55 protein-coding genes (2 of these 55 running past the window's edge) are annotated in these 56,587 nt (G+C 59.3%); 22 read left to right on the top strand and 33 right to left on the bottom strand.

From position 1 onward, the window contains the following. The 4 genes from Q5Y75_RS14690 to msrA all read left to right on the top strand — a co-directional run. Window positions 1–707: the 3' portion of a LacI family DNA-binding transcriptional regulator gene (locus tag Q5Y75_RS14690; RefSeq protein ID WP_306198728.1), read on the top strand. The gene continues 328 nt to the left of window position 1, outside the view; the window shows 707 of its 1,035 coding nt (coding positions 329–1,035); its start codon lies beyond the left edge, outside the window; its stop codon occupies window positions 705–707. Then, entirely contained in the window at window positions 707–2,026 is a 1,320-nt protein-coding gene (locus Q5Y75_RS14685; protein WP_306198725.1) for a GH1 family beta-glucosidase, read from the top strand. Before Q5Y75_RS14690 ends, Q5Y75_RS14685 begins: the two co-directional genes overlap by 1 nt. A gap of 101 nt (window positions 2,027–2,127) precedes the next feature. After that, window positions 2,128–2,577 (top strand): peptide-methionine (R)-S-oxide reductase MsrB, encoded by a 450-nt coding sequence (gene msrB / locus Q5Y75_RS14680; RefSeq protein WP_306198722.1) that lies wholly within the window; start codon window positions 2,128–2,130, stop codon window positions 2,575–2,577. After that, window positions 2,574–3,086, top strand: coding sequence for a peptide-methionine (S)-S-oxide reductase MsrA (gene msrA, locus Q5Y75_RS14675; protein ID WP_306198718.1), 513 nt, complete (start codon window positions 2,574–2,576; stop codon window positions 3,084–3,086). The genes msrB and msrA overlap by 4 nt, the downstream gene beginning before the upstream one ends. Before the next feature lie 8 nt (window positions 3,087–3,094). On the opposite strand, the gene Q5Y75_RS14670 is transcribed toward msrA, so the two are convergent. From Q5Y75_RS14670 to Q5Y75_RS14620, 11 genes are all read right to left on the bottom strand, one after another. After that, a complete protein-coding gene (locus Q5Y75_RS14670) occupies window positions 3,095–5,098 on the bottom strand; it encodes a hydantoinase/oxoprolinase N-terminal domain-containing protein (protein WP_306198715.1) in 2,004 nt (667 codons plus the stop codon). A 71-nt stretch (window positions 5,099–5,169) separates the two neighbouring features. After that, complete coding sequence (gene queG, locus Q5Y75_RS14665; protein ID WP_306198712.1) at window positions 5,170–6,207, bottom strand: tRNA epoxyqueuosine(34) reductase QueG; 1,038 nt, start codon at window positions 6,205–6,207, stop codon at window positions 5,170–5,172. Between the two features lie 135 nt (window positions 6,208–6,342). Then, on the bottom strand, window positions 6,343–7,407 hold the full coding sequence (locus Q5Y75_RS14660) for a ferredoxin--NADP reductase (protein ID WP_306198710.1): 1,065 nt from the start codon (window positions 7,405–7,407) through the stop codon (window positions 6,343–6,345). Next, entirely contained in the window at window positions 7,404–8,549 is a 1,146-nt protein-coding gene (locus Q5Y75_RS14655; protein ID WP_306198767.1) for an aromatic ring-hydroxylating oxygenase subunit alpha, read from the bottom strand. The genes Q5Y75_RS14660 and Q5Y75_RS14655 overlap by 4 nt, the downstream gene beginning before the upstream one ends. A 31-nt stretch (window positions 8,550–8,580) precedes the next feature. Then, a complete protein-coding gene (locus tag Q5Y75_RS14650) occupies window positions 8,581–8,832 on the bottom strand; it encodes a hypothetical protein (RefSeq protein ID WP_306198708.1) in 252 nt (83 codons plus the stop codon). After that, window positions 8,829–9,422, bottom strand: coding sequence for a TetR/AcrR family transcriptional regulator (locus Q5Y75_RS14645; protein WP_306198706.1), 594 nt, complete (start codon window positions 9,420–9,422; stop codon window positions 8,829–8,831). The genes Q5Y75_RS14650 and Q5Y75_RS14645 overlap by 4 nt, the downstream gene beginning before the upstream one ends. A 1-nt stretch (window position 9,423) precedes the next feature. After that, window positions 9,424–9,588, bottom strand: a complete 165-nt coding sequence (locus Q5Y75_RS14640; protein WP_306198704.1) for a hypothetical protein — start codon at window positions 9,586–9,588, stop codon at window positions 9,424–9,426. A gap of 104 nt (window positions 9,589–9,692) precedes the next feature. After that, entirely contained in the window at window positions 9,693–9,956 is a 264-nt protein-coding gene (locus Q5Y75_RS14635) for a hypothetical protein (protein WP_306198701.1), read from the bottom strand. A gap of 90 nt (window positions 9,957–10,046) precedes the next feature. Beyond that, complete coding sequence (gene fzlA / locus Q5Y75_RS14630) at window positions 10,047–10,712, bottom strand: FtsZ-binding protein FzlA (protein WP_306198698.1); 666 nt, start codon at window positions 10,710–10,712, stop codon at window positions 10,047–10,049. Between the two features lie 59 nt (window positions 10,713–10,771). Further along, window positions 10,772–11,509: a monofunctional biosynthetic peptidoglycan transglycosylase gene (mtgA, locus tag Q5Y75_RS14625; RefSeq protein ID WP_306198696.1), complete on the bottom strand. Its 738-nt coding sequence runs from the start codon at window positions 11,507–11,509 to the stop codon at window positions 10,772–10,774. Window positions 11,510–11,737: 228 nt separating this feature from the next. Beyond that, window positions 11,738–12,220, bottom strand: coding sequence for a hypothetical protein (locus tag Q5Y75_RS14620; RefSeq protein ID WP_306198694.1), 483 nt, complete (start codon window positions 12,218–12,220; stop codon window positions 11,738–11,740). A gap of 95 nt (window positions 12,221–12,315) precedes the next feature. On the opposite strand from Q5Y75_RS14620, the gene Q5Y75_RS14615 reads away from it, so the two are divergent. Beyond that, window positions 12,316–12,774, top strand: coding sequence for a hypothetical protein (locus Q5Y75_RS14615; protein ID WP_306198692.1), 459 nt, complete (start codon window positions 12,316–12,318; stop codon window positions 12,772–12,774). A 420-nt stretch (window positions 12,775–13,194) separates the two neighbouring features. Here the strand turns inward: Q5Y75_RS14615 and Q5Y75_RS14610 are convergent, their stop codons facing one another. Genes Q5Y75_RS14610 through Q5Y75_RS14585 form a run of 6 tightly spaced genes read right to left on the bottom strand, consistent with a single transcriptional unit; the run spans window position 13,195 to window position 19,443 of the window. Beyond that, window positions 13,195–14,514 (bottom strand): hypothetical protein, encoded by a 1,320-nt coding sequence (locus Q5Y75_RS14610; protein WP_306198689.1) that lies wholly within the window; start codon window positions 14,512–14,514, stop codon window positions 13,195–13,197. After that, on the bottom strand, window positions 14,511–16,031 hold the full coding sequence (locus Q5Y75_RS14605; protein WP_306198687.1) for a VWA domain-containing protein: 1,521 nt from the start codon (window positions 16,029–16,031) through the stop codon (window positions 14,511–14,513). Before Q5Y75_RS14605 ends, Q5Y75_RS14610 begins: the two co-directional genes overlap by 4 nt. Beyond that, entirely contained in the window at window positions 16,028–17,008 is a 981-nt protein-coding gene (locus tag Q5Y75_RS14600; protein WP_306198684.1) for a VWA domain-containing protein, read from the bottom strand. Before Q5Y75_RS14600 ends, Q5Y75_RS14605 begins: the two co-directional genes overlap by 4 nt. Further along, window positions 17,005–17,487 (bottom strand): DUF4381 domain-containing protein, encoded by a 483-nt coding sequence (locus Q5Y75_RS14595; RefSeq protein ID WP_306198681.1) that lies wholly within the window; start codon window positions 17,485–17,487, stop codon window positions 17,005–17,007. Before Q5Y75_RS14595 ends, Q5Y75_RS14600 begins: the two co-directional genes overlap by 4 nt. Beyond that, a complete protein-coding gene (locus Q5Y75_RS14590) occupies window positions 17,484–18,428 on the bottom strand; it encodes a DUF58 domain-containing protein (RefSeq protein ID WP_306198679.1) in 945 nt (314 codons plus the stop codon). Before Q5Y75_RS14590 ends, Q5Y75_RS14595 begins: the two co-directional genes overlap by 4 nt. A 31-nt stretch (window positions 18,429–18,459) precedes the next feature. Beyond that, a complete protein-coding gene (locus Q5Y75_RS14585) occupies window positions 18,460–19,443 on the bottom strand; it encodes an AAA family ATPase (RefSeq protein ID WP_306198677.1) in 984 nt (327 codons plus the stop codon). 318 nt (window positions 19,444–19,761) lie between these two features. Between Q5Y75_RS14585 and Q5Y75_RS14580 the strand changes: the two genes are divergently transcribed. From Q5Y75_RS14580 to Q5Y75_RS14570, 3 genes are all read left to right on the top strand, one after another. Then, window positions 19,762–21,294 carry an arylsulfatase gene (locus tag Q5Y75_RS14580; protein WP_306198676.1) on the top strand — a complete coding sequence of 511 codons (1,533 nt, stop codon included), beginning with the start codon at window positions 19,762–19,764 and terminating at the stop codon, window positions 21,292–21,294. 75 nt (window positions 21,295–21,369) lie between these two features. Next, window positions 21,370–22,344 carry an HAD family hydrolase gene (locus Q5Y75_RS14575; RefSeq protein WP_306198673.1) on the top strand — a complete coding sequence of 325 codons (975 nt, stop codon included), beginning with the start codon at window positions 21,370–21,372 and terminating at the stop codon, window positions 22,342–22,344. An 80-nt stretch (window positions 22,345–22,424) separates the two neighbouring features. After that, complete coding sequence (locus Q5Y75_RS14570) at window positions 22,425–24,308, top strand: multiheme c-type cytochrome (RefSeq protein ID WP_306198670.1); 1,884 nt, start codon at window positions 22,425–22,427, stop codon at window positions 24,306–24,308. Window positions 24,309–24,508: 200 nt separating this feature from the next. Here the strand turns inward: Q5Y75_RS14570 and Q5Y75_RS14565 are convergent, their stop codons facing one another. After that, complete coding sequence (locus tag Q5Y75_RS14565) at window positions 24,509–25,543, bottom strand: aldo/keto reductase (RefSeq protein ID WP_306198667.1); 1,035 nt, start codon at window positions 25,541–25,543, stop codon at window positions 24,509–24,511. Window positions 25,544–25,713: 170 nt separating this feature from the next. Between Q5Y75_RS14565 and Q5Y75_RS14560 the strand changes: the two genes are divergently transcribed. After that, window positions 25,714–26,619, top strand: a complete 906-nt coding sequence (locus Q5Y75_RS14560; RefSeq protein ID WP_306198664.1) for an AraC family transcriptional regulator — start codon at window positions 25,714–25,716, stop codon at window positions 26,617–26,619. 74 nt (window positions 26,620–26,693) lie between these two features. Here the strand turns inward: Q5Y75_RS14560 and Q5Y75_RS14555 are convergent, their stop codons facing one another. Both Q5Y75_RS14555 and Q5Y75_RS14550 read right to left on the bottom strand, forming a co-directional pair. After that, entirely contained in the window at window positions 26,694–27,110 is a 417-nt protein-coding gene (locus Q5Y75_RS14555) for a VOC family protein (RefSeq protein ID WP_306198660.1), read from the bottom strand. A 90-nt stretch (window positions 27,111–27,200) separates the two neighbouring features. Further along, window positions 27,201–28,505 (bottom strand): MFS transporter, encoded by a 1,305-nt coding sequence (locus tag Q5Y75_RS14550; RefSeq protein WP_306198659.1) that lies wholly within the window; start codon window positions 28,503–28,505, stop codon window positions 27,201–27,203. Between the two features lie 144 nt (window positions 28,506–28,649). Between Q5Y75_RS14550 and Q5Y75_RS14545 the strand changes: the two genes are divergently transcribed. Then, window positions 28,650–29,432, top strand: a complete 783-nt coding sequence (locus tag Q5Y75_RS14545; protein WP_306198657.1) for a helix-turn-helix domain-containing protein — start codon at window positions 28,650–28,652, stop codon at window positions 29,430–29,432. Between the two features lie 243 nt (window positions 29,433–29,675). On the opposite strand, the gene Q5Y75_RS14540 is transcribed toward Q5Y75_RS14545, so the two are convergent. Next, the gene (locus tag Q5Y75_RS14540) at window positions 29,676–30,107 is read right to left on the bottom strand and encodes a YybH family protein (protein WP_306198655.1); all 432 of its coding nucleotides are present in this window, start codon (window positions 30,105–30,107) and stop codon (window positions 29,676–29,678) included. 125 nt (window positions 30,108–30,232) lie between these two features. Continuing rightward, the gene (locus tag Q5Y75_RS14535; RefSeq protein ID WP_306198653.1) at window positions 30,233–30,691 is read right to left on the bottom strand and encodes an Lrp/AsnC family transcriptional regulator; all 459 of its coding nucleotides are present in this window, start codon (window positions 30,689–30,691) and stop codon (window positions 30,233–30,235) included. Between the two features lie 138 nt (window positions 30,692–30,829). On the opposite strand from Q5Y75_RS14535, the gene ald reads away from it, so the two are divergent. Continuing rightward, complete coding sequence (ald, locus tag Q5Y75_RS14530) at window positions 30,830–31,948, top strand: alanine dehydrogenase (protein WP_306198651.1); 1,119 nt, start codon at window positions 30,830–30,832, stop codon at window positions 31,946–31,948. A 72-nt stretch (window positions 31,949–32,020) separates the two neighbouring features. On the opposite strand, the gene Q5Y75_RS14525 is transcribed toward ald, so the two are convergent. The 6 genes from Q5Y75_RS14525 to Q5Y75_RS14510 form a co-directional block, all read right to left on the bottom strand. Then, entirely contained in the window at window positions 32,021–32,827 is an 807-nt protein-coding gene (locus Q5Y75_RS14525) for a mechanosensitive ion channel family protein (RefSeq protein ID WP_306198648.1), read from the bottom strand. Between the two features lie 217 nt (window positions 32,828–33,044). Next, window positions 33,045–33,236, bottom strand: a complete 192-nt coding sequence (locus Q5Y75_RS28510; RefSeq protein WP_371933267.1) for a hypothetical protein — start codon at window positions 33,234–33,236, stop codon at window positions 33,045–33,047. 136 nt (window positions 33,237–33,372) lie between these two features. After that, window positions 33,373–33,537, bottom strand: a complete 165-nt coding sequence (locus Q5Y75_RS28505; RefSeq protein ID WP_371933270.1) for a hypothetical protein — start codon at window positions 33,535–33,537, stop codon at window positions 33,373–33,375. Window positions 33,538–33,682: 145 nt separating this feature from the next. Next, window positions 33,683–33,808 carry a lycopene cyclase family protein gene (locus Q5Y75_RS28500; protein ID WP_371933266.1) on the bottom strand — a complete coding sequence of 42 codons (126 nt, stop codon included), beginning with the start codon at window positions 33,806–33,808 and terminating at the stop codon, window positions 33,683–33,685. A gap of 2 nt (window positions 33,809–33,810) precedes the next feature. Next, window positions 33,811–35,346, bottom strand: a complete 1,536-nt coding sequence (gene betC / locus Q5Y75_RS14515; protein ID WP_306198646.1) for a choline-sulfatase — start codon at window positions 35,344–35,346, stop codon at window positions 33,811–33,813. A gap of 90 nt (window positions 35,347–35,436) precedes the next feature. Next, complete coding sequence (locus Q5Y75_RS14510) at window positions 35,437–36,420, bottom strand: Bug family tripartite tricarboxylate transporter substrate binding protein (protein ID WP_306198644.1); 984 nt, start codon at window positions 36,418–36,420, stop codon at window positions 35,437–35,439. A 112-nt stretch (window positions 36,421–36,532) separates the two neighbouring features. On the opposite strand from Q5Y75_RS14510, the gene Q5Y75_RS14505 reads away from it, so the two are divergent. The 4 genes from Q5Y75_RS14505 to Q5Y75_RS14490 are packed head-to-tail and all read left to right on the top strand — an operon-like array spanning window position 36,533 to window position 41,578. Then, window positions 36,533–37,750 carry an ROK family transcriptional regulator gene (locus Q5Y75_RS14505; protein ID WP_306198642.1) on the top strand — a complete coding sequence of 406 codons (1,218 nt, stop codon included), beginning with the start codon at window positions 36,533–36,535 and terminating at the stop codon, window positions 37,748–37,750. After that, a complete protein-coding gene (locus Q5Y75_RS14500) occupies window positions 37,747–38,256 on the top strand; it encodes a tripartite tricarboxylate transporter TctB family protein (protein WP_306198641.1) in 510 nt (169 codons plus the stop codon). Before Q5Y75_RS14505 ends, Q5Y75_RS14500 begins: the two co-directional genes overlap by 4 nt. A 12-nt stretch (window positions 38,257–38,268) precedes the next feature. Next, window positions 38,269–39,777, top strand: a complete 1,509-nt coding sequence (locus Q5Y75_RS14495) for a tripartite tricarboxylate transporter permease (RefSeq protein WP_306198639.1) — start codon at window positions 38,269–38,271, stop codon at window positions 39,775–39,777. 1 nt (window position 39,778) lies between these two features. Beyond that, a complete protein-coding gene (locus Q5Y75_RS14490) occupies window positions 39,779–41,578 on the top strand; it encodes a metallophosphoesterase family protein (RefSeq protein WP_306198637.1) in 1,800 nt (599 codons plus the stop codon). A 9-nt stretch (window positions 41,579–41,587) separates the two neighbouring features. Here the strand turns inward: Q5Y75_RS14490 and pssA are convergent, their stop codons facing one another. The 5 genes from pssA to Q5Y75_RS14465 form a co-directional block, all read right to left on the bottom strand. Continuing rightward, window positions 41,588–42,325, bottom strand: coding sequence for a CDP-diacylglycerol--serine O-phosphatidyltransferase (pssA, locus tag Q5Y75_RS14485; RefSeq protein WP_306198635.1), 738 nt, complete (start codon window positions 42,323–42,325; stop codon window positions 41,588–41,590). 2 nt (window positions 42,326–42,327) lie between these two features. Beyond that, entirely contained in the window at window positions 42,328–43,020 is a 693-nt protein-coding gene (locus tag Q5Y75_RS14480) for a phosphatidylserine decarboxylase (RefSeq protein ID WP_306198633.1), read from the bottom strand. A gap of 300 nt (window positions 43,021–43,320) precedes the next feature. Beyond that, complete coding sequence (locus Q5Y75_RS14475; RefSeq protein WP_306198630.1) at window positions 43,321–45,063, bottom strand: Mur ligase family protein; 1,743 nt, start codon at window positions 45,061–45,063, stop codon at window positions 43,321–43,323. A 14-nt stretch (window positions 45,064–45,077) separates the two neighbouring features. Beyond that, on the bottom strand, window positions 45,078–47,879 hold the full coding sequence (gene cphA, locus Q5Y75_RS14470; protein ID WP_306198627.1) for a cyanophycin synthetase: 2,802 nt from the start codon (window positions 47,877–47,879) through the stop codon (window positions 45,078–45,080). Between the two features lie 36 nt (window positions 47,880–47,915). Then, a complete protein-coding gene (locus tag Q5Y75_RS14465) occupies window positions 47,916–48,791 on the bottom strand; it encodes a cyanophycinase (protein WP_306198625.1) in 876 nt (291 codons plus the stop codon). Between the two features lie 455 nt (window positions 48,792–49,246). On the opposite strand from Q5Y75_RS14465, the gene Q5Y75_RS14460 reads away from it, so the two are divergent. The 7 genes from Q5Y75_RS14460 to Q5Y75_RS14430 form a co-directional block, all read left to right on the top strand. Further along, the gene (locus Q5Y75_RS14460; RefSeq protein ID WP_306198623.1) at window positions 49,247–50,371 is read left to right on the top strand and encodes an MHYT domain-containing protein; all 1,125 of its coding nucleotides are present in this window, start codon (window positions 49,247–49,249) and stop codon (window positions 50,369–50,371) included. A 111-nt stretch (window positions 50,372–50,482) separates the two neighbouring features. Then, window positions 50,483–51,337 (top strand): FAD binding domain-containing protein, encoded by an 855-nt coding sequence (locus Q5Y75_RS14455; protein ID WP_306198621.1) that lies wholly within the window; start codon window positions 50,483–50,485, stop codon window positions 51,335–51,337. A 14-nt stretch (window positions 51,338–51,351) separates the two neighbouring features. Next, window positions 51,352–51,846 (top strand): (2Fe-2S)-binding protein, encoded by a 495-nt coding sequence (locus Q5Y75_RS14450; RefSeq protein WP_306198619.1) that lies wholly within the window; start codon window positions 51,352–51,354, stop codon window positions 51,844–51,846. Beyond that, window positions 51,843–54,269 (top strand): aerobic carbon-monoxide dehydrogenase large subunit, encoded by a 2,427-nt coding sequence (locus Q5Y75_RS14445; protein WP_306198617.1) that lies wholly within the window; start codon window positions 51,843–51,845, stop codon window positions 54,267–54,269. The genes Q5Y75_RS14450 and Q5Y75_RS14445 overlap by 4 nt, the downstream gene beginning before the upstream one ends. A 45-nt stretch (window positions 54,270–54,314) precedes the next feature. Continuing rightward, window positions 54,315–55,190 carry an AAA family ATPase gene (locus Q5Y75_RS14440; protein ID WP_306198616.1) on the top strand — a complete coding sequence of 292 codons (876 nt, stop codon included), beginning with the start codon at window positions 54,315–54,317 and terminating at the stop codon, window positions 55,188–55,190. Continuing rightward, window positions 55,187–56,368 carry a vWA domain-containing protein gene (locus Q5Y75_RS14435; RefSeq protein ID WP_306198614.1) on the top strand — a complete coding sequence of 394 codons (1,182 nt, stop codon included), beginning with the start codon at window positions 55,187–55,189 and terminating at the stop codon, window positions 56,366–56,368. The genes Q5Y75_RS14440 and Q5Y75_RS14435 overlap by 4 nt, the downstream gene beginning before the upstream one ends. Next, window positions 56,365–56,587, top strand: the 5' end (the start) of a protein-coding gene (locus Q5Y75_RS14430; protein ID WP_306198611.1) for an XdhC family protein. Its footprint extends 566 nt past the window's final position; the window shows 223 of its 789 coding nt (coding positions 1–223); its start codon is at window positions 56,365–56,367; its stop codon lies beyond the right edge, outside the window. The genes Q5Y75_RS14435 and Q5Y75_RS14430 overlap by 4 nt, the downstream gene beginning before the upstream one ends.

Here is a 56,587-nt window from a genome sequence, read left to right as displayed (position 1 = left end):
ATCACGCGCTGGTGGCGAAGGGCTCGGTCGACGGGGTCATCCTGCAGGGACCCAGGGTGAACGACGGGCGTATCCCGCTGCTCAACCGCATTGGCTTGCCGTTTATCGTGCATGGCCGTTCCTCGGGGATCGATGAAAGCTATGGCTGGGTGGATGTGAACAACAAACGTTCCTTCCAGCGGGCGACCGAGTTTCTGCTCGATCTGGGGCATAGGCGGATCGCGCTGATCAATGGGCTGGAGCAAATGGATTTCGCCCATCGCCGCCGCGAAGGGTATGTCGAAGCGCTGAAAACCGCCGGAATAGAGCCTGATCCGGCCCTGATGCGCAGTGCCGAGATGACCGAGGTTTACGGCCATCGTGAGACCCGAGAGATGCTGAAGATGGAGAATCCGCCCACCGCGATCCTCGCCGCGTCGATGATCTCGGCCATCGGGGTGCGCCGGGCCATTGACGAGGCGGGGCTGACGCTTGCACGCGATGTGTCGGTCATCACCCATGACGACGATCTGTCTTATCTGCGCAACGGTTCGGATGTGCCGATTTTCACCGCCACCCGGTCCTCAGTGCAGCAGGCCGGAGAAATTCTGTCGCGAATGCTGATCGAAAAGATCGAGCAGCCCGATGCACCTAACCAAACCCATATGCTGGAGGCCGAACTGGTGGTGGGCCGTTCAACAGGCCCCGCGCCGGAGATGAGACGATAATGCGCCATTCAAGGCAGGACTTCCCCCCCGGCTTCACCTTCGGCGCGGCCACTTCGGCCTATCAGATCGAAGGTCACGCTCTAGGCGGTGCCGGGCCGACCCACTGGGACAGCTTTGCCGCCACCCCCGGCAATGTGGTCCGTGCAGAAAACGGCGCGCGCGCCTGCGAGCATTACCTGCGCTATGAAGACGACCTCGATCTGGTCGCGGCGGCAGGTTTCGACGCCTACCGCTTTTCCACCAGCTGGGCGCGGGTGCTGCCGGAGGTGCGCGGCGCGGTAAATACCGAGGGGCTGGATTTCTACGACCGCCTGGTCGATGCGATGCTGGCGCGCGGGATCAAGCCGCTCGCTACGCTATATCATTGGGAATTGCCCTCGCCCCTGGCCGATCTGGGCGGCTGGCGCAATCGCGACATCGCCGGTTGGTTCGCTGATTTCACCGAGATCATCATGGGCCGGATCGGCGACCGTGTGCATTCAGTCGCCCCGATCAACGAGCCATGGTGTGTGGGCTGGCTGAGCCATTTCCTTGGCCATCACGCACCGGGTCTGCGCGACATCCGCGCCACCGCCCGCGCCATGCATCATGTGATGCTCGCGCATGGGCGCGCCATTCAAGCGATGCGGGCGCTGGGCATGGATAATCTGGGCGCTGTGTTCAACATGGAATGGGCCGAACCCGCCGATAGCTCGCCCGAGGCACGGCAGGCTGCCGATCTTTATGACGGCTATTACAACCACTTCTTCCTGAGCGGCGTGTTCAAGAAATGCTATCCCGAGAATGTGCTGGCCGGTTTAGGGCCGCATATGCCCGAGAACTGGCAGGATGACTTTGACACCATCAGTACACCGGTCGACTGGTGCGGGGTGAACTACTACACCCGCAAACTCATCGCGCCGGATGACGGACCTTGGCCGCATCATCACGAGGTGCCCGGCCCGCTGCCCAAAACCCAGATGGGGTGGGAGATCTATCCGCAGGGCCTCTATGATTTCCTGAAGCGTACCGCGCGCGACTATACCGGCGACCTGCCAATCTACGTGACCGAAAACGGCATGGCCAATGACGACAGGCTCAAGGACGGCGCAGTGCCGGATCAGATGCGGATCGACTATCTGAACGACCATCTGGACGCGGTCAAAACCGCCATCGCAGAGGGCGTTCCGGTCGCGGGCTACATGGTCTGGTCGCTGCTGGACAACTACGAATGGGCGTTGGGATATGAAAAACGCTTTGGCCTAGTGCACGTGGATTTCGAGAATCTGACGCGCACGCCCAAGGCCTCTTACCACGCGCTAGCGGCGATGTTGCGCTAGGCCGCGCAGCACACGTCCTTGCGAGCGGGACGAAACAACTCTTTGCTTTGCACCGATGCGCCCCATTTGTTAGTCAAATGAGACACGACATCGGGGGTATCATGAGCCGATATTTCAAAGACCCGGACGCGATTGCCGCGCTTTCGCCCGAAGAATTCCACGTCACCCAGCGCAGCGGCACCGAACGCCCCGGCACCGGCAAGCATCTGGGCAATAAGGAACCGGGCATCTATGTCTGCATCGTGTCGGGTGAGCCGCTATTCGCCTCGGCCCATAAATACGAGTCCGGTTGCGGTTGGCCGAGCTTCACCAAACCCATCGAGCCTGCCCATGTGCAGGAGCTGGAAGACCGGACGCTGGGCATGATCCGCACCGAGGTCCGCTCGACCCATGGTGACAGCCATCTGGGCCATGTGTTCCCGGACGGGCCGCGCGAACATGGCGGGCTGCGCTACTGTATCAACTCGGCTTCGCTGCGCTTCATCCACCGCGATGATTTGGAAGCGGAAGGCTATGGGGAATATCTGGACCAAGTGGAGGATATCGCATGACAAGTGAACGCGCCGTACTGGCTGGCGGATGTTTCTGGGGAATGCAGGACCTGATCCGCAAACTACCTGGAGTGTCCAACACCCGTGTGGGATATACCGGTGGGGATGTGCCCAACGCGACCTATCGCAATCACGGCACCCATGCCGAAGGGATCGAGATCATGTTTGATCCTGCCGTGATCAGCTATCGCGACCTACTGGCCTTCTTTTTCCAGATCCATGACCCCACCACGCTGAACCGGCAGGGCAATGATCTGGGTCTCAGCTATCGTTCCGCCATCTATTATGTGGACGAGGCCCAGAGACAGACCGCGATTGACACCATTGCCGACGTGAATGCTTCGGGTCTCTGGCCTGGAACGGTGGTGACCGAACTGGAGCCTGTCGGCGATTTCTGGGAGGCCGAGCCGGAGCATCAGGATTATCTGGAACGTGTCCCCAACGGCTATACCTGCCACTTCCCGCGCCCCGACTGGGTGCTACCGAAACGTATGGATGCCGCTGAATAGGCTCTGTTTTAGCCCGAGGCCACGCGGGGTCGCCCGCTGGCCTCGACCGTAAGGGTTGCTTCGACAAACACATCGCGCGCTTCGACCTGAGCGGTGCGGATGTCGCGCGTGGCGATCAGGCGGATATCCTCGGCGCCTGCCGCGCGCGCTTCGGCCTGCGCAACGCTTCGTAGCGTGTCTTCGAGCATCGACATGGCGGCGTCAGGGTCGCCAAAGTCACGCGGGCCGCTGTCCAGGTGCACCCGATACTTGCCCTCTGACGGCGCGGTGACAACGCCGCTGCGCCGAAAGGTGACACGGCCCACAACGGCACCGATTGCATTCGCCACGCCCGCATGGTCCGGCAGCACCATGCGGCAACGCAGTCGCTCTCCCACTGCCGGGTAGTAGGTCGGGGCCGAGGCGCCCAGTCCAATGACATCGACGTTCAGCCAGGTATCAAGGGCCAGCAAACCGCGATGCGCCGACAGGCCCTTGCGGGTCAGAACGTGACGCGCCAAATGGTTCGGCGGTATACCAAATTCTGCCGTTTCTTCGGCAAATGCCGCCTCGAGCAGAGTCTCCACCGTCTGTTCGGTCAACTGGTCGATGATCATGCGCGCTATATCCTGCGCCTCGGCGGCAAGGCGATTGCCCGAGCCGATCCGTTTGCGCGCGACAAGTGTCAGGGCCTTTTCTGCGGCGTCCCTGTCCCAGACCGACAAGGTGCCGAGAACGTGACAGGCATCAGTCGGGGTCACCGCCGACACCTGCGCCAGCCCGCGATCCACCAAACGGTTCAGCGCAGCGTGGTCCATCCGTGTGCGCAGCAGTGCGCCCATCGGGTGCACCGCGTCGCCGATCCGGTCCAGCAGGGCTTGCTCACGCGGCCCGAGCCCGCCAGCTTCCATCCCGGCCACGGCGCGGACAAAGCGGGCATCATGCTCGCCCGGCGTTGGCGCGCGCAGTTGGGCATCAAGGCTGTCATGAACAACCTCGGGCGCCGTTTGCGCGATAAGTGAGACCGGTAGTACCCGGCGCGGGCCGAGCAGGACGCCGCCGCGCAACCCTTCGGCCTGCACGTGAACTTGACTGTCCCCGCCCAGACCGCCGGTGCGCATCGCGACCGCCTCGACCATGGTGCGGAACGCGCCCACCCGTGCGCCTGCCGGGTCAATGGCAGGTTTGCCATCTCGGATCAGGGCAACATCCGTGGTGGTGCCGCCTATATCCGAGACCAGCGCATCCTGCGCACGGGTCAGCCAGCGCGCGCCCACGATTGAGGCTGCCGGGCCGCTGAGAATGGTCTCAATCGGTCGTGCCCGCGCCTGTTCTGCCGACATCAGCGCCCCGTCGCCACGCACCACCATCATCGGCGCGGTGACGCCCAACTCTCCCAGCACATCCTGTGCCCGGCCAATCAACCGGTCGATCATGCCGATCAGGCGCGCATTCAACACTGCCGTGACCGCCCGCTTCGGCCCGTTCAGCTTGGCCGAGAGCTGATGCGAACAGGTGACCGGAACGCCGGTCCGCGCACGAATGATACGCGCAGCTTCCAACTCATGCGCGGGGTTTCGGGTGGCAAACTGGGCCGCAACCGCATAGCCGGAAACGCCACTATCAGTCTCTAAAAAGGCAGAAAGCGCGTCTGTGTCCAAGGCGGCGGCCTCACTCCCCGCATGGCTGTGCCCGCCCGCAATGACCAGCGCCGGGTCGCCTTTCAGAGCGTCCCGCAGCCCGTGCCGGTCCAGATCGCTGTCCCGGAACCCGATATAGATCAGGGCGACGCGCCCGCCCTGGCCCTCAACCAGCGCATTGGTGGCAAGGGTGGTCGACAAGGATGCCAGCGCGATCTGATCCGCGCCCACATCCGCGCTGTCCAGCACCGCGCGCACGGCGGCTCCGACGCCAATCGCCAGATCGGACCGCGTGGTCAGCGCCTTGGCGCTTGCCACCACCTCGGTCTCGTCCCGCACCAACACCGCATCGGTATAGGTGCCGCCCGTATCCACCCCCAAAGCAAGGGTCATGCCTGCCTCCTGCATCCTGCCAGCCGAGAGGTAGAGCGCGATTGTCGAAACATCCAGCCTGTTTGCGTCATTTATGACAAGCGCCCGACAGCCCAGGATGCCGCGTCAGCGACCGCCGCGTCGGGATCGTTCAGCAAGGCCTGCGCGACGTGCTTCAGCGCCGCATCATCCGAGTTGCCGATGGCATAGAGCACATTGCGCACAAACCGGTCCCGCCCGATCCGTTTGATTGGCGAGCCAGAAAACTTCGCACGAAACCCGGCATCATCCAACGCAGCGAGTTCTGCCAGATCAGGGGCGCGCAGGTCGTCGCGCGCCGCATAGCGCAGATCGCTGGCCGCTACCGCGAACTTGTTCCACGGGCAGGCGGCAAGACAGTCGTCGCAGCCATAAATCCGGTTGCCCAGCTTGTCGCGCAGCGCGACATCTACCGGTCCTTTATGCTCGATCGTCAGATAAGAAATGCAGCGCCGCGCATCCAACTGGTAGGGGGCGGGAAACGCATCGGTCGGGCAAACGTCCAGACAGGCGCGGCACGACCCGCAGCGATCGGGCTCGGCCGGATCAGTGGGCAGGTCAAGCGTGGTAAAAACAGAGCCTATAAAGGCCCAATTGCCCCAATCGCGGCTGACAAGATTGGTGTGTTTACCCTGCCAGCCCAGCCCGGCTGCCTGCCCCAAAGCCTTCTCAGGCACCGGTGCCGTATCGACAAACACCTTCACCTCGCCGCCCGCCTCGCCGATCAGCCAGCGCGCCAACCGCTTGAGGCGTTTTTTGACCAGATCGTGGTAGTCCTTGTTCTGCGCATAGACTGAGATCGCGCCCTTGTCCCGTTGCTCCAGAACGTCGCGCGGATCGTGATCCGGGGCATAGCTTTCGGCCAGCATGATCACGGTTTTCGCCTCGGGCCATAAAGCCTGTGGATCGCCGCGCCAATGTGTTCGCTCGGCCATCCAGCCCATCTGCCCGTGATAGCCCGCCTCGATAAACCGCGCCAATTGCCCCGGTACTTCGGGCACATCCCATGGTCGGCAAAGACGGCAGGACACGAACCCTTCGGTCCGGGCCTGTTGCACCAGTTTCGCCTTTAACCCCGATCCGATTTTCATCCGGCTAAAATATCTGCCGCATTGCCTTGGTCAACACCTGGCCTCAACACCGCGCGCGACGTGTGTCTCCCTCGGGTTGCTGGGCCGGGGCCATAGCTCTCTGGTCATTCGCGGACCTCGCCCGCTTGGACGTAATCAATCATAGCTGAGCGACAGGGTTTCTGACATTGGCAGCGACTGGCAGGTCAAGACCGCCCCTTCTGCAATCTCCACGTCCTCCAGCGCCATGCGGGCACGCATGTGGATATCGCCTTTGGTCAGCCGGGCGCGGCAGGCACCGCAAACTCCGGACTGGCAGGAAAACGGAGGTTTCAAACCCGAGGATCTGGCCGCGTCGAGAATAGTTTGCCCCTTGGCTATGCCGATGGCGTGTTGAGTGCCGCCGAGCGTGATTTCTGCCGTTGCCGCCATGCCTTCGACGCTGGTGTCAAACTCTGCCGCGCCTCCGTAGCTTTCCATGTGGATGCGGTTTGCGGGCACGTCGAGCGACATCAGCGCGTATTTGACGGCCCTGTTCATCCCGCCCGGCCCGCAGATATAGTACTGCGTGTCCTGGGCATAAGGCGGGTTCTCGGCGATCAGTGCCTTGATCGCGGGTTTGTCGATGATGCCCTTGCGCCAGTAATCGGCGGAGGACCAGAAGCCGGGTTTGGAAAAGATGTGGTGGATCGTCATCCGGTCGGGGTTGGCTTCCCAGACCCTGTTCAGATCATCCTGCAACAGAATGGATTTCTCGTTGGTGTTGCCATAGGCCAGATGCGCGTAGGAGTTGGGTTCCGCCGCCATCACCGAGCTGAGCATCGCATAAAGCGGGGTGATGCCCGAGCCCGCGCCAAAGAAGTAATGTGTGCGGCGTGCCGTTGCGCCGGGATCGAGGCAGAACCCGCCGAAGGGCGGCATCACGTCGATCACGTCGCCCTTTCGTACATTGTCGTTGATGTGGTTGCTGACTACGCCGTCCCGGACCCGCTTCACGGTGATCCGAAGCGGGTCACCGGTGAAGGGTGAGGACGAAATCGAGTAGCTGCGGCGCTGTTCCTCTCCGTTCACCATGAAGCGGAACGACAGGTGCTGGCCGGGCCGCCAAGCGAAGGTTTCGCGCAGGGCGTCGGGCACGTCGAACATGACCGTCCTGGCCATGCCGCCGATTTCCTCGCTTGTGTCCAGAACGATCAGCGGGTGGAAATTGCGCGCGCTCATCTGGCGTCTCCCAACCATTCCAGAACGACCTTCTGGTGGTCGACCACGGGGCTTTCGCCGACGGCGGCGGGGCCGACCTCAAAATAGGGAGACTTCAGCGATTTCTGCTGTTGTTCGCAGGCGTAGATTTCCTCGCCGGTGAAGTCGCCCGCGACCATTGGGTCATCCTCGCTCATGGCGTCATGGTCTTCGTATTTCCCGCTGAGGCCAAACTTGGTCCAGAAGTTCGAGGACCGCATTTCCTGCTTGGCAAACTCCCAGCCCGAGCTGTTCGATACCCGCCCGCGATTTGTGACGCGGGTCAGTTCAGGGCCCAGCGGTTCGACGATGAAGACGTTCCAGCCGTCCTCGGACCCGGCCAGCCCGATCCCCGGGAACAGCATCGGTACCCAGGCGCCGTTCATGTCCTCGGGGATCACCCGTGGCGCAATGAGCTTGCTTTCCTGATCCTTCAGGAATGCCTCGACCGGCGGCTCCCAGAACATGTAGTGGGGGCCTTCCCAGTGGTATTTCGCTGCCTTGTGGTCATACATCTGCAGCGTGTTCGAATGCAGGTGGCTCAGGTGGTAGACGTCGATGTAGTTCTCGACCACCACCTTCCAGTTGGCCTTGATCTCGTAGCTGTTGTTCAGCTCTTCGTATTCGACCAGTTCCTCGGGAATATGCGGGCCGATATGCGGCTCGACCGGCCCGAACCATTCGGCGATGGAGGGCGCGTCGGGGTCGGGATGCACAAAGATCATCGACTTCCAGATATCGACCTTGGCGGGTTTGAGGCCCAGGCAGGATTTGTCGACCTGACCGAATTCTTCCTGTTCTTCGGGCACCGACACCAAGTTGCCTTCCAGATCATAGGTCCAGTCGTGATAGGGGCAGGTCAGCGCCTTTTGCGTCTTGCCGACGGCGCGGATCAGTTGCGTGCCCCGGTGGCGGCAGATGTTGTGAAACGCGCGCAGGCGGCGGTCGCGACCGATCACAATGAAGATGTTGTTCAGCCCGGCCTGAACCGTGATGAACTGGCCGGGTTCGCTGATATCCTCCATGAAGCCTGCATAGCGCCAAGTTTTCGAAAAGATATCGCGCATTTCGCGATCGAACCACGCCTGCGAGGTATAGGCCTCAACAGGCAACAAGTGCAGCATTCGACTCAATTCGGTACTCCTCAGATTGGCGTCAGTCCCAGCCAGGCAGAATATCAGCCATCACCAGCAGGATGGCGAAGACGAACCAGGCGATTTGGATCAGCCAATAGAGAGCCGGGTCTTCCTCCAGCGTTACCTCTGACAACAGGAAGGCATGGCCCGTCAGGTAATTCTGAACCGTCCAATAAATGAACAGCAGCCCCCAGAGTGACTGATAGCCAAGTGCGGTGGCCGTCATCAGCGCAGCGAAGGCGGCGTAGTTGAGTGCGCTAGCCTGCGTCATGACGGATCGCCCAACCTGTTCAACAGGCTACGCGCGAGGGCATGCGCGGTATGTGCCCATTCCGTCGGCATATCCAACGGTGCCAGAGAGGCCACGTTAAGATAGAGCGCTAGGATGCCATGGGCTGCGGCATTGATCGCATGATCTTCGGCTTGTGGATGGTCTTGACGCAGAACTCCGGTGATCGTGGCCTCGAACTCCAGAAGGGATTCGCGGCAGGCGGCGCGCAGATTTGCGTCTTCGGCAGCACGCGCCGTCAATGCCGCAAAGGCCAGTATCATGTCCGGTGACGATCCCGTCGTTTCTGAGAACAGAATATCGACCAATGCTGCACCAGTTGCGTCCTCAGGCAAGGCGGCGATCAACGCCTCGGTCTGCTCGGCAAAGCTCTCCAGCACATAGCCTTGCAGCGCGGCGATCATTTCGTCCCGATTGCCCAGATGATGGCGGATCAATGGCCGGGTCAGCCCGGCCTCGTCCGCGATCTGGGTCAGAGAAGCGCCCTCCAACCCAAAGCGCGCCACACATCGCACCAATGCCTGCATCACCTGCGCATAACGTTCGTCGCGGTTTGAAGGGCGTCCAGCCACGTCAGTTCCAATACTTCAGCCGAAGCGTCGATTTAGCCGTCTTGCCGGTGGTGACGGTCGCGGCCACGAATTTTGACGGCAAGCCACGACGCTCCATGGCGGCAAAGGCCGCGCAATCGACAGTAGCGGCAAGAACCGTGAAGGAGAGGAGTTTGATAGATTGCATCAAGCTGCCTTAAATTGTCAGTTATGACAGTATTTAAAGACGCAACTATTAACTGTCAATAGAGACAGCTTAATGTCGAAAAGGTACTGTTTGCGCCAGCACGCCTAACCGGCAGATACTGTGGTCGAATAACTACACCGCTTTGCCATCTTTTTGGGATTAAAAGTCAGCCCAGCGAACAAGGCCTGCGCCCAGTGCAAGGCTCCGGAGGTCAGCAGAAACACCTCGGGTGTGATCACCCAGTCCCCGATCCATGCGCCGCCGGACCTTTCGTGTTTATGCGGGGTGAACTCAACGATCTGTTCGGCCTTCTGTCGGCCAAGTTGCGAAACCTCTTCCATGAATTCAAAGGTTCGCTTGTGGCGCATTGGACACCCAGAGTAGTCACCACATCTGCGACCCCGTTCCGCGCGCTTTGCCAATGGGGCGCGAGAACGTCGAGCCCAAACCGTGGGCTCTCAGAAATCCAGATCGGCGTAGTGAGCAGGTGGTCGGAACCCGGGGATCTGATCGGCCAGGATCGAGCGGAAGGCCGGTCGCGATTTGATCTTGGCGTACCAGTCCTTGACCGGCTGGCTGCGGTTCCAATCCACATCAGAGATATAGTCGAGCGATGACAGATGCGCTGCAGCGGCAAAATCGGCCAGCGACATGGCATCGCCCGCCAGCCAGCGGCGATGATCCAGCAGCCAGGTCATGTAGTCCAGGTGGTACTTGATCGCCTTGGCGCCGTCCTTGACGTTGCGGCTGTCGGGATAACCTTCTTTGGTGACCTTCTTGTTCACCCGCTCATAGAGCAGCTTGGCAGTCACCTCGTGGTGGAACTTGTCATCAAACCAGCTGACCAGCCGCCGAACCTCATAGCGATCCTCGGGTGATTTGGGCATCAGGGCCGGTTCAGGGCGGGTTTCCTCAATATATTCACAGATCGCCGCGCTTTCGGCCATCATGCGGCCATCCAGTTTCAAAACCGGAACCTTGCCCGCCGGGTTGCGACGCATGAAATCGGGGTCACGTTCCCAATAGCGTTCTTCGATCAGCTCGACCTCGATCTTCTTTTCCGCCAGCGACAGGCGGACTTTTCTGCAAAAGGGCGAGAGGGGAACATGAAACAGACGCGCCATGATATTCCAATTTCAAAGACAAAAGGGTGGTCCAGAGATGCCTTGCCGCGCGGTTTTTTTCAATCCTCGAAACACGCGGCGCGACCGTCTGCGCGAATCGTGGCCGCCCCGTCCATGATCGAGGCGGTGCGGCGGCGCACGAAACTGGTGGGTTTTGAGGCTGAACGTGTCTTGGGCGCGGGCAACACGGCGGCGATGCGTGCGGCCTGCAAGGGCGTCAGGTCCTGCGCGTCGACCTGAAAATAGCTTTGCGCCGCCGCCTGCACACCGAACACGCCCTCATCCATCTCAGCCACGTTTAGATAGACCTCGACGATACGCTGTTTTGACCAGATCGCCTCGACCGCTGGGGTCAGCGCGGTTTCCAGCGCCTTGCGCACCCAGCTGCGGCCTTGCCAGAGAAAGACGTTTTTGACCACCTGTTGCGACAGGGTCGAGGCGCCCCGCGTGCTGCCATCTTCGATCGCGTCCCGGATTGCCTCGACATCAAAGCCCCAATGCAGGCAGAAATTTGCATCCTCTGCCGCCACGACCGAGCGCGCCATGACCGGAGAGATCTGCTCAATCGCCACCCAGTCGCGATCCACCGATCCTAGCCGCCGCCACTCTGACCAGATGGTGTGCGTGACGGGCGGGTTCACGAAGGCAAAGAGAAAGATCAACGCCGTGAACAGAACAATCACCACCAGGCAGGCGCGCACCACAATAGATCCCACCCTGTTGAGGAGGGGTTTGCGGGTTTTCTGGCGCGATTTGCTCGATTTTTTGCCTGACTTGCGGGCTGCCTGTTTCGCCATAGGGGATGTATAGGCGAGCTCCGCGTGTCTGCAAAGGTGATCTTGCGGAAGAAGAAGGCGTTTCACGCTCAACAAATAATGCCCCTTACAGAAGGGCGATCCCGAGAATGGGCAAGGCCGCCTTTGATTCAGGGTTTCCGACGGCCGTTAGTGGCGTGGAAATGGTGAAGCTATATGCTGCCTGGAGATCTTATAAGATTATGAAATATTGTAATTTTCCTTCCAACCCTAGGTCGCGCTCAACATTTTATCTAACATCTGAAATCCGGTGCCGCGCCAAACCGGCCAACAGCACTTATCCGTATTTTTGGACCGAAAATGCATCGCTCGCGCTGCCGTCGGATACTGCCGGGCGTGATGTTTGCAGTTTCGAAGACCGCCACCCGCGCAGATACGTGCGGTTCGAAGCTCAAGACCGATTTCCACATCGAGGCGAAACGTCTTAGATCGCGCGTTGCGACATGTAGGCCAGTTCCGAACGTCGCTGACCTTGCGCATCTGGCCGATATCCTGCGCGGCTCGGATATGTGCAGGGCTAGGCGGGTTGGCCGACGATCCGAACTCGTCTTCGCGAAAGGGTGCGAGTCCGGCCAGATATCGTTCTGCATTGGCGATCTGTCGATGAACGAACCATGCGGGCGAATAGGCCGCGCCCGGAGCGCTCGCCCCAATCGGTGCGGCGCGCGCCATCGGTGTGACCATCGCAGTCATGACCCGGCGCTCAGGCGGCGTTCAACCCGCAGAAGATAGCGCGCGGCCTGGCGCAATGCCTTAGCGCAATCACGTCGCGAAGACATTCGCCCGCCTTGGCGGTGAGACCTCGAAGCCTGCTGGAGGTCCAGTTCGAATGCTGCCTCTTCATCGAGGAAGTCGAGATATTCATCGTCACCTTCGCCGGAAACGCCGGATTTGAGGGCCAACTCTATGAACTTTTCGGCGACCGAGAGTTTCTGGTAGATTTGCTTGCCCAATTCTGCCGCCTGCGCTTGCGTGTATCCCCGTTTGCACCCGACCGCAGCACCTGCAGGTCCGGCAATCGCGCCGCCAATGACCGAGCCAATCTTGCCGGCATGCTGCTTGGTGATGGGGGCGAGTTTCCTGGCTGCGCGCTGGGCTGCGCTTCCAACCTTGCGGGCGATCTTGCTGCCAGCGCTCCTTTCGGGGTCTGGCGCTCGTCAACGAAACAACCCCATGTACTGGCAGGACTGTTCGATTCCAACCGCGACGAGGCCCGGTTGTTCGACTATGCGTTGATCCGGGTCTAATATGGGCGATTCAGTCAAGAAGTTCACCAATCTTTTGGGCGACACGATCACTCATCGAAAAGTCAATGTCGCCGGATTTCCGAAGATGGCTGGTAGCGTTCGCCAGATGCGACGCGGTTTCAACCTTGTTGACGCGATGGGACCCCCTTCGGGCCCGGGGTGGCGCGCCCATCTGGCTCAAGGTATCAAATGGCAACCGGAAGCTCATCGCCAATCACAACGGGCGGATGAGAGGGAATTCCTTCGGGCTTCTGATCCTCTCAACGGTCCTGAGTTTCCTCGCCCAGCACGGTGTTCCCGCTGATGAGCTGCGCGTGACCTGACACCGGGCCGTTCCTGGCATCCTTGCATCGCCGAGCCGAGCATCGGGCAGGTTCGCCTTTTGATGAGTTGGCGGTCCCGCTCAATGCACCACGAATGTCAATGCTCAGAAGTTTGCAACCTATTCATTGCGTTTTGAGAGCGGCTTGAGTTATTGGACCAGGTCGGATTCAGGTGGTGCAGTTGCGGGCTATGACGCGCGCGGTGGATATCGCGCCGCAAACGACGGCGGGTGGTTGAAAACTCGAAACGTAACGCGCGCCAGTTTGCATCCGCCTCTTCGGTCTGCACCCCAAACCGGGCCTTGCCGATTGAGGCCATGCCATCAATTAGCGCCGAGAAGCTTTGTTCTGGCGCGCCGGGATAGTGGTTCTTCCACTCAGAAAGCGCGGTCGAAACAGCTGTCAAATCTCGACGCGATATGGTTTTGACAACCTTATGCGAGGCGTACCATTCGGCTTGGATGACCCGTGTGTGCAGGGCCGCAATCCACAGTCCTGCGCGCGCCGAAAACACCCTGATCGCAAGTGCGATGACTGCGCCCAACCCCAGCACCCACCAAAGCGATTTGGAAAGATACCATGCTTTCGCCTTTTCCCCCTCACCAGAGACAGCGCCGCGAATCGACATCTCAACGGCGGGAACCGTCGCGGTTTCCAGCTGTCCAGTTTCAATGTTGAACCAGTCGAGCGACAGGCCGGGCAGTGTGTCGACCCCTTCGTTTTGAGCGACATAGGTTGTTGTTTCGGCGCGGGTGCCTGACAGCAGACCGCGGTCTTCTTTCTCCTCAATCTGTGGGTCTTTGGGATAGGCGCGCAGGCTTTCTCCGTCAGGCGCGGCGGTCAGGCGAGGGATCATGATTGGTGAGGTGCCGGTGATTTTCGCTGTAATGGTCCTGGTCGCGGCACCGCCGACAGTGAGGCCGGTATCTCCGTCAAGCTGCTGTTGCAATTCGAAGCTGCTGGCGATGATGAGCGGATCAAGGCTGGATGCCCCGTCGGGGATGGTGGCGGCGAAGGTCAGTTCGGGAAGAAGGGCAGCGAATGTCACGGGCGCATTTGTTTCGGGGTTGGCATAGGTGAGTGTCACGTCGCCCGGCGGCAGCGTAAAACTGCCGCCCGCGAGTGGGTAGAGGCGATAGCTGCGGCGCACGCCCGACCAGGTTTCGCCATCGATATTCTCGCTGATCGGGCCAGAGGCGCGCTCGGGCTGGCGGACCAGCAGCGAGGGAAGTTCGACAGCAGGAAAGACCGGTGGTTCGGGCATCCATGTCGGCACAAGGATCGAAATGCGTAGCAGCAGCGGCTGACCGACAATTGTACTGTCACTCTCCAGTTCAGCCGTAACGCGCGGGTCTTGCGCGGTGGCAGTGCCAGTACCCATGCACAGGAAGGCTATGGCAATCAGAGCGCGGATCATGTGCCTCCCCCGACATTGTCGTAAAGGAACCGGCTGCGCAGGAAATCCCCCATTTCGGTGTCGATGCTGTCGATCCACTGGTCGGGGGACAGTGCCGATGCCTGGTCCATAGGGGCATCGACTTGCGTGGCCGCGCCGCGCTGTGCTTCGTTGTCGAATGCCATGTCGTCTGCGCCGATGCCGCTTTCCTCGCCGGTGTCGGATTGCTCGCGGGTGCTTTCGACCTGTTCGACGATGGCCCAGGCGATCTCGGCGTTTTTGGCGGCGGCGGGAAAATCCGGCTGGCGGTCAAGCGCGGATTCAAAGGCCCGCGCACCGGGGCGGTAATCACGGTTACCGATCCGCGCGAGACCTTCGGAAAAGGCAGCCTCGGCACTGTCCAGCCTCGCAAATACTTCTGCCGCTTCCTCATAGCGGCCCGCGCGCAACAATGCGTGGCCTTTCCACATCGGATCCGTAAACAGATCAGCGGCTCGGGCGAAATCCTTGTTCCGGTAGGCAAGCTGCCCTTGTTGATCGGGTGTCAGAAACCAGTCCCGCCATCCATCGGCGCGTGCGCCGATAGGCATTTGAAGCGCGGTGATTACGATGATGGCGACACCCCAGCGCATGGTCCAGCCCTGGCGGAACCACAGCAGCGCTATGAGCGCGGCTGGCCAGAGCAGCCACCAGCCGCGATCGTCCCAGTCCAGTCGCTCATCGTCCAGTTGTGCCATCTGTTGTGCTGAGATCAACTGTCGTTCGATTTGCGCGATGTCCCAATCATCAGCGCTCAACCCGACAGTACTGACACCCGCCAGCCCCGCGATTTGGGCCGGGATTTGCCCGGCGGGCACGGTAACCAACATCGCCACTGGTGGCCGCGCGGGGTCATCGTTGGTGAATGCTGCAACCATGGCCGGATCAAGGTCGTCAAGCACAAAGAGGATGGCGCCGGCCGTTTCCGCGGCGCCCAGAATATCCATCGACAGTGCCAATGCGGCGGCAGCATCGTCCCCTTCGACGGGCATGACCTCGGGGCTGAGCGCTTGCAAAAGCGGGCGAAGGATATCGGGGTCTTCGGTCAGCGGTGCGACCCGATGCGCGGTGCCGGCATAGGCCACAAGCGCGGTGCGCGCGCCTGCCCGCGCGGCGATCAGATCAAGGATCTTGAACCGTGCGCGATCAAGGCGCGACGGCGCGAGGTCGGTGTCCTGCATCGAAGGCGTCACCTTGAGCGCCACAACGAGCGGCGCAGATTCCGCGATCAGCGGGTTGGGAATCCGGCTCCAGGATGGCCCGGCCGCGGCCAGTGTCAACAGACTCAGACAGAGAACGACACTGTCGATGGGCTGAACCCGCCGCCGGGCGTTTGAACCAACCCGCAGCGCCTCTGCCAGATGCGGGGCGATGTGAAGGGTGTCGGGACCGTCCGGCTTGCGGCGGGGTCGTGCAAGATACCAAAGCAGCCCAATCCCCGGCAGCAGCAACAGCCAGATGGGGCGAAGGAAGTGGAAGGCATCGACAAAACCCGTCATGCCTGCCTCCGAGACCGTGACACGAGCAAAGCAACAAGCGTCGCGACACCCAGCAAGGCGGCGAACAGACTGGCCATCCACACAAGCGACAGGGTCGGGCGATAGCTCGTCTCTTCGACGATGCGCGGGGCCATGGCGTCGATCTGCTCATAGACCTGCGACAGGGCCGCACTGTCATCGGCGTAAAAGAATGCACCACCAGTGCGGGCGGCGATATCTTGCAGTGCGGCCAGATCGACGCGGTCCTCTCCGGCCCCTTCCGGGTCGCCCACACCGATGGTCTGGATGACCACGCCCTTGTCGGCGGCAATCTCAGCTGCATTCACTGGCGAGACGCGGCTGTTGGTGTCCGCTCCATCGCTGAGCAGGACGATCAGACGCTCATCGACATCGCTGCTGTCAAACATGCGGATCGCCAGACCGATTGCATCTCCGATGGCGGTGTTTGGCCCGGCCATACCTACCTGCGTCTGATCGAGGAACCCGTCAAGACTTTGCAAATCTTCGGTGAAAGGCGCCTGTACAAAGGCGCGCGTGCCGAAGACGATCAGAGCCATACGGTCGCCGTCGCGCTCGGCGATGAAGGTCTTGAGTACATCGCGGACAGCGTCCAGCCGTTGCATCCTTTGCCCGTTTTCGCCGATGAAATCCCGCTGATCCATGGAGCCCGAGATATCGAGGGCAAGAACAACGTCGCGGGCGGATTTTTCGATCACGATGGGATCGCCCAGCCGCTGAGGTTGCGTCAGCCCGATCACGATCAGTGTCCAGACGAGGAGTGCAGCGATCATCTGAACGCGGCTCCGGTGCAGAACCGTTGCGCCTGCCTGCGGCGTTGTGCCCGCCGCTTCCGTCAACTGCCGGAAAAAGGGGGCTCGGATAGCCGTGACCTCTTCGCGGTGCGGCGGCAGGAACCGCCAGACCAGCCAGGGCAACGGCAAGAGGAGCAAGAGCCAGGGATGCACCAACGTGATCATCTCAGGCCCCTTGCTTTTGGCTGTTTATGCGTGACGATCCAGTCGCGCGCCAACCGGGTCAGCTCCAGAGATGCCGGAACCGGGCGGTAAGGGGCCTGCGCGACGACGCGCCCGGCGCCATTGGAAAACTGGTCGCCGCCCATGGTCCGATCGAGAAAGTGCAGCCAATCCTTGCCGGTCAATCCCGCAACTTCGCCGCGTGGAAATCCGCTCAATGCAGTGCGGCGCAGGATATCAGCGACGCAAGCCGGATCATCCCCCGCTTCGGCCAGCGCGCCCAAGGCTGCACGGCGATAGGCATTGGCTTGGCGATGCTTTATGGCCCGCCGGATCAGCCACCCCGCCAGCAAGACAAGTGTCAGTCCCAGCCAGAGCCACCCAACAGTTTGCGGTATCATCGAGATTGGCGCAGGTTCGGGCGCGGGCTCCAAAATGTCGATCAGTTCGACAAGGTTGAGGCCTTGCAGATCCGGGTTCATGACGCCCCCAACAGATGTGAGATCTGATCCAGCGCAGGGGATTGCGTCGACAGCGGCAGAAAAGGCAGTTGGTATTTCTGTGCCCAGCCCCGGATCAGCGTCAGCCGGTCCTGCGCAAAGGCTTTTATCTGTTTGTGAGTCTCGGCAGGGGAGGTGTCGATCTCTGCCTGCAAGGCGCCATCCGATATGGCGAGGCGTGTATTTTCGGGAATGTGCGCGGCCATCGGGTCGGCAATGTTGAACAGCAGCAGGTCGTTATGCCGGGCGAGCCTGCGGATCAGAGGCTCGGACGCGGCATCAACACCGTCGAAGTCCGAGAAGATCAGGACCAGATAGTTTGTCTTGGCAATCCGGGCGGCGGAGCGCAGCATCCGGTTGAACAGGTCGGGCCGCATGGCCTGACTTCGGGCCGACAACCGACCATTGGCGTCAGCGATCGAGGCAAGCATCCGGCGCACGGCCACTGGCGAGCGCACGGGCCTGTGTTCGGCGATGGCGTCGTCTGAAAAGACCAACCCGCCGACCCGATCGCCCTGCGCCAACACCAGATGCGCTACGATGGCGGCGGCCTCGGCGGCGATGACAGATTTCATGTAGACTCGGCTGCCAAAAAACATCGATATGCGTTGGTCTACCAGCAGCAGCGTGGGGCGGTCGCGTTCTTCGGTATAGACCCGGACATGGGGCGTACCGGTACGGGCCGTTACCTTCCAGTCCAGTGTGCGGATATCATCGCCGGGCAGATAGGCGCGCAGTTCCTCGAAATTCAGTCCCCGGCCGCGCAGTTTCGAGGCATGGCGGCCGTTCAGAACCGAATTCGCCGGTTGCCGGGGCAGGAAGCTCAGCCGCGAGGCGCGTCGTCTGAGCGCGACCAATTGTTGCAGGTCGACATGAATGCGGGGATCATGCCCGGGTTCTGTGATCGCTGCCTTCTGCATCATTGGCGTAGCATCCTCGGCCAAAGGCCTGCCGTTATGGCAGGGCAACCAGTTTGATGATCTCGTCGGTTACGTCATCCTGCGACAGGCCAGCGCCCTGCGCCTCGTAGCTCAATGTGATGCGATGGCGGAAAACGTCATGGGCAATGGCCCGGACATCAAGCGGATCGACATAGTCTCGCCCGGCCAGCCAGGCATGAGCGCGACTGCATTTGTCCAGAGCGATCGAGGCGCGCGGACTGGCACCGACGTCGATCCAGCTGGCCAGTTCCGCGCTCAGGGCTGCGGGGGTTCGCGTGGCATAGACCAGATCGGCAAAGTAGCGCTCCATCGCATCCGCGACGTGAATACCCGAAATTTCCGCACGCGCATCAAAGACAGTCTGTTGCAGAATGGGGGAGGGTTTGGCCGAACTAGTCTTTTTGGGCTGACTGGCCGACTGTTCCTCGCCCCGGACCAGGCGGATGACCTCGACCTCGTCTTCAACCGGTGGGTAGAGGATTTTCACATGCATCAGGAACCGGTCCATCTGTGCCTCGGGTAGGGGATAGGTGCCCTCCTGTTCGATAGGGTTTTGCGTGGCCATGACGATGAACAGGGGTTCCATCTTATGCGTCGTGCCCGACACCGTGACTTGGCGCTCCTCCATCGCCTCCAGCAGCGCGGCCTGCACTTTGGCGGGGGCGCGGTTGATCTCATCAGCCAGCACGATATTGGCAAAGATCGGTCCCGGCTCAAACCGGAACTCGGACGTGCCGCCGCCCTGAACATAGACCTCGGTTCCCGTGACATCCGAGGGCAGCAGATCGGGTGTGAACTGGATGCGGCTGAACTGCGCGTCCAGATTTTTGGCCATCGCCTTGACGGCACGTGTCTTGGCCAGTCCTGGCAACCCTTCGATCAGCAGGTTGCCATTGGCCAGCAAGCCGATCAGTAGGCGTTCGACCACCTCGGTCTGCCCGATGATGGACTGACCCATCCGGGCTTTGAGATCGAGGATTTGATCATGTGCGGACATGGGGATACTCCGTCATTGCCCAAAGCCTGCTTTTACACCCAAAGCAAACCGGTTTGTGTCGCCACTCAATCCTTGCGAGCAGGCGGAGAACATGCTCCTGTGGCTACAATATTGAATTCAATCAGCTTTCAAACGCATCCGGATTGTGGCCGGAGGCGCGCTCCGTCCGTGGATCAGACTAATTTGGGCGAGTTCATAAATCAATTTTTAACACAAAGCCTCAATTTTCTGTGTAAGCTGGGCGCGTTCCCTACTACTCGAAAAAGGTTTGAAAACATGTTTGCTGCCTTTGAGCCCCGGCGGATCATCCGGCCATTAATGACGTTAACCTGCGCGGTCTTTTTGGCGGTTCCCGCCACCGCGCAAGAGCAAAAGCCCAATATTCTTGTCATCTGGGGGGATGATGTCGGCCAGTCCAACATCTCGGCCTACACGATGGGTCTGATGGGGTATCACACGCCCAATATCGACCGAATCGCCAATGATGGCATGATCTTTACCGACTATTATGGCGAGCAATCCTGCACGGCCGGGCGGTCTTCGTATATCATGGGACAGTCGGTGTTCCGGACCGGGTTGTCCAAGGTGGGCCTGCCGGGCGCTGATCTGGGGATGCAGGAGGAAGACCCGACAATCGCGGGGCTGCTCAAGGCAGAAGGTTATGTTACCGGTCAGTTCGGCAAGAACCATCTGGGCGACAAGGACGAGCATCTGCCATCCAACCATGGTTTCGATGAGTTTTTCGGCAATCTTTACCATCTGAACGCCGAGGAAGAGCCCGAGAACGAAGACTATCCCGGCAACCAGGTTCTGGCCGATGGCCGCACCTTCCGCGAGGCCTATGGCCCGCGTGGTGTGATCAAGTCCAAGGCCGATGGCACGATCGAGGATACCGGCCCGCTGACCAAGAAGCGCATGGAAACCGTGGATGACGAAACCGTCGCCGCGGCCATTGACTTCATCAAGCGCTCGCACGAGCAGGGACAGCCCTTCTATGTCTGGTGGAACGGCACGCGGATGCACTTCCGCACCCATGTGGCCGACGATCGGCGCAATCCGGGCAACGACGAATATACCGATGGCATGCTGGAACATGACATGCATGTCGGCCAATTGCTGGACCTGCTGGACGAGTTGGGCATCGCCGACAACACCATTGTGCATTATTCGACCGATAATGGCCCGCATATGAACACCTGGCCGGATGCCGCGATGACTCCGTTCTGGGGAGAAAAGAACACCAACTGGGAAGGTGGCTGGCGGGTGCCCTCGATGGTGCGCTGGCCCGGCCTGATCGAGCCTGGCTCGGTCTCGAACGAGATCATGCATCATATGGACTGGCTGCCGACCTATTTGGCCGCTGCGGGCCGTGACAACATCAAGGAAGAGTTGATGCAGGGCGGCGTTCAGGCCATCGGGCGTGAATACAAGGTGCATCTGGATGGCTACAACTTCCTGCCCTATTTCAAGGGCGAAGTGGAAGAAGGCCCGCGCAAGGAGATTTTCTATTTCTCGGATGACGGCGACCTGACGGCGCTGCGCTATGACGACTGGAAGCTGATTTTCCTTGAGCAGAAGGCCTGGGGCACCCTGCGCGCCTGGATGGAACCATGGACGGAACTGCGCATCCCGTTGATCATCAATTTGCGCCGTGATCCCTATGAGCGCGCCTACCGGACCTCGAACACCTATTATGACTGGTTGCTTGACCGGGCCTATTTCCTGGTGCCGGCGCAGCAATATGTGGGCAATTTCCTGGCGACATTCCAGGAATTCCCACCACGCCAGAAGGCTGCCAGCTTCAATCTGGATCAGGTGATGGACAAGATGCTTGCGCCCGTGGGCGACTGATCCTCGTTATTGGATCAATCCGGGCCGCCGCAAAGTGGCGGCCCTTCTCCTTTCAGACCGGGAAGGTCCATTGTTATGCTTCGCCTTTCTTTGCCCCTTTTGTTTTCGCTTATCTTTTCTGCCGCGCGCGCAGACCCCCTGCCATCCTGGAATGACACCGACAGCAAGGCGCGGATCATTTCGTTCGTGGAAAACGTTACCGATGCCGCATCCGATGACTATGTCACGCCGTCCGACCGTATCGCCGTTTTTGACAATGACGGAACGCTCTGGGGTGAGCAGCCGGTGTATTTCCAACTGATCTATGCGGTCGATGCGTTTCAGAAGATGGCGCAGGACGATCCAAGCCTGATTACATCTGATGCGCTCAAGGCTGCGGCAGAGGGCGATTATTCGGCTCTGGCGGAAGGGGGCAAAGAGGCGGTGATCGAGGTTCTGGGCGCAACCCATAGCGGCCTGAACGTCGATGACTTTCAGGCCAGCGTTGCCAATTGGGTTGCAACGGCAAGCCACCCCGTCACCGGGCTGCGTTATGACCAGATGACGTATCAGCCAATGGTGGAATTGCTGCGCTATCTGCGCGACGAAGGGTTCAAGACTTATATTGTGTCCGGCGGCGGCATCCATTTCATGCGGGTCTTTGCCGAGGCCGCCTATGGCATCCCGACTGAACAGGTCATCGGCACCTATACCGAGACCTCCTATGAGGTGATCGACGGCGTCCCAACCATCACCAAACAACCCGCGATCGGTTTTGTCGACGACAAGGAGGGCAAGCCGATAAATATCGACCGGATCATCGGCAAACGACCGATCATTGGCGGCGGCAACTCGGATGGCGATTACGCGATGATCGAATGGACCACGGCAGGCGCCGGACCCCGGTTGGGTCTGATTGTGCATCATACGGATGGAGAGCGTGAAGTGGCCTATGACTGTGACAGCCATATCGGTCGGTTGTGCGATGGGCTGGAAAACGGCCCGAATTTGGGCTGGCTCATCGTTGATATGGCCAGGGACTGGTCGCGCATCTACACTGGCGCACAATAGCACCGGGGAAGGACATCAGGATAGCCGTTCGTTTATCAGTGCCTCTGATCAGATGGGCCGCCAGCGCTGGCGGGTTTTGTTTGGGGCTTGCGACCGTATCAGCCGCGCAAGAGCCTGCCTATGTCGGCTCATCTGAATGCACGGAGTGCCATGTTGAGGCCGCCGCCGCATGGAGCGGTTCGCATCATGCGCTGGCCTGGACCGCGCCGTCGCCTGATACCGTGATTGCTGATTTTGAAGACACATCCTTTATCCATGATGGCATGAGCGTCCAGTTCAGCGCCGATGAGAATCAATACCGCGCCACGGTCACCGAAAAGGACGGGGTTACAACTGAATATCCGGTGCATTCCGTCGTGGGTATCGCCCCTCTACAGCAATATCTGCTTGAAACCGAACCGGGTCGACTGCAGAGCTTTGACGTGGTCTGGGACACGGAAAAGGAACGCTGGTATCACCTCTATCCCGATCAGGATTTGCCCCCGGATGACGGATTGCATTGGACCGGCCCCTACAAAAACTGGAATGCCCGATGTGCGGCATGCCATGCCACCGGGCTTGAAAAGAACTATGATCCGGATACCCGTACCTACGCCTCGACCCATGCGGAAATCGGTGTCGGTTGCGAAGCCTGCCATGGTCCGGGATCGGCTCATCTGGACTGGGCCGCCGGGAACGAGATTGCCAATGATAGAGGGCTGCTGAACGCCTTTGGGCTGACCATGGATTTCAACGCAGGGGCCGAGGCGACGATTCAGCAATGCGCAACCTGCCATTCACGCCGCGAGGCGTTTGGTGATGGCAACCCGCTGCCGGGAACGCCATATCACGACAATTACAACCTCGCCCTGCTGCGGCCTGGTCTTTACCATGCGGACGGTCAGATATTGGACGAAGTCTATGTCTACGGCTCGTTCCTGCAATCCAAAATGTATGCTAGCGGCGTCAGTTGCACCAATTGCCACGAAGCGCATTCCGCGACGCTCATCGCCGATGGCAACGAGGTTTGCACCCAGTGTCACTCGCCAGCGGGTCGGGAAGACTTTCCTGGCTTGACCCTGGCCCTCTATGACGATCCCTCCCATCATTTTCATACCATGGGTTCAGAGGGTGCGGCCTGCAAAAACTGCCATATGCCGGAACGGATTTACATGGGCATTGACGGGCGCCGCGATCACGGGTTTCGTATTCCTAGGCCCGACCTCGCCGCCGAGACGGGTGCCCCGGATACCTGTACCGATTGCCATTCGGATCGAACCGCCGAATGGGCCGCGCAGACCTTAGAGGCGTGGTATCCGCAAAGCGTCAACCGGGGCGCACATTTCGGGCAGATGTTCGCAGCGGCCCGCACAGATCCGGTCGCGGCTGGCGATGATCTTGCTTGGTTGGCGCGCGAAGTTACCCAGCCCGCAATCATACGCGCCACCGCGTTGTGGTTGTTGCAACAAAGTGCGGCGCAGCGGGTGAGGGATGTGGCGGTTGGCCTGCTGGACGATCCTGATCCGATGGTGCGTGCCAGCGCCGTGGGGCTGCTGACCAATGCCGGCCCGGACGAGATCGCCAGGATGTTGCCTTTGTTGCAGGACCCGTTGCGGGTTGTCAGGATTGCTGCGGCGCGGGCGATACTTTCGGCAGGGGGCACGCAGATATCCCGTGACGGACAGGAGAGTTTGCGACAGGCTCTGTCCGAATGGAGAAGCTCATTAGTTAACCGCGCAGACTTTCCCGAAACTCATCTGGTCCTTGGGGGGATGGCACTTACGATGCGCAATCTACCTGCCGCACAAAAGGCTTTTGAAGAAGTGACGCTTCTCGACCCGCAACGTGTTGACGCCTGGGTAATGCAGGTCCGCTTGGCTGCCGCGACAGTAGGGTCAAATGCCGCAAGGCTGGTGCTGGACCGGGCGCTTTCGTTTAACCCTGATGACCCTTCGCTTTCGGCGCTTGCATCGGATCTGCAATGACGGCCGCTGGGCTGTTGCAGATGGGTCTTTTACAATGATATCGGCTCCAAAGATGGGGGCGCCCCTTCTGGCCGCGCTATGCCAGTGTGGGTTTGCAACCCATCCGATGTGCCCACTTGGAGTACCGTCAGATCGAGAACGAATTTGGGGCCGAGAAGCGGCGGATTTGTGCGGGCCGCCAAAGCAGCCCGCAGCAGGTTTCACTTTGACTGAGCCATATGAGCCCGGTATTCGCCTTGTCGCTCAATCATCCAGCCTGGATATTCTGCTGGCAGCTGCGTCACCGCATCGAGTGCAGCCAGGTCTTCCGATGAAAGGGTGACCTCGACGGCGCCAATGTTGTCGGCAAGCTGCTCCGGGCGTTTTGCCCCCAGTATGACACTGGTGACGACCTTCTGATGCAGCAGCCAGGCCAGTGCGACCTGCGGGATGGTGCACCCCTTGTCTTGCGCGATCGTCCGCATCACGTCGATCGCATCATATGCCCGGTCCTTATCGATTGGCGGGAAGTCGAAATTCACGCGGCGGCCCTCTGCGGTTTTTCCGTCGCGATCAAACTTGCCGGAAAGGAAGCCACCTGCCAGCGGGCTCCAGACCATCAGGCCGATCTGCTCTGCCTGCAGCATCGGGGCCAACTCACGCTCCAGGTCGCGCCCTGCAACGCTATAATAGGCTTGCAGTGAAACAATCGGCGCAAGACGCCGTGCCTCGGTGATCCCGACTGCCTTGACGACCTGCCAGGCCGCCCAATTCGAGAGGCCGAGATAGCGGACATGACCCTGCCGAACCAGCATATCCAAGGCCTCAAGCGTCTCGGCCATTGGCGTGGCCGGGTCGAAGCCGTGAATCTGATAGAGGTCGATGTGATCAAGCTGCAACCGTTTCAGGCTCGCCTTTGCCTGATCCAGGATGTGCCCGCGCGAAGAGCCGCGCGCATTTGGTCCTTCGCCCATGGGGCCGTGGACCTTAGTGGTAATCACAACGTCTTCCCGAGCGACACCGACATTCTTGAGAGATTGGCCCAGGATCTCTTCGCTTTTACCTGTCGCGTAGATATTGGCGGTATCGATGAAGTTAATGCCCGCATCCAAAGCGGTTTTCAGCAGGCCGTCCGCTTCGTCCTGCTGGAGCTTGCCGATCTGACCCCACATATCGTCCGATCCGCCGAACGTCATGGTGCCGAGGCAAAGTTCCGAGACAAAGAGACCACTGTGACCGAGGCGATTGTAACGCATGATTTCTTTCCTTCATTGAAAGTGCCCCGGCCGATGCGGCCCGGGCTCGCTAGAGATATGCGATCTGATGGCCAGCCCATGCCACGCCGATCCTCGCGAAACCTTGCACGATCCTCTCAAACCGACCGGATTGGTCTGGTCACTCGCGGGTGAAAGGGTAGAGTGGCAATATGGCTGAACCGCATTTAGAAACATTGACGGAACGGGCTTTGGACCTCTGGCAAGCTCATGGGCGCGAGACCCCTCTGCCCGGTGTTTTCCTTGCCGCATCCGAAGAACCAACAGGCCCTTTGCACGGCGTTTATCAACCCTCGCTTTGCGTCGTTCTCCAAGGGGCCAAGGTCAGCCGGGTCGGGCACAGGACCTATCGCTACGATGCAGGGAAATGCCTGATTGCCTCATTGGATGTGCCGGTGCGCGCAGAAATCATCACTGCCTCGAAAACCCATCCCTACGCAGCTATGATCGTCAATATCGATCCTGCAGTTGTGGCCGAGCTGCTGCTTGACCACCCAACCACAGGAATGTGCGCCGAAGTCACATCTGAGGCGCTCGCTGTGCATCCTCTGTCCAGCGACCTGATCGATCCGCTCGAACGGCTATTGGGTTTGGCAAAGCGCCCCGGTGACATCCCCGTTCTCGCACCGATGATACAGCGGGAAATCACATGGCAGCTGCTGAATGGTCCACAGGCCGGCCTGCTGTGCCAGGTCGGCTTGACCGACAGCCGCGTTGCCCGCATTGGCAAATCGATCGCCTGGGTGCGAGAAAACTTCGCTGAAGCGCTGAGCGTGCCCCATTTGGCAACGCTTGCCGGGATGAGCCCGGCAACGTTTCACCGGCAATTCAAGGCCGCAACGGCGATGACGCCGGTTCAATTCCAGAAAAGCCTGCGTCTTCAGGAAGCCCGGCGGATGCTCTTGTCGGAAGGGGTCGATGTGGCCCAGGTTGGTTTCGCGATTGGCTATGAAAGCCCTTCGCAATTCAGCCGCGAATACCGTCGGATGTTTGGGGCACCGCCGGGTCGCGACGGAATTCAGCTACGCAGCGCCGTTACCGCCGAAAGCCACGGCTAGACTATGTCGAGGGCATAAAGTGTCAGGCCTGTATAGAGCCGCGCCAATCTCCTTTTACTGTGAGCTGCCGCAAACTAGACGTCCCGGCCGGGCTCGTTCCGGTTGCTGAAATATAGGGCGATCTTATTGCCTTGAGGGTCGCGCAGGTAGGCTACGAAGAAATTCGGTCCATATAGGTCACGAAATCCGGGTTGGCCCTCATCTGAACCGCCTGCCGCAAGCGCGGCGGCGTGAAGATCGCGAACCTGCTGTTGATTGCGCGCTTGGAATGCAACCATCGTCCCGTTCCCGGCCGAGGCCGGACCTCCATCAAAGGGGCGTTTGACATAGAACTCCGGCAGACTCGGCGCGTGACCTGGCTTTTCAGGCAGCGCGTAGCTCAGTTCGCCATGAATTACTTCCAGCCTGTAGCCAAGTGCCGGTAGGAAGGCGGAGTAAAAGCGTTCCGCGCGATCGATATCGTCTACGCCGACCGTGATGTAGGCAATCATTCTAAGGGTCCCTTTCCTGAGTGTTATTAGCTTCAAAGCGAGACTGTTCATATCTTTGGCCGACGGTTCATTGCCGTCCGCCTAGAGCAGTCAGAAACGTCTCGTAGTTTCAGCCGTCGCTTTTCTATCGTCATGCCCCTGCGTCCGGGGCGCGCAAGAAACACTGTTCTTCTGGTCCTTTCTCTGGCGAAACCGCTGTTGCCGCGATGTGAGCCCTACGACAGTAGACGCGTCACCGCCCTCCGGTGATCTAAAGGTGGCGCCAACACTTAGAACTAAGGCTCCACAAGCAAGCGCAGCGGCCAAGCCGAACATGACGTCCCACGAGATGCCTGCCGCCATCCCGGCCAGAACCGCTCCAAACGCGCCGACGCCATCCAGAAGGGCGAAAGCGAGGCCCAATATGGTGCTTTCACTGCGATCCGTATGATCGACAGCAGTTGCAAGCATCGCCGCGCGGATCGCATCCAGCGCCGCGACCCCAAGCGCCATCATGGCAATCATGAACCAGAATGGCAGCTCGAACATCAGCGTCGCGATTGCCAAGGCGGCAAGCCCATTTCCGGTTGCAAGAACCGGTCTGCGACCAAACGTGTCGGATATCCATCCAACCCAAGGCTGAGCCAGCGCGCCCATGATGAGTAGGGTGGCAAAAATGGTCCCGATGATGGCAGGGGCGAGGTCGTGAACCGCCGCCAGATAGAGTGGGATCATGCTGAGCAATGCGATCAGAGACATGTTGTAGAGCGAAATCATTGCGACGATCCACAATCCCCTGCGGCCACTCCATGCGCGCATCAACGCCCAGAATTCGTGCCGATCTACTGGTTTGTTTTCCATAAGAGGGACAAACCGGGCAACCCACAGGAAACACATTCCCATCAAGACCGAAGGCAGAACCGAAATGGCCAGCACGCTGCGCCAGTCAAGGAAAGACAGAAGCAATCCAACCGACAAGGGGGCCAGAACTTCAGCGAACGAGCCACCTATCGCATGAATCCCGAGGGCCCGCGCTCGGCCGCTTTTGTTGTCACGGATTAAGACTCCGGTCGCGATCGGATGCCAGGCGGCGTTTCCCGTTCCGGCGATCGTCAGAAGAATTGCAAGGCTCCAAAACCCCGGGGCCAGTGCCGCAAGCGCGTAACCGAGAGCAACCCAGAAGAACGTTGCCACCAGCAATCGGCCCCGGTTCGAAACATGATCCGCAAGGAACCCTGCCGGAATATAGGCCAGCGCAGCTCCGCTGCTGAACAGAGTGAAGAGCAAGCCAACCTCCGCGGGCGACAGGTTCATGGCAAGACCGGCTGCGGGCACGATCAGCCACAGGGCGGCAACCGGCCAATCATTCGCCAGATGGCCCAGGGCGAACCAGATCAAGAACGCAGGACTTTTCATATTGGTTGTGCCGTCCGATGCAGGCAGCCGGACCCATCGTCCGATTGATTGGTGAAATCTATTCGACGGTGGTATGTCTGTCTGTCGAAAGACAGGCGATAATCATCGAGGATTCGTCATTTGCAGGGCACGGGACCAGACGACATGGATCGCCCCCTATACTTCGGGGAGACGATCAAGCCGGAGCCAGGAGAAAGCTATGACTGGCACGCCCACGATTTTGGCCAGCTCATCTCAGCGGCGTCTGGCTCGATGTATGTGGGGACCCCCGACCGCGTCCTGCTTCTCAGCCCGGCCATGGCGATCTGGATTCCCCCGGATACCGAGCACTGGATGCGCTACGGGTCCAACAATGTCATGCTTTATGTGGACGTGAACCGTGAAGAGGCGGATCGGCTTGGCGGTGATGTCCGGGTCGTCGTGATGACGCCGCTCCTTGGCGCATTGTTTGTCGCTGCGATGCCAGAGGGCACAAATGCACGCGGTACAAAGCATAACCAAGCGCTGCAAACCCTGCTTCGATATGAGCTACTTTCGGCGCAAGATGTGCCACTGTCTCTGGTCCTGCCGAAAGATGTGCGCATTCGCGGGGTCGCTCAAGCCGCGCTGGATGACCCCGGCAGTGTGCGCTCGGTGGAGGCTTGGCTGTCAGAGGTGCCTGCCAGCCGAAAAACGATTGAGCGCCTGTTCGTTGCTGATACAGGCATGCCTCCGTCCAGATGGTTGCGGCACGCGCGGATACTGCACGCGGTCTCGCTCCTCGCCTCCGGTCAGAGCGTGACATCAGTTGCGCTCGATATGGGATACGAGTCTCCAAGTGCGTTCAGCTACATGTTCCGGCAAACCCTCGGTGTCAGTCCGAGCGAATTTCTTGGGAACCGGTTGGTCGACCCATTATGGTCTGCGATCAGGTTGGCCTCCCGGTAGACAACGGTTGCGGCGCTGGAATTGCGCACATCTTTCGCTCAGCCCAACTTGCTCGCGAACGACACCCGTTACTCAGCGCTGTGTTTAGATGCTGGCGTGTCAGCCTGAGCAGCCGCCATTCCCTCCGAATGGACATATCTCAGCTTTCCGAAACGATATTCTGCGGACAAATGCGCAGTCTTGCGCTGCCAGCTCCTGCTGAGCAGAGGTGCTATCAATTTGCTCCGCGCGGCGCGCAATTTCTCAATCGCTCCCCTCAAGACGGTGAAAGGCTGCGATCGCACCATCTGATTTATCGGTGTGGTGGTGAACGATCTTCCAGCCATCTTCTGTTCGGCGGTAAATGTTTGTTGCCCGATGCGCGACCTCGACCTCGTCCCCGGCTGGTGAAAACCTGCCAAGTTCCAGACCAATCTCGTAAGCGAGATCGCCGACGGTCACGATGTATTGCTCGGTCAACTCAACATGACCGCCCGCAAACACCTCCGCCACATGTTTCCAGGCATCCCATAGCTGTTCCCAGCCAACTTCCCTGCCGCCGTTGGGCCTCATCGCCGTGACCTCCGGGCTGTGAAGCCAGACGTCGCGCATGGGTTCTGCGTCTTTGTTAAATACGCTGTTTAACGCCCCGTAGAATGCCTCAGATGCTGCACGAAGTTCTTCTTCATCGGTCATGGTTTTTCCAGCTCATTCGTTTTCCGGACGTTGTCGGTTCTGGCTGACTGAAAGATTGCTCTCCGAACCCCTGCATTTCAAGATCAAGCTTTCCCGATGTCGCCAATCGCGCAGGCGCCATATGTTCAGACCGGAAGCGCGGTTGTCTTGAACACGGTGCGCAGCGCAAACGAGGATTGCATCTGCGCCACCCCCGGCAGCCGCGCCAGATACTGGCGGTGGATACGCGCGAAGTCCTCTGTGTTTTCGGCAACGACCTTGAGGATGTAATCCGCCGTGCCCGCCATCAGGTGGCATTCCAGCACATCCGGTATCCGCGACACCCCCTTCTCGAACGCGTCCAGCACCTCATCGGCTTGCCCCTGAAGCGTGATCTCGACAAACACGGTTGTTGGTACACCGAGTTTGCGCGCATCCAGAAGCGCCACGTAGTCGCGGATATACCCCTCTGCCTCCAGCCGCTGCACGCGCCGGTGACAGGCTGAGGGCGAGAGGTTCACCCGCTCGGACAGGTCCGCATTGGACATGCGCCCTTTCTTCTGCAACTCAGTGAGAATCCGTCGATCTGTTGTGTCTAGCGTCAATGGCGCAAGCCTTTTGCGTGATTGTTGGATTTGTTCGAAGAATACACACATCACAGGCCAATTTGCGAGGAAGGTTTCACAGAAATCCTCCGCCATATTGCACATATTTTAGGCAGTTTCAGAATTGGGAGAGAGACAATGAAAATCGGGTGCCCGAAAGAGATCAAGCCGCAGGAATTCCGCGTCGGCATGACCCCGAACGCCGCCCATGAGGCCGTGCAACATGGTCACGAGGTGATCATTGAGACAATGGCCGGGGCCGGTTCGGGGTTCGAGGATGCCGATTACGTCGCCGCAGGCGCGGCGATCGTGGATACGGCAGAGGAGGTGTTTGCCACCGCCGACATGATCGTGAAGGTCAAGGAGCCACAGGCGGTCGAACGCAAGATGCTGCGCGACGGGCAGCTTCTGTTCACCTATCTGCATCTGGCGCCCGATCCCGATCAGACCCATGATCTGCTGGCCTCGGGCTGCACCGCCATCGCATACGAGACCGTGACAGACAATTCGGGGGGTCTGCCCTTGCTGGCGCCCATGTCCGAGGTTGCCGGGCGGCTGGCGCCTCAGATGGGGGCCTGGACGCTGCAAAAGGCCAATGGCGGGCGCGGCGTGCTGATGGGCGGCGTGCCCGGTGTTGGTCCGGCGCGGGTCGTGGTGATCGGCGGTGGCGTTGTCGGCACCCACGCGGCTCGCGTGGCGGCGGGAATGGGCGCGGATGTGACCGTGCTGGATCGCTCGCTGAACCGGTTGAAATACCTCGATGACGTCTTTGGGCGCACCTTCAAGAACCAGTATTCCACCGCTGGATCGACTATAGAACTGGTGCGGCAGGCGGATATGGTGATCGGCGCGGTTCTGATCCCCGGCGCGGCGGCGCCCAAGCTGATTTCGAAGGCGCAACTGTCCGAGATGAAGCCGGGCGCGGCCATCGTGGATGTGGCCATCGACCAGGGCGGCTGTTTCGAAACCTCGCGCGCGACCACCCATGCCGATCCGATCTATGACGTGGACGGGATCATGCATTATTGCGTCGCCAATATGCCGGGCGCGGTGGCGCGGACCTCGACCATCGCTTTGGGCAACGCGACCATGCCGTTCATGCTGGCGCTGGCGGATAAGGGCTGGAAACAGGCCTGTCAGGACGACCCGCATCTGCTGAACGGGCTGAATGTACATGCCGGGCAGCTGACCTATTATGCTGTCGGCAAAGCGCTGGGTATCGACGTGGTCTCGCCCACGGTCGCGGTGAAATCCTGACGTCTTGAAAACAAAAAAACGCCGCGCGGCGCGCGGCGTTTTCCTAAGTGAGTGGTGGGTCGTGAGCTCCGCTTATCCGGCTTTCTGAATCTCAACCGCATGCGGATAGGGGATTGAGATGCCTTGCGCATCAAATGCCTCTTTCACCTTCTGGGTCAGCATGAATTTCAAATCCCAGTAATCGGCGGCGTTGCACCAGAGCCGCGCCGTCAGGTCGACAGAGCTATCGCCCAGATTGGTGACCCGCACCCAAGGCTCGGGATCGGACAAAACCCGGCCATCGGCCTGCGCGGTGTCCAGAATGATTTTCATCGCGGCGTCCGCGTTGTCGCCATAGTCGATGCCAAAGACCAGATCGACGCGGCGTGTATCATGGGCCGAATAGTTGATGATGATCGATCCCCAGGCCTGCCCATTGGGCACGATGATTTGCACATTGTCGGGCGTCACCAGCTCGGTGGTGAACAGATTGACCTCTTTCACCGTACCTGCGGTGCCGCCGATATCGACATATTGACCGAGCTTGTAGGGCCGGAAAATTACGATCATTACGCCAGCGGCGAGATCACTTAGCGTGCCCTGCAGCGCCAGACCTATGGCCAGCGAGGCGGCACCAAGAACCGCAACGATACTGGTCGCCTGGATTCCGAAGATACCGAGCACGGCCACGATGACCATCGCCAGGATGGCCCATTTCACCATGCTGGCAAAGAAATTTCCCAGCGTAGGGTCGATATGAGGCGTCGAATTCACTTTGCGGCGCACCATGCCGCCAATGGCGCCAGCGACGATCCATCCGACAATGAGGACGGCAAGCGCCTTGACCGCATTGAGTATCAACGGCCAGACGAAGTCTGTCTGAGTGAGTAGTTCTTCCACGTCCAACTCCAATATTATCGCGTGTTTCCCGCGCTTCGGCAGCGAGGTCGCGAGCGATCATCAGGCAAAAACACGTGCGGGTCTAGGTAATGATTGCTCACCCGTTCCCCCTAAATCGGGCGGCATCGGGGTTCTGCGGGGCCTATCCGTCACCTTTATGATTGGTTCAGCCGGGCAGGCGGCTACGCATTTGGACTCATACAGATTTTCTGCGGTCTTAGAAGATCACTTCACCACCCAGTTTCAGCATGGCCCGGTTGGACGACCCGTTGCTGGTATAGGAAACGCCCGTCACCTGTTTCGGCGCGTCGGGGGCAAAACCAAAGCCGGTAGTATAGGTGTGCGTGACGATGTCCAGGTTCTGACGGGTTTTCTTGATGGGGTCAGGAAGGCCTTGACCGATGAACACCGAAACCCATGGCGCGCGGTCTGGTAAAAGTAACCGGCGCCCTCCTGATCTGGGCCATTATAGTCGTCGGTCCGTGGCACACCCATTTCCACGGCCGCGCTTATGAAGGCCTCGGATATCTTGGATTTCGCGCGGATCAGCGAGACCGCCAGTTCCCCATCCTAGCCATGAAGTTCAGGATCGCCGTCTTCATGTTTTCTGACCGCATGAAAAACGGCAGGACATCGTCCCAGGACCCGCCTGTGTTACCCAACTGAGCCCAGCGATCATAGCCCTGTTTCTGACCACGGACATGGAGCAGACCATTGATCGAGGAAGGTCCGCCAAGCGTATTACCGCGCGGCTAGTCCAGCGCGCGCGTTGAGACCCGGATCGGGCTCGGTTTTGTAGCTCCAGTCGGTGTTCGGGTTGTGCAATGTCTTGAAATAGCCGACCGGAATGTGAATTTATGGATTCGTGTCCTTGCCTCCGGCTTCAAGCAATAGCACGCGGATATTGGGGTCTGCGGACAATCGGTTGGCGATGACGCAGCCAGCAGAGCCTGCGCCTATGATAATGTAATCGTAGGGCATTTCTATGCCAGATCGGGTTTCGCAGGGGCCACATAAGGCAGGCGCGCGCGTGCTTTGGTGTCGGCAGCTCCGGCGTTTCGGATATACCGGTCCCCATCATCATGGCGGACGGTATACACGTAAGTCGGGTCGCCACCGGTCACCTTGTGGATAGCCAAGCGACGGACCTGGCTGGCCCGGATCGTGTCACGCAAATCGTCCGGGTCCCAGCCATCGAACAGAATGGCCTCCAACTCGGCCCGGATCTCGGCGCAGTCGGGATCGGCGACGCGGTTGTTCACCTCGTTGGGGTCCTCTTCGATGTTGTAGAGCAGCGTGTCGACCCCTTCGAGCCACATCAGCTTCCACGGACCCTTCTTGACCATTCGGCTCGGACCCGTAGAGCCATCGGCGGCAAATTCAGTAATAACCACATCCGACAGGCCGGTTGTATCCCCGTTGAGGGCGGGAACCAGCGATTGCCCATCAATGGGCGCTGCATAGTCTTCGAACGAACCGCCAGCTGCCAGATCCACCAGCGTTGGGAGGAGATCGACTAGTGAAACGTTTTCTTTCACCCGCGCCGGCGCATAGCGTTCCGGTGCGTAAACGATGAAGGGCACGCTGGCGGCCCATTCGAAGAAGTGTTGTTTGAACCACATGCCACGCTCGCCCATCATCTCACCGTGGTCGGCGGTCAGGATGACGATGGTGTTGTCGATCTGACCGGTTCTTTCCAGAACATCGACAAGGTGCCCAACTTTCTCGTCGATATACGAGATCATTCCATAATACCCGTGGCGCGCCTTTCGGCGGTCTTCGGGAGTGACGGTAAATTCGTGGCGCGACTGGCAATAATGCAGATTGCGGCTGAGATGATCCATCTCGTTCAGGTCCAGCGGATCGACCGCGGGATATTCGATCTCATCATGGTCGTAGAGATCCCAATACTCCTGACCGATCACAAAGGGCGAATGCGGTGAGGTGAAAGAGACGGTCAGCATGAAGGGGCGATCATCGCCCTTGCGAGCCAGATCATACAGCGCCTGAATGCCCTGGTATTCGGCCTCGTCATCATAATCCATCTGCATGGTGCGGATGGCCGGGCCGCTTTCCAGAATCGGCGCCATGGTCAGGTTGGTGGGCTTGTATTCCCGCCCTTTGGACCAATCCACGGTCCAGGCAAAATTCGCCGGATAGATCTCGGTCGTATGGCGCTTGTCATATCCGTGCAGCTGATCGGGGCCGACAAAGTGCATCTTGCCAGACATCTCGACCCGGTAGTCCATGCTGCGCAGGTAGTGGGCGAAGGTGGGGATGTCGGCGTGAAACTCGCTGGCATTGTCGTACATTTCGATCGAGAAAGGCAGCTTGCCTGCGTGCATCGACGCGCGGGACGGACCGCACATTGGCAGGTTGCAATAGCAGTTCTCAAATACCACGCCGTTTTGCGCAAGGCTGCCCATATTCGGCGCTTTGACAGTTTTGTTCCCGTATGACGCTAGAGCATTTGCTGCCAGCTGATCGGCTTGAATGAGCAAAATGTTGGGACGGGGCATTCGACAACCTATGATTTCGTGTTGATTGAAAAAGGCCGGGCGGCTTTGGATTTGGGTCGAAGAGTCGCCCGGCAATAAAGGTGTCGGGGCTTATTCGATCACCATATTCAGTTTTTCGGCAACGGTGCTGAAGGTGTTGACCTGACCTTCGACAAACGCCTTGGTGTCGTCTGGCGACAGGATTGCAGGAACAGAGCCCAGCTTTTGGGTGGCTTCCAGCCAGCTTTCGTCTGCGGCGATGGCGCCTAGAACCTCAACCCACTTGGCCACGACATCTTCGGGCAGGTCCTTGGGACCCCAGACACCGGTCCAGCCGATCACGTTCTCCAGATTCGGGTGGCCCATTTCCTGCGCGGTTGGCGTGTCCGGAATGGTCGCAAAGCGTTCGGGCGTGGTGGTCAGGAGGGGGCGAATCTGACCGCTTTCGATCGCACCGGACAAGCCCGACAAGTTGTGGAAAATCAGGTCTGCATGGCCGCCGACAACCGCAGCCGTGGCCTTGCCGCCGCCCTTGAAAGGAACGTGGATCAGCGCTTCGGAATCGACCCCGATGTCATCCAGCATGATCAGCATTGCCATGTGCAGCAATGTGCCAACACCGGCCGAGGCATAGGACAGCCGTTCTCCGTTCGTGATGGCTTCCTTCAACTCATCAAAGGTCTGGTATGGTGAATCCGCGCTGACGCCCAGAACAAACGGGTTTTTCTCGATCAGGCCCAGAAAGGTGAAATCGTCCCACTTATAAGGAATGGTGCGGTTGATTGCGGGAACAGTCGCCTGTGATCCCACGCGCGCCATTAGCAGAGTGTGTCCATCATTGCGTGATTTTGCGACCTGAGTCGAGCCAACGACACCGCCCGCTCCGGTCTTGTTCACAACTAGAATGTTTTCACCCAGATATTCAGGGGCTTCTGTACTCAGCGTGCGTGCGGCCAGATCAGCTGCGCCGCCCGGACCATATGGCACAACCAGTGTTACGGGCTTGCTGGGGTAATCCGCAGCCACCGCCGCGCCGCCGATCGAGGCCAGGGCGGCCAGGCTCATCGTGACGCCGATTCTCTTTAAAAAGCTCATCGTATATCCTCCCTTGGTTCGCTTGATTGACATCGAGGATATATATTTGCTTGCAGCAAGTAAATAAAAAATGTAACTTCAGATTAGGGAATGGAAAATGCGAGGAAAATCAATGTCTGCAAGGACCCACAGTGAGACTGGCCGGGCCAACAGACGTCTGGTGTTGGGGGAAATTGTCCGGAATCGATCAATTTCCCGCACAGCGATTGCCGCTAATATCGGCCTCAATGCCGCGACGATCTCGCGCATTACGCGTGACCTGCTTGATGCGGATCTGATCGTGGAAAGAGAGTTGTCCGATCCCGACGGCCGCCGCGGTCGGCGGTTTGTTCAGCTGTCGCCGCAAGGGCAGGGCGGCTACATCATCGGGATTGGCATTAACGCGTTCCGTCAATCGGTGACGCTTGCTGATCTGGAAAACAACAAGGTCGCATCCTGGGAAGGTACCGGCCTGCCAATGGATGACGGTGCAGCCTTTCTCGAACTCTGCGCGCAGAAGTCGGCCGAGCTGGTGGACGAACATGTCCAGGATATCGACCGGTTCTTTGGCACCGGCATCGCTATTGCGGGACACATCGATAAAGCTTCGAAACGACTGATTTCCGCCCCGCTCCTGGGTTGGAACAAGGAAATCGACGTTGGCGCGATTTTCGGGGAAGCGCTCAATGGGCCCATAGCGCTTGAGACGCCCTCCTCGGCCATCAACCTCGCGGAAACAACCTTCGGCATCGCCCGCGACTATGAAAACGTGGTGACGCTGCATTGCAGCCTGGTGACCGGCTTTGCGATGACACTGGGCGGCGGTGACGCAGAGGGGCAGTTGACCACCAGCAGCGTCCTGAGCGATGCGCCATACACCTCGTCATCTGACTCAGCCGGACCTGTTGAGCACTTCCCCACACTCGAAGACGCGCAAAGCGGCCGGGCTTTTGTTCGGGAGATAATCGGGGAAAAAACACGAACCCTGACCACGGATGCGGAATGGGGTCGTGCCATGGTGGAGTTGGTCGGCAAGGCCAACGCGGGCGACGCAACGATTGCGAAGGCGTTTGAACGGCTTGGCGCGGGGATGGCCCGAACCTTTGCCCTGCTTTTTACCGTGCTGAAGCCCGATCTCGTCATCTTGGCGGGCCCTCTGTCTGAATCACCAGCCTTTGTTGGTGCGTTGAAATCACAGATCGCATTTCAAACACCAAAGCGGCTTGGGGACATTGCGGTGCAGGCGACCGAAATGACCCATATCGGCGCCGCAAGGTGGCTGTCCATCCGAGAAAACCTGATCTTCAAGGACATAAATCTGAGCCAGTTGCTGGCGAAGGGAGGAACATGACCAACAAAAAGACCAAGGACTTGATCACGGCAATCCTGTTCATAGTGTTGGGATTGACCGCCATCTTTGCCCTTATCCCATCAGGTGTGATTGTTCCGGGCTCAGTACAGATCTCGGCGTTGTCGCCGGATTTCTGGCCCTACACCATTGCCTGGGGAGTCGTCATTTCCTCATGCTTTCTGTTGCTTGAAACATTCACGCTCAAGGTACCCGAGGGGGATGAAGACGCGTCCGAAGATGCCGAATACAAGTTGGCAACCCTTCAGGCCACCTTACGGATCGTGATCCTGATCTTTGCGTTGTTTCTGTTCTATTTCGCCCTGACAACGGTTGGGATCGTGGCCGGGTCAATCGTGCTGATGCCAGCCATGATGCTCTATTTCGGCGAGCGGCAATGGAAGTACATCATTCCTCTGAGCATCCTGATCCCGATCGGGCTGTATCAGTTCTTTTTGCATGTCGCCGGCATTCCAATGCCTCTTGGCATCTTTGAAACGCTGCTGTGAGAAGGATGCAAAATGATTGAGAATATTTCCTTTGCCTTGGACCTCTTCCTCAGCCTTGAGAACTTTCTTGTTATCGGAATAGGCGTTCTGATCGGTACTATAATCGGCGCCATTCCAGGGATGACCACACCGATGGGAGTTGCTCTGGTTCTGCCATTCACCTTTTCGATGCCACCGGTGACCGGCATCCTGCTGTTGTTGGGAGTCTATAAAGGGGGGTTGTATGGCGGGTCGCTGACGGCAATCCTTATCAAGACCCCCGGTACGCCTGCGGCATCCTGTACGGTGCTTGATGGCTATCCGATGGCCCAGAAGGGTCAGGCGCGCAAGGCGCTGGATATTGCGCTCTATTCTTCCTGTGTGGCTGACCTGATCTCGAATATTTCGCTGATCATGTTTGCGGGAATTCTGGCCACTTTCGCCCTGCGGTTTGGGCCGCCGGAGTTTTTCACGCTGATTGTCTTCTCGCTGACCATCATCGCGGGTGTGGCAGGGCCGAGCCTGACCAAAGGCATACTTTCGGCCTGTCTTGGGCTGATGCTGGCGACCGTAGGTCTGGATCTGGTGTATGGCACAGACCGGTTCATCTTCGGCAATTTTGAACTGATGTCGGGCCTGAACTTCATTCCGGTTCTGATAGGCCTGTTTGCGCTGCCGGAAATCATCGACCGTTCGACACGGGGGCCACGTCTCGGTGGATCGCAACGCTCGCAACTGGGCGGCGGGGCGACACTGGCTGAATTCCGCAAGACACTGAAATCGGTCGTGCGCGGCAGCTTCATCGGCGTCATATTGGGCGCAATACCGGGGATCGGCGGCGCTCCAGCTGCGTTCCTGAGTTATTCCGAAGCGCGCCGGAACTCAAAAAACAAAGAGAACTTCGGCAAGGGTGAGCCCGAAGGCGTCGCTGCCGCAGAGGCTGGAAACAACGGCGTGGCAGGGGCAACCATGATCCCTCTGCTCGCGCTAGGCGTGCCCGGTGACGTGATCACCGCCGTGATCCTGGGCGCGTTCATGATTCACGGTCTGCGTCCCGGCCCGATCCTGTTCGAAGACAACCTGCCGATGGTTTACGCGCTGTTCATGGGTATCCTGCTCAGCTCGTTCTACCTGCTGATCATCGGCAAGATCGCGATCCGGGGGTTCAGCAAGGTTGCCCTGATCCCGAACCGCATTCTGTACCCCATCGTGTTTGTGCTCTGTGTCTATGGCGCTTACGCGGTGAACAACAACATCTTCGACATTCTGGTGATGCTGTGCATGGGGCTTGTTGGATATCTGATGTTGCGTCTCGACATTCCTGTCGCACCGTTCCTTATCGCCTTTGTGCTGGGGCCCTTGCTTGAGGATAACTTTCGACAATCACTGTTGCTGAGCGATGGAAGCCTCTCGATCTTCGTGCGCAACATGATCTGCATCGCCTTCTGGATATTGACCGCGCTGTCGATCTTCGTACTGGTGCGCAGCCGGATCGAGGCATCGCGAACAGGCAAAGCCTCCACCCTGACGACAGGAGGGTGACATGGGCAAACACCTCGGAGCGAAGCTTGGGTGCTTCGCTCTAATCTCTGACACACATGTGAACCCAACCGATGACAGCTGCAATTCGCCTTTCCCTGTCAATCAAAGGGCCAACCGGCGATTCCGTCACGTCATAAGAGAGTTGAACCAGCAACCAGTCAAGTTTGTCCTTCATGCCGGGGATCTGCTGCACCCCGTACCTGAGACCCGGGCCGCCTATGATCAGGCCGCCCGGGAATACCGCACCATCGCGTCCGAGCTGACTGTTCCCCTTTATGAGATTCCCGGAAATCACGACATCGGCGACACGCCGATTAAGGGCGGGCCAGCCAGCCCGACAACGGACGCAACGATTGAAGCTTGGGAGCAGCAGTTCGGACCTCAGTTCCAGTCCTTTGACATATGGGGTATCCGGTTTCTTCTTATCAACGCGCAGCTCATCAATTCCGGCCTGAGCAGTGAGGTAGAACAGCGCAATTGGCTTGAGGCGGAACTGGCCGGATCACAGGATCAGCGCAAAATGCTTGTGCTGCACCATCCCCTGTACCTAATGGAGCCGTCCGAGCGCGACCATTACGACAACACCAATCAACCCGGGCGGGGCTGGCTTCTGGATCTGATCAAGGCTCACGGTGTCGAGGCTGTGATTGCGGGTCACGCTCATAACTTCTGGTATGATCGGTTTGGAGTGACCGACTATTACCTCGCACCTGCCACCAGTTTCGTGCGGCAGGACTACAGCGAGATGCTGCGCGCCACACCGCCCGAAGACAGCGAGTTCGGGCGCGATGACCGCGCCAAGCTGGGCTACTTTTTGGTGACCGTTTACGAAAACGGGCATGTGGTGCGCATGGTGCGAACACACGGGGCTGAAATTGCCGCCGAAGACACAAGCAAACCGGTTTCTCCTGCCATTATCGCACCAGACCCGCGAGAGCCCTCACATCCCGTTCTGGGATTTGACCTTCGTCAGAACTGGGCGGAAATCACCGAAGTGCCACCCTCTGGCGGTCTGGATGAATTTGACCGCAAGCGGGTTCGCAACGACTATCCTCTGCTGGCCCTGCAGGAAATGGGGGTCCGGCACGTGCGCATACCGCTGCATGATCTGCTCGACCCGGTTCGCAGGGCCCGCCTGGCAAGCCTTGCCCATCTGGGGTTCGAAATCACGCTGTTTTCATATGGCATAGCTGACGACAATATGTTGGCGCTGATCGCGGAACAGGCCGAAATCCTGTTGGATTGGGAGGTCACGATTGACTGGCCAGATCTTGAAGAGCTCACGCCGCGCCTACAGCAGGCGCATTCACAAACCGGGTTGCCTCTGCTGCTGTCGCGGATGCGCACGAAAGATGACGTCAAAGGGAAAGGCACCTATTTCCACGTCATCAACCACGGATTTTCAGCCGAAAACGCGGAGCAGCTTGTTACGCTGGCCGGGATGGGCTTTGCCGGGGCAGTTTTCCGGCTGGGTCGGACCGATCCGGTGGCCGACGCGCTACATGCTATTGATGCAGCCGCGTCGCAGGCCGGTTTGAAAGCGTCTGTTCATATGCGGATGGGCGGGGACCACCCTGCGCTGAAAGTGGATGATCCTGACAGCACGATCCAACGCCTGTCCGAGGGGATGACCCGTGCTGCAAAGCTTAAGCAGACCCGTCTGGTGTGCGATACGCTGATCTCGGTTGATCGGGGCTACTTCGTGCGAGTTGGAATGATAGACCGGTGTTGCAATCCAACGCCTTTGCTTGACGTCGTCAAACGGAAACATGCCGAATTGGCCAAGCTTCTGCTTGAATAGCATAATCGTTCAGTTGGATTTTCGTGCCGCGTAATACGCCATTACCAAACTTACGATATAGAGGATCGCTATGAGAGCGAGCGTTGCCCATAGATAGATGAGCAATGCCGACAGCAAGAGAGCGAACCCCAACATCAGGAACTTTGCATTTCCGCGAGAGATCGAGATGTTCTTGAAAGAATACGAGGGAGCCCGGCTGATCATAAGAACTCCGACCACCAGCAGGTAACCTGCTATAAGAACAGGTGGCACCGGGGGCATATCGGAGAACAAGAAAGACACATACATTGGCAGCATGATGAGAAGAGCAGCTGCGGGGGACGGAACGCCTTCAAAGAAGTCGCTCTGGGTGTCTTGCGCTGCTGACTTGTTCGTTACATTGAACCGAGCCAGACGGAGCATGCAGCAGACCACATACCCGAGCACCGCCAACCAACCGGCGCTAAAGTCCTGTAACGCCCAGACATACAATATCAATCCTGGCGCCACGCCAAAATTGACAAAGTCAGCCAGCGAATCCAGCTCCGCACCAAATGAGCTCTGACTGTGCATCAAACGCGCGAGACGTCCATCGAGACCATCAAGCAAGACCGCCAATAACACCAGTTTGACCGCCATTTCGAAATCGCCCTGATATCCAAAACTAACGGCTGTAAGTCCGGCGCAGATCGCTGTGATCGTCAGCAGGTTGGGCAGCAAATGAATAACCGGCAGGTCGCGCTTGTTGTCTGGCGAAGGCTCTGACATTTTCAATCCGTACGGGCCGTTCGCGCTGGCTCGTCACTCGCCAGATCAGCCAAAACGGTTTCGCCGGCGATCATCGTTTGCCCCACGCTGACCAGCGGTTGAACCCCGTCTGGCAGATAGACATCCAGACGCGAGCCAAAGCGGATCAATCCGAAACGTTCGCCAGTTCCGATTTGGCGTCCTTTTGCCACGAAACACACTATCCGCCGAGCAACGAGACCTGCAATCTGCACAACCGCAACCTGGCGTCCATCGGCCAATTGAATACAGAGGCTGTTGCGTTCGTTATCTGCGCTGGCTTTGTCGAGCGAGGCATTGAAGAATTTTCCGGGTCGATACGCGATTTCCAGAATTTCCCCTGCAATCGGCGCGCGATTCACATGGCAGTTGAAAACGCTCATGAACACGCTGACGCGGGTGAGAGCTTGGTCGGGCATTCCAAGTTCAGTGGGCGGAACCGCAGACTGGATCAGCGACACGACACCGTCTGCCGGGCTTACGATCAGCCCCTCTCGCAGCGGCGTTGATCGTTGTGGGTCACGAAAGAAATAGTAACACCAGATAGTCAGTCCGACACCGATCCAGCCGAGGATCGATGAGATTTGAAAGATCAGCGCCGTCACGATGGCGAATATTATGACAAACTTGCGACCCTCTGGATGCATTGGCTTCAAAAAAGTGTCACGCATCCTCATTTGTGTCGGTCCTTGGTGGTGAATGTCCGCTTCCTAACCCGGATATGGCGCGGTCCACAACATGGTTTCTGCGCCGTGGTGGGGCTGCAAGCAACCTGAATGGGAAGTGTCTATCCCTTGACTGGCGGCAGATGTGTTGGCCCGAGCGGGAGATCCGTCCAGCAGCAAACCGGGTCTTCGCTAAGGTGCCGACATCAAATGGGTCTCCTCGCGGGATGGGTTCTAAGTTGCAGGATAGTTTGTTCCTGTAGCTTGCCGCCTCCGATCGACCCAAAGGTTGTGCAACACAAACCCAGTCAATCAGGCCCGACTCTCCAGCAGTTCAAAAACCGCATCCCGCTCGGACAATACCAACAGCAGTGCTAGGTCGTCAGGTTGTACCTGATCCAGTATCATCCGCGCCGCTTCTGTGGGCGATCCAGCATACAGCAGGCTATCCGAGGTCAGACCTGCATCAAGTGCCGCCTGCCTGATAAGGGCCGGAATTTCCCCCAACTCGCGCCCGCGCAAGTAGCTCGCCATTTCCACGGCGACCACGATATCGGGTTTGAACTCCAAAGCCGTCAAGGTGACGTCATGGATGTCCTGATCAGACCGATCGCCCGCATGGCTGAGCATGATGAACCGGCGTTTGGCCGGGATTGCGGACATCGCCTCGCATAGGGCAGCGATCGAATGCGGGTTATGTGCGAAATCCACAAAGACGCGCGCACCGTTATGTGCAAACTCGTTGCAACGCCCGGGGTTGTCTTTCGCGTCAGGTTTGAAATTCGCAAGTCCGGCGCGGATGTCGTGCTCCTCCAAACCCAGTGCCTTGCCAACACAGATGGCGGCCAAGGCGTTGGAAACATTGTATCTGGCCGCGCCATTCATCGTTATGGGCACGTCGCGAACGGATGTCAGCGGATGCTCGACCTTGCCGTCAAAGAACACCAGCAGACCGTCACGCAGATACGCGCAAGTTTGGCCATCCGAACGGGCCGCCGCGATTTTTGGTGCGTCTGGGTCCAGTGAAAACCACCAGATCGTCGCGTCTGCGCGATCGGCCTCGGCGACGACAAAGGGGTCGTCGGCGTTCAGAGCCAGTACGCCGCCCTCGGACAGGGTTCTGCGAACCGCGAACTTGGCCTGAGCCAGGTCCGGAACTGTGTTCACGCCATATTGCCCAAGATGGTCATTCGCGACATTTGTGACCACGGCAACTCTTGCCCGTCGTGTTGGCAGGCCGCGCCGTAAGATGCCTCCGCGTGCAACCTCAAGAATGGCGACCTCCAGCCGGGGATCGCGCAACAGCATTCGCGCCCCGCCCGGACCCGAGTAGTCGCCGCGGTCGAGAATGTCGTCTCCGACCCGGACAAAATCGGTAGAGGTCAGTCCGGCCGTTTTCCCCGCCGCCCGGACGATCGCCGCGCAAAGCCGGGTCGTGGTGGTCTTGCCATTGGTTCCGGTGACAAAGGCGATGGGCACATCATGGAGCCTCTGCCAGTCAACCTGATCTGGTGTCGGCAAGGCGTCGACCGGCCATACCTGACTGCCCGTGCCGTGCCCGATAGAGACCTCGTCATCATCACATAGGATATCGACGCCGTGGCTCTGGGCGGCGGCGATCAATGCGATCAGAGCGGGGTTCGCCTCTTTCGCCATCACCGTTTTGACATCCGCGATCATGGCGTCGAAATCACCCGGGGTCTGGTCCAACAGCTCAGCAGCGCAGAAGTGCCAGGCGGTCTGCGCGGCAAATATCGACGAATAGAGCTGGTCCATCGGGGCCGAGATGGCGAGGTTCACGCCGCCTTGAAACTGGCGCACGATGTGGTCTTCTTGCTGCCAGCCCAACGCATCCAGAACGCTCCGGGCGTGGCGGTCCCACAAACGCGCAATCAGGTTGAGATCCACATCTTCGACAAACACATCGATCACTGCGCCCGGGCGGTCCCATAGCAGCCCAGGTCCGGTCAGGCGGCGAGCATCATCGACGCGAATGTTGTCTGCGACCGCGCTGACGATCGTTAACGCCGTTTCAAGCTCTTCGATACGATCCATCGGCGATCCTCCGATCAATCGGCTTCTTCGTCGATCTCGCGCGCGAGGCGCACACCGCGTTCATCCCGAATGAGCGACTGATCGGAATCGAACATCTCCTCGAAATCCGTCACGGCAGCAGGTCTTGGACTTTGCACCTCGACCTCGGTTTCTTCATCGCCTGCGTTGTGATAGATGATCTGCTTCCAGCAGCGCGCGCTGTCATCGCCGAAGATGACAAGCAGGTCGCCTGAGGCGGCCATCTCCAGCCCGGCATTCACCGCTTCGACCTCGTCGGGGATAACGCTGATGGCGCTTTCGGGCACGCCTTTGCGCATCAACTCTGCCTTGATCATCTGCGGCACTTCATCATGGCCGCGCCCACGGCGGTGATCATCCGCCTTGCAGATGTAGTGATCGAAATGCCCGGCAAGGATACCCGCGCTTTCCAGTATATCCTCGTCCCGCCGGTCACCCGGCATTGACGCCACGGCGATACGGCGGCGCTTAACGTCCAGCCGTTCGACAAGATCGGTCACCACGCCAATGGCAGCCGGGTTATGGGCGTAATCCAGGATCACTTTGAAAGGATGCTCGTCATAGACATTCATCCGGCCCGGAGCCTGGAAATAGCTGGTGTCAAAGGTCCTGAGCCCATGGCGGATATTGTCCAGGTCGACGCCGAAACTATAAGCCATGGCGGCTGCGAACATCGCGTTCTGGACGTTGAAGATCGCCTTGCCCTCCAGCGCCGCCGGGATCAGATGCGACCAGAGCACGGGCATATGCAGGCCATTATCATAGATGGTCAGCATGTCGCCATTCATGCCGCTTTCCAGCACGATGGCCTTGCCGCCCGCCTTGATATGCTCCTTCACCAGACTGTGCCCGGGATTGGTGGTGACATAGAAGATCGCGTCGACGTCGGCGTAATCCGCCATCTTGAGGCAGTTGATATCATCTGCGTTCAGAACGGCTGTTTCCGTCGCGCTTTCCACCACCACACGTTTGACGACGGCCAGTTCCTCGACCGTGTTGATCCCGCGTAGGCCAAGGTGATCGGCAGAGACGTTCAGACAGGCCGCCACGTTGGAACGCTGGTACCCGAGGCCGGAGCGTACCAGCCCGCCGCGCGCAGTTTCCATCACCGCGAAATCCACCATCGGATCGCGCAGAACGATCTGCGCGGCCTTGGGCCCCGTCATGTCGCCCTTGACGCTCAGCTTGCCATCCACATACACGCCGTCGGTCGATGTCATGCCGACCGTCTTGCCGCTGCCCTTCATGATATGGCCCAGCATCCGCGACGTGGTGGTTTTGCCGTTGGTGCCGGTGATCGCCGCGATCGGGATGCGCGCCTGTTCCCCGACCGGGAACAACATGTCCATGACCTTACCCGAGACGTCGCGCGACTGACCCTCGGAGGGGGCAACATGCATGCGGAACCCCGGAGCGGCGTTGACCTCGACAATCGCACCGCCGATTTCCTTGTAGGATTTGGTGATGTCATCGATCAGGAAATCGACACCGCCCACATCCAGCCCAACCGCCATGATCGCGCGCTCTGCCATGTCGCGATTGTCGGGATGGACAACATCGGTCATGTCTATCGAGGTGCCGCCCGTTGACAGGTTTGCCGTCGAGCGCAGGTAGAAGATCTCGCCCTCGGGCAAAACGGTCTCAGAACTATACCCAGCGTCGGCAAGCAATCGGTTCGCCTGATTGTCCAATTCCAGCTGGGTCAGCACCTTTTCATGGCCAATCCCCCGGCGCGGGTCAAGATTCACGATGTCGACCAACTCGGCGATGGTGCTTTTGCCGTCGCCCACCACATGCCCGGGCACGCGTTTCGCCACCGCTTCAAGCTTGTTGTTGATCACCAGCATCCGGTGATCGAACCCGGTGACAAAGCTCTCAACTAGAATGGCGCGGCTCTTGGAGTGTTCCTTGGCCTCATTAAAGCCTGCCTCAACCTCTTCGTCTGTGTTGAGGTTGATCGACACCCCACGCCCATGGTTTGCGTCCAGCGGTTTGACGACAACCGGATGACCGATGCGGCGCGCGGCGCGGATGGCTTCACGACCGCTATAGACCATGTGTTGCTGTGGCACCGGCAGCCCGAGATCATTCAGCAGGTTATGGGTGTCTTCCTTGTCGCAGGATATCTCGACCGCGATGTGTTTGGTTTCAGAGGTAATCGTCGCCTGAATCCGCTTTTGGAACTTGCCGTGGCCAAACTGCACCAGCGAGTATTCGTTGAGCCTGATCCAGGGGATATCCCTCTCTTCCGCCGCCTTGACCAGAGAGCCCGTCGAGGGGCCAAACTCCTTGCGCTGCGCACGCAAGACGAAGGTGCGTAGCTCTTCTTCCCAGTTGAAGTCCTCGTCGAACTCATAGTCGGACTGATCTTTCAGCGCCTGTGGCAGCAGATGCATCAGCAACCGCAGCGCCAGCTTGCCGGCTTCCAGACCAACATCGCGCTGCCGGTACTGGTAGACCATGTTGTACTGTCCGGGCTCGCCGGTGGACCGGGTCCGCCCAAACGTCACATCGGTGCCTGCAACGCCCTGAATCTCCAGCGCGCAATGTTCCATCACATGGCCCAGCCAGGTGCCTTCATCCTCGCGCAGACGTCGGATGAAGCCGCCAGGTTCACGATAAGAGCAGCCATGCTCTGATAGACCGGGCAATGCCGCGATCAGGCCGTCGATAAATTCGCTACCGATTTTTGCCGAGGGCCAGTCTTCCAGGAATCCCAAATCAATGACATGTCGTATGACCGGAAAGCTCGCCCAGACATTCGGGCCGACATAGACATTGGTTGAGATGATTTTCATGGGCTGCCCCGTTCAAGATTTGTTGTTCCCCCCCGATCACCCGATAGTGTCGCCACTTGGCACTGGCAGGGTGCAGAACGTCGCGTGCTCATCGGGTGGATAGGCCTGACGTGCCGTAAGGTCATAACGGCACCCTTCACCCAAAACGTCAAGACGCAGACCCAGAAGGCTGAGCGCTTCGCCGCGGCGCGCGTCCCACATGGACGAGTGGGTGAGATGGCTGGCGTCGACAATCGTGACTGTGCCGCTGCCCACAACCTCCACAATATTGTCGGGACCGATAAAGGCGGCCGTGTCCTCGTCAATCCCCAGACCGATCAGAAAAGGGTTGAACGAAGAAGCCGTTAACAGCCGCCCCAGCCGGTTGCGCTGGGTGAAATGCTGGTCGATGATCACCGCGTTGGTCAGCCCCATACCGGGAGCCAGCGTGATGTTGCCCTCTGCAGGTGCGGCGTTGCTGCTGCCACCGGCGACCATGTGTTCGGACATGATAGAGGCACCGGCGGAGGTGCCGGCAACTGGGATGCCTGCGGCGTTTCGGCGGCGAATCTTCTGCGCAACGAGGGTGCCGCCAAGAATGGCTGACAGGCGGAGCTGGTTGCCGCCCGTCATGAATATGCCGGTCGCCCGGTCCAGCATGTCGGCAAAGTCGGGGTTGTCACAATCGGCGCGGCGCGAGATCGGCAGAAACTCGACCGTACCGGCCCCCAGATCAGAGAAGATGCGGTGATAGTCGGGACCGGTCTCTTCCAGCATCGATGCCGTTGGAATCACAACGATATCTGCGTCTGAGCCACCGGACAGATCCAGGAATTTCCGGTGTATCTGCATCTCTTTGACCCGGTCTTCGCCCCCGCCGATCGGAATGATGAAACCGCGATCGGTATCTTCGTTTGCTGGTGCTGGGCACATGGCCGTTCTCTGTCCTTTGTTCGTCCCGCTTGCCAAGGGTCACTTCGTTGCCTGGTATTGGCCCCAACGCATTGTCCGATGAACCCCTGCGAGCCATTCGCGGGGTGCCATACCACCTTGTCCACTCAGATCGCCATCGAAAATAACCTTTCCGCCAGCCATACCAACAGCGTGTTGGCCTATGTGGCACGGTTTCAGCAAACCCGCGCGGTTGCTGGCCAGAGGGAAAAGAACAGCTTCGCTGCGAACCCGCTATTTTGCGGCAGGTGTCTTTGGGACAAAATCCCGTTTGGATGTTCTTTCAGGGATCAAAGGTCAACGCCGCGCCCCGGGGTTAAGCAAGCGGGCCGCCCGACCTGCGGCGCCCGGATGTGACTGACCCTCACCTTGCATGATCGACCCCAAGCCGCGTGTGATATTTGCAAAACAAGCGGATTTTGGTCATCTTCAGCCAAATGGAATTCCTCAGCTTCACCCACAGCGGCTTTCTGATCGCGATGTCGTTCGTGGTTGCGCTCGTGGCGGGCTTCACCGGGCTTTCGCTCACGCGAGACCTCTCGAAAAAGCCGATATTCCGGAAAAAGGCATCCATCGCGCTTGCTGCAATCGCGCTGGGCGGAGGCATATGGGCGATGCATTTTGTTGCCATGTTGGGGCTGCAGCTTCCGATCCTGTTTTATTATGACGCCGCGATCACGCTTGTTTCGGCCTTGTCTGCGATTTTGCTAGTGGGCGCTGCCTTGATCCTTGTGCATTTCGCGGAACGCACTGCGACCGTAATTACGCTTGCGGGCTGCATCGTTGGGGTCGGCATACTGGTGATGCACTATATCGGCATGGCCGGGTTGGAGCTGTGTCGGGCGATCTACACCCCTTGGGGTGTCATCTTCTCGTCCATTGTCGCAATAGGTATGTGCATTCTCGCGTTCTGGATTGCCTATGGCCATCGGACAAACCGCAACATCGTTCTGGGAACGCTCTGCTTTGCGGTTGCGGTATGTTCGGTGCATTTTCTGGCGATGGCAGGAACCAGATTTGTCGCTGAGCCGAGCCCAGCTGAGTTCGGCCCCCTGATGAGCAACGAGACACTGGCACTTGGCGTGATCTTCTTCAGCTTCGTCATCTTCGGTGCCTGCCTTTGGGTGAGTGTGACCTATCTGGTGGCGCCAACCCTTGATCAGACTGCTGATCCGGTGAAGCCGCCGCCAGAACCCGAACCTGCGGTACAATTGCAGATCCCTTGTGAACGGGACGGTGGCAAGGTTTTCATCTGGGCCAGCGACGTGCTGTTCGTGCGTGCCGACGGTCACTACACGCAAATCTACACGACGGAGGAGCGCCTCTTTTGCGTGTGGTCGGTGACCGAGGCGTCAAAACGGCTGCTGCCTGCCGGGTTCCTGCAAACGCATCGAAGCTACCTTGTCAATCCGGGACGGGTGGCCCGTTTTGAACGGACCAAGGACAAGGGGCGCTGCATATTTGATGGTGCCGATCTGCCTCCGGCCCCTGTCAGCCGGTCAAAGCTCAAGGCAATACAGGATGCGCTTGCCTCGCAGGGCGGCGCAGCTCGTGCAGTCTAGGGCGCATTTCGTGCAAAAGGCCTGTGTTTCATTGATTTCCTGATGCTCCCGCGTCGGGGCATATGCAGTAATCCCGCTCAGCCAGAACAGTCGCTTTTTGGGAGGAAGCCGATGATTCCAGCCGCATTCGAGTACTATCGTCCAAAGGATATGGCCGGGGTCCTGTCCCTGCTGGAACAACACGGTGACGACGCCCGCGTCATGGCTGGGGGCCACAGTCTTATTCCAATGATGAAGTTGCGCATGGCCGAGGTGCCGCATCTGATCGACCTTCAGGATGTTGGCGGCATGTCCGACATCGACATTGACGCAGACAGCATCCGCATCGGCGCCATGGTCACGCAGGCTGACATTATCGATCACGCCGACTTGGCGGATGTGGCCCCGATCCTGCGGGAGGCGGCGCTGCAGATCGCCGATCCGCAGGTCCGCTATATGGGCACGGTCGGTGGCAATGTGGCCAACGGTGATCCGGGCAATGACATGCCGGGGTTGATGCAATGTCTTGATGCCCAATTCACTTTAGTTGGCTCCGGTGGCGAGCGCTCGGTCAGGGCGCGCGCGTTCTATGAGGCGGCATACATGACGGCGCGGGAAGATGATGAGGTGCTGACGGCGGTGAAGATTCCTCTGCCTGAGGGGGGATACGCCTATGAAAAGCAAAAACGCAAGATTGGCGACTACGCCACCGCTGCCGCTGCTGTGCAGATCGTAAACGACGGTGGCACCTGTGCTGCCGCATCCATCGCAATGACCAACCTCAGCGATACGCCGATCTATTCAGAGGCTGCAGGCGCCGCCCTTGTCGGCACTTCGGTGGATGATGCCGCGATCAAAACCGCCGTTGCTGCCATGCTGGGCGATATCGACCCGAGCGAGGACAATCGCGGCCCGGTTGCGTTCAAGAAACATGTGGCTGGCGTCATCCTGCGCCGCACCATCGAACGCGCCTGGTCGCGCGCCTGAAGCGAGGGGATACCATGTCAAAGAAAATGCATATCAAGCTGAAGGTGAACGGCAAGGATGAAGAGTTTCTGGCCGAACCACGTGAACTGCTGATCTATACGCTGCGAGAGCGGCTGAACATCACCGGGCCGCATATCGGATGCGATACCTCTCATTGCGGGGCCTGCACGGTCACCATCAACGGCAAATCGGTGAAATCCTGCACCATGTTCGTTGCCCAGGCCGACGGTGGCGACATCACCACGATTGAAGGGATCGGCGGCCCCGATGACCTGCACCCGCTTCAGGAAGCCTTCAAGGAACATCACGGGCTGCAATGCGGCTTCTGTACCCCCGGCATGATCACCCGTGCCGCCAAGCTGTTGGAGGAAAACCCCAACCCGACCGAAGAGGAAATCCGCTTCGGCATGGCTGGCAATATCTGCCGCTGCACCGGTTACCAGAACATTGTAAAATCCATTCAGGCCGCCGCGGCTGAGATGAATGCAGCCAAGGAGGCCGCAGAATGAAAGACGAAGTCACCCGCGAAGAGCGCCTCGATAACCTCAAGGGCATGGGCTGCTCGCGCAAGCGGGTCGAAGATGCCCGCTTCACCCAGGGCAAGGGCAACTATGTCGACGATATCAAGCTGGACGGCATGCTGTTTGGCGATTTCGTTCGCACGCCCTATGCCCATGCCCGGATCAAAAACATCGATACCTCTGCCGCGATGCAAGTGCCCGGTGTTCTGGCGGTCTTGACCGCCGCCGATCTTGAACCGCTGGGCCTGCATTGGATGCCGACCCTTGCGGGGGACAAGCAAATGGTTCTGGCCGATGGCAAGGTTCTGTTCCAGGGACAGGAAGTGGCCTTTGTCGTCGCCGAAGACCGCTATGCCGCCGCAGACGGGATCGAAGCCGTCGAGGTCGATTACGAAGACCTGCCCGTCATTGTCGATCCGTTTGAATCGCTGCAATCCGATGTGGTTCTGCGCGAGGATCTCGTGGCGGAGGACGGGTCCATCCCCGATGGCGCCCACGGTCCCCGCACTCATCCCAACCACATTTTTACATGGGAAGCGGGCGACAAGCAGACCACCGAAGAGGTCCTCGCCAATGCCGAAATCGTGGCCGAAGAGTCGATGTATTATCACCGCACGCACCCTTGCCCTCTGGAAACCTGCGGTTGCGTGGCCTCGATGGATAAGGTCAATGGCAAGCTGACGCTTTGGGGTACCTTTCAGGCCCCGCACGCGATCCGAACCGTGGTCTCTCTGATCTCCGGTATCGAAGAACACAATATCCGGGTGATTTCCCCCGATATCGGCGGGGGTTTTGGCAACAAGGTCGGGGCCTATCCCGGGTATGTCTGTTCTGTCGTGGCCTCCATCGTCACCGGCAAGCCAGTCAAGTGGATCGAGGATCGGATGGACAATCTGATCTCCACAGCCTTTGCGCGGGACTATTGGATGAAAGGCAGGATATCGGCCACCAAAGAGGGCAAGATCACAGGGCTGCACTGCCACGTGACCGCTGATCACGGGGGTTTTGACGCCTGCGCCGACCCTACAAAATTCCCAGCCGGGTTCATGAATATCTGCACCGGGTCCTACGATATCCCGACCGCCTATCTTGAGGTCGATGGCGTCTATACCAACAAGGCTCCTGGCGGGGTCAGCTATCGCTGTTCCTTCCGGGTGACCGAGGCGGTGTATTTCATCGAACGGATGATCGAGGTTCTCGCCATCAAGTTGAACATGGATGCAGCCGAGCTGCGCCGGGTCAACTTCATCAGGAAAGAACAGTTCCCCTACAAGGCTGCGTTGGGCTGGGAATATGACAGCGGAGACTACCACACCGCCTGGGACAAAGCGCTGAAAACCGTAGATTATGACGGATTGCGCGCCGAACAGGCGCAGCGGATTGAGGATTTCAAAGCCGGTAAGACCCGCAAACTGATGGGAATTGGCCTGTCCTTCTTCACCGAGATCGTAGGGGCCGGGCCCGTCAAGAATTGCGATATTCTGGGTCTGGGCATGTTCGATAGCTGTGAAATCCGCATTCACCCGACTGGCTCGGCGATTGCCCGGCTGGGGACGATTTCTCAAGGTCAGGGTCACGCGACAACCTTCGCGCAAATCCTGGCATCCGAGATTGGTCTGCCTGCCGACAGCATCACCATCGAAGAGGGCGATACGGATACCGCGCCTTATGGTCTGGGCACGTATGGGTCCCGCTCCACTCCGGTTGCCGGTGCCGCCACCGCGATGGCGGGCCGGAAAATCCGCGCCAAGGCGCAGATGATCGCAGCCTACCTGCTTGAGGTGCATGACAATGACGTGGAATTTGACGTGGATCGGTTCGTTGTCAAAGGCGCACCGGAGAGGTTCAAGACCATGAAAGAGGTTGCCTTTGCAGCCTATAACCAGGCGATCCCTGGGATCGAGCCCGGTCTTGAAGCAGTCAGTTATTATGATCCGCCAAACATGACCTACCCGTTCGGGGCCTATGTCTGTGTGATGGATATCGACGTGGATACCGGCGTGCCCGATATCCGTCGTTTCTATGCGCTGGATGATTGCGGCACCCGGATCAATCCGATGATCATCGAGGGTCAAGTGCATGGCGGCCTGACCGAAGCACTGGCCGTCGCCTTGGGTCAGGAGATTGCCTATGACGACATGGGCAACGTCAAGACCGGGACGCTGATGGATTTCTTCCTGCCAACGGCCTGGGAAGTCCCCAACTACGAGACCGACTACACCGTCACCCCTAGCCCGCACCACCCCATTGGGGCCAAGGGTGTGGGCGAAAGCCCACATGTGGGCGGCGTGCCATGTTTCTCGAACGCGGTGCAGGATGCATTCCGTGCGTTCGGTAACACGCATACCAACATGCCCCATGATCACTGGCGGATCTGGAAGACAGCCAATGAACTTGGTTTGCACGGTTAAGGGCTATGGTCAGGCGGGGCGCTATCCCGCCTGACCGCGACAGATATGAGCTGGAATGATCTCAAATCCCGTCTCGCTGCTGAAAGCTATGTGGCGTCTGACGACCTGGCGGTTGCCTTGCAGCTTGCCTTGAACCTCGGCCGTCCACTCTTGCTGGAGGGGGCCGCGGGTGTCGGCAAAACCGAAATCGCGCGCGCGCTGTCGGTTGCGCAGGGCACCCGTCTGATCCGTTTGCAATGCTATGAGGGGCTGGATGCCGCGCAGGCCATCTATGAATGGAACTATCAGCGCCAATTGCTGACCATCCGGGCCGCCGCCGAAGATGGTGAAACCGGTAAAACCGTCGAGGATCGCATCTTTTCACGGGACTTCCTGTTGGAACGCCCTTTGCTGGCGGCCATCACGCAAGACACACCGCCGGTGCTGCTGATTGATGAAATCGACCGGGCGGATGAGGAATTTGAAGCCTATCTGCTGGAGATCCTGTCCGACTTTCAGATCTCGATCCCCGAGCTTGGCACCATCAGGGCGGTATCTCGACCGATCGTGATCCTGACATCAAACGGGACGCGCGACCTGTCTGACGCTTTGCGCCGGCGGTGCCTTTATACTTATGTGGAATACCCGGACAGGGCCACGGAACTGGCAATCCTCCAGGCAAGATGCCCCGAGGTCGAGGCGCGGCTTGCCGATCAGATTGTCGGCTTCGTGCAGAGATTGCGCAAAGAAGAGCTGGAAAAGGTCCCCGGTATTGCCGAGATGCTGGATTTTGCCGCAGCTCTCATGGGCCTTGGCATCGCCGATCTGACCCAAGACCCCGCCGTGCTGCAATCGACCCTCACAACTCTGCTCAAGACGCAAAGCGATCAGGCCCATATCACGCCCGAAGTTGCGGGGCGCATCGCAGGGAAAGCCGCATGAGCCGCGTGACGAAATTCGCCGCCCGCGATCCGGGCCCCGCGGCGCGAGTTGTTGGGTTCATCGCGCATCTTCGCGAAAACGGCCTGCGCCTTGGGGTGGCAGAGGCGGATATCGCCATATCCGCTTTGGCCGAAGTCGAAGCCGTCCACCCCGATGACAGCCGCCGCGCCCTGAGGGCCGTTTGCACCGGGTGCAAGGAAGAGGCAGAGCGTTTCGATGCGCTTTTCGACAGCTATTGGATGGATGCAGGCCGGGTTCGGCAGAAGGTCATTCTAAAACCGACAACCACGATGAGCAAAGATGTCCATTCCTCTCGCGATGCGGCGGGTCAAGACGTCGGAGCCTCTGGCGCGGCCACTGCGCCTGACGATGGGAACGGGGAAGCTGAAAGCGATGGCACCGGCAAACTGATCGCGACCCAGCAGCGCAACCTCAGCCGCCGCGACCTGCGCGATCTGGTCCGGCCCGACGAAATCGCACAGGCCGAGGAGGTCGCCCGCCGGATCGGTGCGGCCTTGCGCGACAAACGCTCACGCCGCCGCAAGGCCGCGCGCAGAGGCGATCGGCTGCATTTTCGCAAGACCATTCGCCACAGTCTGGCCACCGGCGGCGAGCCGTTGCACCTATTGCGTAAATATCGGCCTGACAGAACGCGCAAGATCGCGGCTGTTTGCGATGTTTCAGGGTCAATGAGCGCATATGCGCAGGTATTCCTGGCATTTCTCGCGGGCCTGATGCGGGCTGACATGAGCGCAGATGCTTATCTGTTTCACACCCGCCTCGTCCGCATCACCGAAGCCTTGCGCGACAAGGGCGCGATGCGGGCCATTGGGCGCATGTCACTGATGGCTGACGGGTTCGGCGGCGGGTCGAAGATCGGGCCCTCGCTCCTGCGCTTTGCCGACACCTATGCCAAGCGGTTTGTAGATGGGCGCAGTGTTGTTCTGATCCTGTCGGATGGCTATGACACAGCGCCGCCCGAGGTGATCGCGGCTGCATTGCAAAAGCTGCGCAAGCGGGGCTGTAAAGTGATCTGGCTCAACCCGCTCAAGGGGTGGCAGGATTACGCACCAGTTGCTGCAGGCATGGCGGCGGCCCTGCCGTATCTGGACGCCTTCAAGGCCGCCAATACGCTGCAGGATTTGGCAGCGTTGGAGCAGGAGGTGGCAACGCTATGACTCCGGCCGAGATTCTCTCATCCGATCTGGCCGAAGCGGCGCAGGAGTTGCGCGCCAAGGATGAGCCGTTTGCCTTTGCCACCATCGTGCGCACCGCCGGACCAACAGCCGCCAAACCCGGTGCTAAGGCGCTGCTCAGTGCGAATGGAACGATCCTGCAAGGTTGGCTGGGCGGCGGCTGTACCAGAGGTGCGGTGAAGCGCGCCGCGCTCCAGGCGT

The organism is Ruegeria discodermiae, assembly GCF_030758345.1.
GTDB lineage: Bacteria > Pseudomonadota > Alphaproteobacteria > Rhodobacterales > Rhodobacteraceae > Ruegeria_C.
This window is presented reverse-complemented; position numbering and strand designations above follow the sequence as displayed.

What these genes read in the sequence shown, in the direction of transcription:
- Q5Y75_RS14475 (WP_306198630.1), bottom strand. Translation starts at nt 45,063, where the DNA reads ATGGATCGTATCGAAGAGCTTGAAACGGCGTTAACGATCGTCAGCGCG.
- Q5Y75_RS14595 (WP_306198681.1), bottom strand. Translation starts at nt 17,487, where the DNA reads ATGAACCCGGATCTGCAAGGCCTCAACCTTGTCGAACTGATCGACATT.
- Q5Y75_RS14660 (WP_306198710.1), bottom strand. Translation starts at nt 7,407, where the DNA reads ATGAGCGCGCGCAATTTCCACCCGCTGATCGTTCTGGACACAAGCGAG.
- Q5Y75_RS14580 (WP_306198676.1), top strand. Translation starts at nt 19,762, where the DNA reads ATGACGTTAACCTGCGCGGTCTTTTTGGCGGTTCCCGCCACCGCGCAA.
- mtgA (WP_306198696.1), bottom strand. Translation starts at nt 11,509, where the DNA reads ATGGCGAAACAGGCAGCCCGCAAGTCAGGCAAAAAATCGAGCAAATCG.
- Q5Y75_RS14455 (WP_306198621.1), top strand. Translation starts at nt 50,483, where the DNA reads ATGATTCCAGCCGCATTCGAGTACTATCGTCCAAAGGATATGGCCGGG.
- Q5Y75_RS14555 (WP_306198660.1), bottom strand. Translation starts at nt 27,110, where the DNA reads ATGATTGCCTACATCACGGTCGGCGTAGACGATATCGATCGCGCGGAA.
- Q5Y75_RS14685 (WP_306198725.1), top strand. Translation starts at nt 707, where the DNA reads ATGCGCCATTCAAGGCAGGACTTCCCCCCCGGCTTCACCTTCGGCGCG.
- Q5Y75_RS14610 (WP_306198689.1), bottom strand. Translation starts at nt 14,514, where the DNA reads ATGATCCGCGCTCTGATTGCCATAGCCTTCCTGTGCATGGGTACTGGC.
- Q5Y75_RS14505 (WP_306198642.1), top strand. Translation starts at nt 36,533, where the DNA reads ATGTCTGCAAGGACCCACAGTGAGACTGGCCGGGCCAACAGACGTCTG.
- queG (WP_306198712.1), bottom strand. Translation starts at nt 6,207, where the DNA reads ATGAAAATCGGATCGGGGTTAAAGGCGAAACTGGTGCAACAGGCCCGG.
- betC (WP_306198646.1), bottom strand. Translation starts at nt 35,346, where the DNA reads ATGCCCCGTCCCAACATTTTGCTCATTCAAGCCGATCAGCTGGCAGCA.
- Q5Y75_RS14640 (WP_306198704.1), bottom strand. Translation starts at nt 9,588, where the DNA reads ATGCAATCTATCAAACTCCTCTCCTTCACGGTTCTTGCCGCTACTGTC.
- Q5Y75_RS14510 (WP_306198644.1), bottom strand. Translation starts at nt 36,420, where the DNA reads ATGAGCTTTTTAAAGAGAATCGGCGTCACGATGAGCCTGGCCGCCCTG.
- Q5Y75_RS14435 (WP_306198614.1), top strand. Translation starts at nt 55,187, where the DNA reads ATGAGCCGCGTGACGAAATTCGCCGCCCGCGATCCGGGCCCCGCGGCG.
- Q5Y75_RS14650 (WP_306198708.1), bottom strand. Translation starts at nt 8,832, where the DNA reads ATGACGCAGGCTAGCGCACTCAACTACGCCGCCTTCGCTGCGCTGATG.
- Q5Y75_RS14575 (WP_306198673.1), top strand. Translation starts at nt 21,370, where the DNA reads ATGCTTCGCCTTTCTTTGCCCCTTTTGTTTTCGCTTATCTTTTCTGCC.
- cphA (WP_306198627.1), bottom strand. Translation starts at nt 47,879, where the DNA reads ATGAAAATCATCTCAACCAATGTCTATGTCGGCCCGAATGTCTGGGCG.
- Q5Y75_RS14450 (WP_306198619.1), top strand. Translation starts at nt 51,352, where the DNA reads ATGTCAAAGAAAATGCATATCAAGCTGAAGGTGAACGGCAAGGATGAA.
- msrA (WP_306198718.1), top strand. Translation starts at nt 2,574, where the DNA reads ATGACAAGTGAACGCGCCGTACTGGCTGGCGGATGTTTCTGGGGAATG.
- Q5Y75_RS14585 (WP_306198677.1), bottom strand. Translation starts at nt 19,443, where the DNA reads ATGTCCGCACATGATCAAATCCTCGATCTCAAAGCCCGGATGGGTCAG.
- Q5Y75_RS14590 (WP_306198679.1), bottom strand. Translation starts at nt 18,428, where the DNA reads ATGATGCAGAAGGCAGCGATCACAGAACCCGGGCATGATCCCCGCATT.
- pssA (WP_306198635.1), bottom strand. Translation starts at nt 42,325, where the DNA reads ATGTCAGAGCCTTCGCCAGACAACAAGCGCGACCTGCCGGTTATTCAT.
- Q5Y75_RS28500 (WP_371933266.1), bottom strand. Translation starts at nt 33,808, where the DNA reads ATGCCCTACGATTACATTATCATAGGCGCAGGCTCTGCTGGCTGCGTC.
- Q5Y75_RS14605 (WP_306198687.1), bottom strand. Translation starts at nt 16,031, where the DNA reads ATGACGGGTTTTGTCGATGCCTTCCACTTCCTTCGCCCCATCTGGCTG.
- ald (WP_306198651.1), top strand. Translation starts at nt 30,830, where the DNA reads ATGAAAATCGGGTGCCCGAAAGAGATCAAGCCGCAGGAATTCCGCGTC.
- Q5Y75_RS14600 (WP_306198684.1), bottom strand. Translation starts at nt 17,008, where the DNA reads ATGATCACGTTGGTGCATCCCTGGCTCTTGCTCCTCTTGCCGTTGCCC.
- Q5Y75_RS14445 (WP_306198617.1), top strand. Translation starts at nt 51,843, where the DNA reads ATGAAAGACGAAGTCACCCGCGAAGAGCGCCTCGATAACCTCAAGGGC.
- Q5Y75_RS14620 (WP_306198694.1), bottom strand. Translation starts at nt 12,220, where the DNA reads ATGACTGCGATGGTCACACCGATGGCGCGCGCCGCACCGATTGGGGCG.
- Q5Y75_RS14670 (WP_306198715.1), bottom strand. Translation starts at nt 5,098, where the DNA reads ATGACCCTTGCTTTGGGGGTGGATACGGGCGGCACCTATACCGATGCG.
- Q5Y75_RS14480 (WP_306198633.1), bottom strand. Translation starts at nt 43,020, where the DNA reads ATGAGGATGCGTGACACTTTTTTGAAGCCAATGCATCCAGAGGGTCGC.
- Q5Y75_RS14560 (WP_306198664.1), top strand. Translation starts at nt 25,714, where the DNA reads ATGGCTGAACCGCATTTAGAAACATTGACGGAACGGGCTTTGGACCTC.
- Q5Y75_RS14490 (WP_306198637.1), top strand. Translation starts at nt 39,779, where the DNA reads ATGGGCAAACACCTCGGAGCGAAGCTTGGGTGCTTCGCTCTAATCTCT.
- Q5Y75_RS14540 (WP_306198655.1), bottom strand. Translation starts at nt 30,107, where the DNA reads ATGACCGATGAAGAAGAACTTCGTGCAGCATCTGAGGCATTCTACGGG.
- Q5Y75_RS14565 (WP_306198667.1), bottom strand. Translation starts at nt 25,543, where the DNA reads ATGCGTTACAATCGCCTCGGTCACAGTGGTCTCTTTGTCTCGGAACTT.
- Q5Y75_RS14465 (WP_306198625.1), bottom strand. Translation starts at nt 48,791, where the DNA reads ATGTGCCCAGCACCAGCAAACGAAGATACCGATCGCGGTTTCATCATT.
- Q5Y75_RS14550 (WP_306198659.1), bottom strand. Translation starts at nt 28,505, where the DNA reads ATGAAAAGTCCTGCGTTCTTGATCTGGTTCGCCCTGGGCCATCTGGCG.
- Q5Y75_RS14460 (WP_306198623.1), top strand. Translation starts at nt 49,247, where the DNA reads ATGGAATTCCTCAGCTTCACCCACAGCGGCTTTCTGATCGCGATGTCG.
- Q5Y75_RS14440 (WP_306198616.1), top strand. Translation starts at nt 54,315, where the DNA reads ATGAGCTGGAATGATCTCAAATCCCGTCTCGCTGCTGAAAGCTATGTG.
- Q5Y75_RS14500 (WP_306198641.1), top strand. Translation starts at nt 37,747, where the DNA reads ATGACCAACAAAAAGACCAAGGACTTGATCACGGCAATCCTGTTCATA.
- Q5Y75_RS14495 (WP_306198639.1), top strand. Translation starts at nt 38,269, where the DNA reads ATGATTGAGAATATTTCCTTTGCCTTGGACCTCTTCCTCAGCCTTGAG.
- Q5Y75_RS14635 (WP_306198701.1), bottom strand. Translation starts at nt 9,956, where the DNA reads ATGCGCCACAAGCGAACCTTTGAATTCATGGAAGAGGTTTCGCAACTT.
- msrB (WP_306198722.1), top strand. Translation starts at nt 2,128, where the DNA reads ATGAGCCGATATTTCAAAGACCCGGACGCGATTGCCGCGCTTTCGCCC.
- Q5Y75_RS14545 (WP_306198657.1), top strand. Translation starts at nt 28,650, where the DNA reads ATGGATCGCCCCCTATACTTCGGGGAGACGATCAAGCCGGAGCCAGGA.
- Q5Y75_RS14655 (WP_306198767.1), bottom strand. Translation starts at nt 8,549, where the DNA reads ATGCTGCACTTGTTGCCTGTTGAGGCCTATACCTCGCAGGCGTGGTTC.
- fzlA (WP_306198698.1), bottom strand. Translation starts at nt 10,712, where the DNA reads ATGGCGCGTCTGTTTCATGTTCCCCTCTCGCCCTTTTGCAGAAAAGTC.